This window comes from Corynebacterium sp. HMSC056F09 (genome assembly GCF_001815785.1).
Classification (GTDB): domain Bacteria; phylum Actinomycetota; class Actinomycetes; order Mycobacteriales; family Mycobacteriaceae; genus Corynebacterium; species Corynebacterium hiratae.
The window spans coordinates 1-49,526 of sequence record NZ_KV821895.1; the positions used below are offsets into that span (position 1 = coordinate 1).

Below are 49,526 nucleotides of genomic sequence, written 5' to 3' on the forward strand. Positions count from 1 at the left end.
AAGTAGTCAACGACCTCCTCAACGGAAAAATCGAGGCCGGCGGCGGTAATCCCCCCACCACCAAAACCGAAATCCACCAGTAGTAGTGAACGACCCATGTTCGTCTACCGTGAGCCGCGTTATGGCAGTGACGTGTTCTCGTCGGGCACAGTCATAGTTCCCGGCGTTGCCAGCGACAGGGTTCTACACCCAGCAGCGGGACCGATCAAAATCACCCGCACGGGGAACGACCCTGCTGGTGGTTTCGATTTTGATGAAAGCGAGGAGACATAGCCCCTCGCCAACTCCCCGTAGCTGGCGAACAGTAGCTCCTGGCGCTGGCGCTCGTTGGTGAGTTTGCGTGCCACATCGAAAGCCTTATCGACTTCCCGGTCCAAGTTGTTGTGAGCCTTGAGCAGAATTGGGTCCATCGATAACGGGTTGTAGTGCTCCGCGAGTGACCGCTGGGGGTGCCGCTCGCGTGCCCGCAGCACCAACTGTCCAGCGTCGATGATTCGCTGCTGCGCCTTCTCATCTAGTTCACACAGAGCTGGTCCGCAGTTGTAGCTCCCGATGTACTCCGAAAAACGGAAAAAATAAATAGTGGGGATACATCAACCTTCCACTTTCCATTCTTCCGGCTCAGAGTATTGAGGGGTCTGGGACCGGGTCCGTAAACCCTTTATGTTTTTCGCGCACAGCGGTTTTTAGCGACGCACCCTATAGGTTTTCCGCAGAACTTATATGTGTTTCTGTGCACCCCATATGTTGTCTGTTTTAGCGGTATTTCGTTGTTAATTCCGCACGCGCGCATCAAATGGTTATTTATCGACGACACTCCGTCGAGTTCAAGTTCAACGTGTAACGCGAGGCGTTAATGACGTTTCGCGTTATTGGGGGTAGGTTGAAGAGCGCTGTCTCTAACTCGGGTTTTCGTTCGGCCTCGGTCCATTCCGCTACCTCGTGTGAAGAATCTGCAAGCGGTATCGAACCGTTGAACTATTAGGTTCCCCCACAGTTCCCGTGCCTGCACGCATCGAGAAGGACCAGGTGGTGAACTCGAATGACTCGCCTGGTCCAACGTGTGTGCGCTCGGCGCGTGGTTTAACCCTTATAAGACTTGCCGGTCACAGCCTCAGCGTTTCGCTCGTGCAGCCCGCAGGCCGTTCAAGATCACGATGACTTCGGCGACTTCGTGTACCAACACGACGGCGGCCAAGCCCAGTACACCGCTGATCGCCAGTGGCATCAACACGATGATGATGGCCAGAGACAGCACGATGTTTTGGTTGATGATCCTGCTGCCTCGGCGGGCGTGCTGCAGCGCCTGCGGGATCAGCCGGAGGTCGTGGCCAGTGAAGGCGACGTCAGCGGACTCGATCGCGGCGTCAGAGCCGGTTGCTCCCATCGCAATGCCCACCGTTGCGCCCGCCAGTGCCGGCGCGTCGTTGATGCCGTCGCCGATCATCGCCGTCGGCGTCTTGGAGGAGAGTTCGGCGACGATGCTTGCCTTGTCCTCCGGTCGCAGCTCGGCGCGCACGTCGTCGATTCCGGCGATTTCAGCCAGCGCCCGGGCGGTGCGAGTGTTATCGCCGGTGAGCATGCTCACTTCCACGTCGTTGTCGTGCAGGGACTGCACGGCATCGGGCACCTCGGGCCGCAACTCGTCGCGCACCCCGATCGCCCCGGCGAGAGCGTCATCGACGGTGACTAGGACGCAGGTCTGGCCTTCGGACTCCATGCGCTCAACGTCCGCCTTCAGTGGCCCGGCGTCGATCCATCGGGGGCTGCCGACCAGCACCCGTCGGCCTTCGACGGTGCCGCCGATGCCATGACCGGCTTCCTCGCTGATATCCAAGGCGGTGGGCGCTTCGGGCTCCGCTGCCACGATCGCCGCGGCGAGGGGGTGCGTCGATTGCTGCTCAACCGCCGCCGCGAAGGAAAGCACCTGCGCCCGATCGAATCCGTCTGCCGGGACCACTCCGGTAACCTCGGGCTGGTTGCGGGTAAGGGTTCCGGTCTTGTCTACCGCTAGGTGACGGATGCCGCCGAGTCGCTCGAACGCCGCGCCGGACTTGATGACTACTCCGAACTGGCTGGCCGCGCCGATCGCGGCCACGACCGTCAGCGGCACGGAGATTGCCAGCGCGCACGGCGACGCTGCGACCAGGACCACCAGCGCACGGGTGATCCAAGTCTCGGGGTCGCCCAACAGCGAGCCGATCACGCCGACCAGCACCGCCAGGATCATCACCCCGGGCACTAGGGGTTGGGCAATTCGGTCGGCGATCCGGGCGCGGTCACCCTTCTCCGCCTGCGCCTGCTCGACGAGGTCGACGAGTGTGGTCAGCGAGTTGTCCGTTCCAGCTGCGGTCGTCTCGACCTCCAGCACACCGGCGGAGTTGATCGCTCCCGCGGGTACCTCGTCGCCGGGCGCAACCTCCTCCGGAATGGATTCTCCGGTGATCGCTGAGGTGTCAAGGCTGGAGCGTCCGGACCGAATGATGCCGTCCGTGGCGATCCGCTCCCCGGGGCGTACGACCATTAGCTCGCCAACCTCAAGGTCCTTCGCAGCGACCTCGGCCGTCGTACCGTCGCGCAGCACGGTCGCGGTTTGCGGTACCAGCTTCAACAGTGCCCGCAGTCCGCCTTGGGCCCGGTCCATCGCCTTGTCTTCAAGCGCCTCGGCGATCGAGTACAGGAACGCCAGCGCCGCGGCCTCTCCGACGAAACCAAGGATCACCGCGCCGACCGCGCTGATCGTCATAAGCAAGCCAATGCCGAGCTTGCGCTTCGTGACAAGGTTCCGGATCGCTCCAGGTGCGAACGTGTAAGCGCCCAACAGCAGGCCAAGCCAATACAGTACCGTTGCGGGCGTCTCCAAGTCGGACCAGTCCAGCGCCAGTCCTGTAATGAGGGCTACGCCGGAGAAGATCGGTAGCAGTAGCTCGGGGTCCTTCCACCATGGCCGATCGAGCTCTTCGATCTCCGTGGCGGGTTCGTGTTCGCATCCACATGCTGAACTCATGCGTCCGTTCCTTTCTCGCCGCAGCCGGGCACCGAGCACTCGGTGTCGATGCAGGGGGCATTCTCGTCGACGGCCAGCGTCGCGTTGACCAGCGCTTCGAGCGCCGCCGCGAGGTGCGGATCGGCAATTTCGTAGCGGGTCTTACGGCCCTCCGGCTCAGCGACGACGATGCCACAATCGCGTAGGCAGGACAGGTGGTTCGAGACGTTCGAGCGGGTCAGATCCAAGCTTTGCGAAATCTCGGCCGGGTAGCCCGGACCGTCGAGTAGGGTCATCAGGATTCGGGAACGCGTCGGATCAGCCATGGCCCGGCCGAGCCGGTTCATGACGTCGAGGCGCGAAGCAATAGTCAGCATGTGCTGAACAATACAACGTGTGTTGAACTATTCAAAATGCACTGAACTGACGGTTCCGCGAAGGTCCTGCGACCTGCAGGAATTAGTCGATGGGATAGCAGATGACTGATCCTTTGTGGTTCGGCTGCCACCCAACGCGGGAGCGACGTGATCGGCGGGGTCAGTTCAGCATTCGAATCAACGACCAGTGGCGGATCTGTTTTCGGTGGTCCGCCGCGGGGCCAGAGGAGGTTGAGATCGTTGACTACCACTGACAAGCTCCCTCCGGTTCACCCCGGTGAGATCCTCATGGAGGACTTTCTCAAGGAAATGGGGATCACCCAGCACAAGCTCGCCGTCTCCATTGGCGTTCCGCCCCGCCGGATCAACGAGATTGTCCACGGAAAGCGGGCTGTAACCGCGGACACTGCTCTTCGCTTGGCTAAGTTCTTCGGAATGAGCCCCCAGTTCTGGCTCGGGTTACAGGCTCAATATGACTTGGACGTGGCGGAAGACAAGATCCTCTCGGAAATCGAGCGGATTCAACCGGTCCAAGCTGTCTCAGCGTAGCGGTTACCCGAACCAGGTCCGTCAGCGTGAGGATATGCACGCGGATGGTTCGAACTAGGAAATTTGGGGCTGCCGTCGCGTGGACTTGAGTTCCGAGCGCCGCTTTTTCGCTTCGAGACGGCGTCGCACCGAGCTCCGCGTCGGCTTGGTCCTGCGCCGCGGGGGAGGAGGCGGAGCGAGCGCCTCACGCAAGAGGGCGGCCATGCGTTCGCGTGCCTCGGCGCGGTTGCGTACCTGCAATCGCTGGGTCGATGCGGTAACGGTAAGGACGGTGCCGTCTAGGCGGTGCTCGAGGTTGTGAAGGACGCGGCGACGCTGGGCGTCGGAAAGCGATGAGCACGTAGCGATATCGACGGAAAGCTGCACTTTGCTGTCCGTAGTATTGACGCCTTGGCCACCTGGTCCCGACGACTTCGCGAACCGCTCCGTCAGGTCGGCGGCGACGATGACCAGACCCCCGGGGATCCCTGGGCCAGGTGCGATGGTCAGGTCGTTCATACCGCCCAGCTTAGTTAGAGTTGCTTCCGGATCAGACCCGCCGTGCGAGATCAGGGTAGTGTACGACCACGCCGTCACCGTCGACCTCCAACTCGACGTCGACTCCCCGTGTTCCGCTTTCATATCGGACAGTTTCAGCATCGACGGAGCTGTAGTACTGGTCTGATGCGATCACCTGGAGGGACGGTATATCAATCCAAGCCATGATCAGCTGCGTTTTCGGAACCTGAGTCTCAAGCAGCGTCAAGCGACGAATAGGCATTGTGTTGGTGAGAGGGCACAGACCGAGATCGCAATCGAGTGCGGCTTTCAGGTCGGCTGACTGGACGATACCGGGGGAGGGCAGCTCTTCAGGCTGGGCGCCCTCTTCATTGGTTTCCGCCGACCACACGCCTTGTTCGGACCTTAACAGCTCGAGGCTTCGCCCCCATCCGTCGCCTTCAACGTTCACCGACACACGTTCGGTCACCCAGTTCTCCGCGGCGCGCAGCTCCCACGTGGCCTTGTATCCATCGCCGTATTGCACTCCGGAAGCGGTCAAACCGGCTCCTAAAAAATGAACTGCGGCCTCGTTCCGGATGAGGGGAGTCTCGACATGCTCCCACTTATACGTGCGCTCCATGGTGAGGATTTTACCACGCTTGATGGTGCGAAAAGGCAGGTAGCTTTCGATTTGGACCACGTACCGAGGACGAGGCATACCGGCAGAATGGTGTATTCAGTAAGTCCGCGACGCAGAAGAATCCCATGAATGAGAGCACGGCCCACACGGCCGTTGCCATCTGCAAATGGGTGAATCGTTTCGAATTGAGCGTGAGCAATCGCGGCCTGGATGAGAGCACCGTGCGAAGCGCCATCGAGGTAAAGACATAAGTCGTCTACGAGGTCATGGACTAGACGTGGGGGCGCTGGGATGAACTCGGCCCCAAAGAGTGTGTGGTTACTTCCACCAATCCAGTTTTGAATAGTGCGGAGACCAGTGGGGATAGAGCCCTTCTCCCCCATCAACTCTCTTTGGAGCTTTTCAAGAAGGCCGATGGAGATGTTGGTTCGGTGGCAAAGCTCTTCTCAATGGAACACAGAACGGTGAGGTTACGCGCAACCTCTTCCGCGCTTTCCTTAAAGCCGCGGACTTCCTCCTTTTGGGCGAGTTCCGCGAGGACAACCTTGTCGACGTTGGGCGCAATACCTTCAATGCGTGAGGAAGAAATCGCCTCAGAACGCATGAGTAAGCGGGCCACAGACTCCAACTGGCCAGAAGCAGCATGACGGTTGAGATCCAAGATCTCTCGCTCGATACGTGCTGCCCGGCTGGTGAGCTCTGGGGAAAACTCCATGCCTTACTTACAAAATGGTCAGGGACATAGACCTAAAAAGGGCCTCCGGCCTTATCGCGCCGGGGAGTGCCGGAGCCTGATTCGGGGATCCAGCTCTCGGTAACGTAGTGAGGCTTGTAGAGGCTATCCATTCGTCAGACAGCAAATGAGTGGTTGGATAACTCTTATCCAACCACTCATTGCGGTTTATGCGCTAGATAAAGCTTAAACATACGGGGTTTCAGGGCCATAATTTGGCCTCAATGAGAATGTCAATGACACCTCAATGGGAAGATCAATGAGAACTCTTGTCATTGAAGAGGAATGAAGTTAGCATTGAGCCGTCATTGTTAACATTGAGGGCGGGTATTCATCGTGAACAATTGGTCCGAGAATCAGCTGAGAGAGCTATTGGCTGAGCTTGAGTTGCGCGGCGGTGATTCAACAACAGTCGAGGTCAAAACCGCTCAAGGGGGCATTCCGGACTCTCTACCGCAGACATTGTGCGCGTTCGCAAACATGCCGAGTGGCGGTCTTATCATTCTCGGTGTCAATGAGAAAGAAGGCTTCATTGTCACTGGCATTGAGAATCCTTCGGAGATGGAGGCTGCTCTGGCCTCGCAAGCTCGTCATGCCATCACTCCCCCAGTCACAGTGCATACCGACAGTGTGGCAATAGATGGCACGCATGTCGTGATTGCGGAGGTTACGGGTCTTTCGATCATTGATAAGCCTGCTATCTACAGGGGAGAAGCGTATCTTCGAATGGCTGATGGGGATTATCGTATGAGTGCCTCCGAGCTACGCATGATGGACGTAGCGAAGCTGCATGCCGAGGAGGCAGTGTCCTATGACACGACGATTGTGGAAGGCACGAGTATCGCAGACTTGGACCGCGCCGTGGTGGAAGATTTCTTGGTTCAGGCGCGGAGAAAGAATCGGCGACTATCGGGACTTACTCAAGATGAGGACGTCTTACGGGCACTAGCGGTGACGACCGCGACTGGAGAGCTGACGCTTGCTGGCCTGTATGCGCTGGGTTTCTATCCCCAAGGGCATTTTCCCTCCTTAGCAGTAACGGTGGCGCAAAGGCTACCAAATGGTTCGAAGCACGGGCGAGTGTTGGGGTTGGAGACCTTTGAGGGGCCCGTTCCGGTGCTGTTGAACTCGGTAATGGGATGGGTAAGGCAACGTTTAGCCGCCGTACGGCGATATCGAGAGGACGGATCAATGGTGGAAGTTCCTGAACTTCCCCTTCCGGCCATTCGAGAGGCCGTGGCTAATGCATTGGTGCACCGTGATCTTGGGCCGAATACCTTAGGGGCTGGTAAATCGATTGATGTCCGCTTACTACCGGACAAGATGGTCATCTCCAGCCCAGGTGGCCTGCGGGATCTGACGGTAGAGCAGCTGAAGTCGAGAGATCTGGCACGACAGGAGATTAACCAGCGTCTCTATAGACTGTGCCGATATCTCAAAGCAGACGATGGCTCTTTTGTCATTGAGGGCGAAGGCGGCGGCGTGCAGCTCATGTTGGATGCCGCGCGAGAGCAAGGACTGCCGGAGCCTGACCTGATAGATTCCGGTGTGCAATTTACGGTGAAGATGTGGCGGCCGGACACGCGTGGAGAAGCCCGTACCTGGGAGCTACTACGCAAGGAGGAATCCCGCATCGAATCGCAACGGCGAGTGGACGCACCAGCGAACGTGGATGGCCTAGGAGTCAACGCCCCGCGCGTAGCGGAGGCGCTGAGTGCGGCGGCACAACCCCTGTCCATTGGTGAAATAGAAACAGCCACAAACCTCACTCGAGCGCAGGTCCGATATGCGCTGAAGTCACTGGTGAAGGCACGATTCGTGCGTATGGATGGTACGCGCGGCTCACAAGCGACAACCTATGAATGGCTAGCTAACCGCGGGATTGCAGGCTCTTAACCAGCTGGTCGTGATGAACGGGAGCGAGGCAGCCGGCGTCGACGACGCGCCGGGCCAGCTCCTTGTCCCCCATCTTGGCGGCGAAGGCCATGCCCATGGTGATGTCATGGTCGGGGCGGCCGATAAGCGAAATTTCATCGCCAGGGTTGATGCGGCCGGGTTCGATGATGCGCAGGTAGGAGCCGCAATCGCCGCGCTCAGTAAAGGACTTGAGCCAGCCGGGCTCGTCCATCCAGCCGGAGAAAGTGGCGCAGGGGGTGCGCGGGATAGACACTTCGAGCACGCACTCCCCCACCTGAATCCGCTGGTTGATCAGCATATTCGGCCAGGAAATGCCTTCGGTAGTGAGGTTCTCCCCGAAGTAGCCGTCACGCAGCACACGGTTGAGCGTGCCCTCCCAGTAATCGAGCTCCTCGCGGGCATAGGCGTAGATGGCCTTCTCGGCGCCGCCGTGGTGGGCGTGGTCACCAATGGAATCCCCCACCACGCCGGAGCCGTCACCATAATTGGGCCCGGGGACCTCTAGGTCGAGGAAGGGGCGCGGCTGCTTATCGATGCCCGTGTACTCGTGCCGTCCGTGCGGCTCGGGGCGGCGGACAGCGACGTTCGTGGAGATAACCTTCATGCTCACTCATTGTGGCACACCTCACGCGCTTACGCGTCGCGATCGCGGAAGAGAGCTTCGGCGGTCACGAGGTCGTAGAAGAAGAGGCGGGGGGCGAGGGGGAGGACGTCGGCAAGCATGGGCATGTCCTCCTTGAGCAGGGGGCTTTCCATGATGATGTCGTTCGCCGCGGCGCGGGACGCCAGTGCGAAGGCATAGGAGATGTAGGGCATCCACGCAGCGGCATTGAGCTCGTCGGCGGTGTTTCCGCTGGCAAAGGCGCCCAACGCGATAAGGGTGTGGCTGACGGACATGTCAACGCCCGCGTTTTGCACCAGGGATGCGAGTGCGGTGGCGTCCTTGCGCAGGTGCTCGATGGTGCCCAGCGCATCGAGTGCGCCGTTGTTGGCAAAGCACTCGCGCAGCGCGGCGACGCGGCCGGCCTCCCCCATCAGATCATCGACGGGCGGAGTGGGGCTGTGAATGGTCGCAGCATTGAGCAGCATCGGGCGGGTCAGCCCATCAGCGCCGGACTCACGCACGGCGTTCAGCTCCGCGTTCTCGCTGGCGGAAGGATCGAGCAGGAGATCCAGGTAGCTATCGGCGCTGGACTCGGCGGTGGGCTCCAGCGGCGAGTGGAACAAGCGCGTGCGCGCAAGCGAGCGGGCCTGCTGGTTCACGCTGACGCCGGTCCGCGCTAGGGCGTGGACCGCAGCCTCCGGTTGGGCGCGCAGGCGATCGATGGTGCTGTCGAACATCGCCTGCAGCTTCGGGTTGGGGCTGCGCTGTGAGAGCACGTGAAGCGCGCGGAAGGTGTCCCAGAGCTGCTCCGGGGTCCAGTCCTTTGAGGCGAGCGCCGCCGGTGAGCCTTCCGGCGTGATCACAATAGAGGCGCTGGAGGGGCGTGCAGGGGCGGCGAGGTTGGAGGAGGCGCGGAGTTCGCGGACGTCGACAAGCAGCGAGCCATGCTCAGCAAGCTCCGCGGGCAGTTCAAACCCCTCTTCGGTGGGCGTGAGTTGGGTGGGCGCTACGGTGGGCTCGGCCAATGGCCAGGCCCAGCCTACTAAATCTGCCTGCGGTTCTGCGTTCTGCTCAATGATAATCTCATCGCCGTTGAGCAGGCCGCGGCTGACGAACGGGGACTTTCGGACAGTGGCCAGCGCCGCATAGATCAGGCTGGTGGATGCGGAAGCTTCGTACTCGACGATGCGCCGCTCCAAGCTGCGGGCCTGGTGAGCCGCGCGCTCCCCCGCCGGGAGGGAGTCCAGGTAGTCCTCGTAGGACAGCGTGGACCACATGAGGAAAAGCTCCGCCGTTGGTTGCTTGCGCACAGCGTTGGCTAGCGCAGCGTTGGGGACGGCGAGGCTGGTCACCGCCTGCGTCGTCTTTGAGGTGCGCGCCAGTTCCTTGATTTTCTGACGGCCGTCGATGGTGACGAACTTCGCCAGCGGCAGTGGGCGCGGCGAGTGGACGGTGAACATGTCATCCTGATCGAGCTGGCCGGCGAAAATAACCGGTTTATCGGAGTGCTCAGTGGGTTCCAAGCCGATGCGCTTGACGCGGCTGAACAAAGCCTCGGGCCAGACGTCGAATTCCAGCTCATAGCCGGCTTCACTGGCCACGACCTCGCGGCGAGAGACCTCGGTGTCCTCGAGGGTGCGTAGTCCCTTCTCCAGCGCGATGGGCTTCTTTGGCGGGGAGGCCAGCGTATAGCTGAAGGCTGAGTGCGCACCGAGGGCGTCGATGATGCGGAAATCCATGCCGCGCGGGCCGTCGTTGGTGGCGCGCATGTGGAGGCCCTCGGCGAGGGAGATGAAGCGGACGTCGACAAGCTCCTCGTCGTGCCACAGCGACACCTTGTAGCGGCCCACCCACGGGTCTTCGTAGAGGTCACCCGGGAAAGGCTCGGCGATGCCCGCGTCGAAGGTCTGCTCCGAAATCTCCTCCTGTTCGCCGCCGAGGGGCGCATAGGTGAGATCGATGCGCCACTCCCCTTCCGCAATGAGGTGCACGCGCGGCGACTTGGTGAACACGGGCTCGTTGTCGAGGCCACGGGCGTTGGGGAGGATGGCGACGTCAAAGTCCCACTCAAAATCGCCGTGCTTGGCGACGTCCACCGGTTCCCTCTGCGGCACCCTGACCTGCTCCGGCAGCGGGCCGACTTCCCAGCCGGCCCAGATGCCCAGCGGCTCGGCATCCTCGAGCGTGCCCTGCGGCGCGATGAGGGTGGTGCGGTCATAGACGATGAAGGGTGCTTCATCGGTGATGCCGGTGAAGGTGACGGTCTCGATGAGGTCCTCATCGCCATCGCGCAGGGTTACCTCGATGCGGGTAAAAGGCCCGGGGATGCCGACTTCCAGCGGCTCTTCGGTGGCGAATTCACGCACCGAGTGGGGGCGATCGATGAAATGGGACTTGACTACCCATCGTGGGTCCGTCAGGTCCGCTTCAGGGTAGGTAGCCGGCAGCTCCAGCATGAGGATGTTGCTCCCCCGGCGCAGTGAAATCCGGGGACCCTGCTCGGCGATGTCGGTAGTGACCAACGGCGTTGTGGGAAGTGAATAAATCTCCGCGCTCATTTGCTTCATCATAGGACACCGTGGGGCCCTGTTGCCATGTCGCTGGTAGAGGGCTTGATTGTCCTAACGGTAGGACAAGTGTCCTAAGCATAGGACAGCTGGCTATAGTGGGGCTATGGACCCATTACAACTCCTCAAGAAAAGCCCGCTGAGCCTTAGCGAAATCTCGCGGCGCTCGGGAGTGTCACGAAATACGCTCAATCTGTGGTTGCGTGGGGCAGCTCAACCAAGCTTGGCCGGGTTGGAGAAGGTAATGCGCGTGCTCGGATACGAGGTTTCCGTACAGGTACACCGCATGAGCGATGCCGCCGCCGCGACAGCCGCCCGAGTTCTCCTGGGGGAGCTCAGCAGCGAAGAACCAGACGTTAAAGCCTGGATTGACCGCTTTGTGCAGTGGGGTGACGCTGCGGCCGTCGGTGGCAGCTACCAGGCTCTCATGGAACGGGCCGCGTGGGCCTCCAACCCATATGGCCGCCACGGGGCTCTCCACTTCTTACCGTCAAATCCCATAACGATTGCTTCAGCGGTTGATGCGAGTGGGCAAACTTGGGCGATGTCGGGTGCTTTTGCAGCGCAACGAGTCGCGGGGCAGATCGCAGGTGAAGAAGAACCTCAATCAACATTGATCTGGTGCACAAATCCAGCAGACATCGTGTCTTCATTGCCCACTCGGATCCGTGCCAGTTCTGAGCCCGTATCTGGAGGGATCACGCTCGTGCCAGTTGCTGGTGAAGAGCTAACGGGCGCAACAAAAGAATCAGGAATACACTACGTGTCACCGCACCAGCTTGCTATCGATGCGTGCGCAGAAAACTATGTGGGAGGGGCATAGGTGATGAGAAGAGCAACGAGCCGAGTGAGCTGGGAACACCATGAGCGGCCGCACGTTTCGGAGTTGGGGACCGACCGTGCGTTATTTCGATTAACCAAGCAACTTCCTGACTTGGTGTGGAATGCCGCCGCGCTGGAAGGAAACACGTTTACCCTCCCAGAAGTCCGTACGTTGCTCGATGGCGTCACGGTGGGTGGAAAGGCGCTTGCTGAACAGCAACAGATCTTGGACTTGTCAGAAGCTTTCAACCTGCTCCATGAGCTGGTCCTCAAAGAGGAATGTGCGGTGGATAAAGCCACCAGTAACGCACTCCATGCCGTGCTAGCAAGGAACGAGGCCCTGGACGCTGGTCTTTTCCGTGGTGAAGGCCATGTGGAGGGAGATGGCGGTGGAGTGCGGCTCATGGATGGCGGGTTCATCCCTTTCGACCCTGCTGATGAATTGGGTGAAGCTCATGCCGATTTGCTGGTCTCCCTTCAAGGTCTTGAAAACCCAGTCGAGCAAGCGTTGGCCTATTTCTGCTCTGCCACGCGTAGCCAGTTTTACTTCGATGGAAACAAGCGAACCGCACGGCTTGTGGCGTCAGGTCTCTTGATGAGCAATGGCTACGCAGCACTTAATATCCCTAATGCGAGAAGGCTGGAATTCAACCTTGCCCTCGATGAACTGTTCCGATCCGATGACGCTACGACCTTGATGGACTTCCTGTATGACTGCCTAGAGGAGTCCTCCCAGTAAGCGCAGTAGGCCCTCCGCTTCCGAAGCGGAGGGCCTACGTGGGGGCTGAATGCTCAGCGCATCCTTTAGTGCATAGTGCTGTAGTGCTTAGCGGAACATCTTCTGCAGAGCGGAGAAGTCAGCCTTGACCACGCCGACAGACTGCAGGAATGCGGCGATGGCGCCGAGCAGGGCAGCCACAACGCCTGCGCCCAAGAAGCCGGCGCCGACGGGGTGGCGTGGCTAAAAGGAACAGAGTTGACGACACCAGCGGACTTGTTGTGGTCAATTGCCTGCTCGGAGATTTCTTCAGGGAGTGGCCGTATGGGGACTTGCCCAGAACACTGTTGACGTCGGCAAGCACTGCGTGGACACCATAAAACGACAAACGGTGAACCCCAGGAGGTGGGATTCACCGTGGTGAGTGAATGGGCAGATTATGCCATCTGCAGCGTGGTCACGCAGGTACCGCCTTCGTCAGAGGTATCCAGGGGAACCTCGCCGGTCTTGCCGTCCTGCTCGATGGTGATGGTGCCCTTCTTGTCGGCCGGCAGCCAGTAGCCAATGAAGCCGTTGTCGAACGTCGTGGTGTCTTCGTTGACTAGCTCATTTCCTTCGTCATCCGTGATGGTGACGTGGATGTCTTCCTGGCTGAGCTCACCGGTGCAGGTGGTCAGGGAGTGGTTGAAGCAGTCGTGCGTACGGGAGAGGTACGGCGCAATAGAGAGGTAGAACTTGTCCTCCGGCAGCGGCAGGGAGGCCTGACCCTGTTCAGTAGCGAGGATGAGCTCGTTCGGGCGCACGGATGCGAGGAGATCGCTATTGCGCTCGTCCTTGGACTGGCGGTCCAGCTTGTCCACGATTTCCTGGCCATCCAACCCTTCGAGATCGAACTCGGCGAGGATCTCCTCGGCAGGCACCTGTTGGATGTCGGTGCTGGAAGCGGCGCTTTTCGAGGCTTCACTCGGTACGGGGCTGTCAGTAGAGCAAGAGGACAGGGTGATGGCTGCGGCGCAGGCAGTGGTGAGGGCGATGAGGCGTTTCATAAGTCTTCCGAATGGGTCCGATTGTGTTTACTCAAGCCTATACCCCACCCGGGTATCTATCAATGGAATGAGAGAAGGATCATCTTTTCGTGCTACGCAGGTTAAACTCTCCCCTATGTCTGATACTTCGGCCGCAACTCTGCCGCCCTGCCCCGAATGCTCCTCTGAGTACACCTACGAGATGCCGCCGCTTATCGTCTGCCCGGAGTGTGCGCACGAGTTCTCCACCGACGCTGTTGCCAGCGACTCGGCCGCAGAGGCAGCCGCCCTCACCATCGTGGATTCAGTGGGCAACGCGCTTGCCGACGGCGACACGGTCACCATCACCAAAACCCTCAAGGTCAAGGGCGCGCAGCAGCCACTGAAGGCCGGCACCAAGGTGCGCGGCATCCGCTTGAACTTCGACGCCGGCACCGGCCAGGAAGACCACAACATTGATTGCCGGATTGATGGTTTTGGCGCGATGAAGCTGAAGCCTGCTGTGGTGAAGAAGGTTTAGTAGTGAAGACGATGTAGGGCTACCCCAGGACTTTTACTGGTCCCGACTTGGGTCATGGGGTGGGTGAGCACCGACTTGCTTGAGACCGCTGCCTTTTGTCAGACGCCTCCTGCAGGTCGATGGAGGCGCGCAGACGTTGCGCGCTGCGAGGGGAGCAAAGAAGGTAATCCGCTTCGCGAAGATGCGTACAGTGTTCTACGGGAACGGTCGTTGTGTCCCGACTTAGGTCATCGGGCAGGTGCCGCAACGTCACTCTTGACGCTGCTACCTTGCATTTTTCGACGGCGGGGTGGAGTTGTTCCGCACCAATTTGGCCTAAGTCGGGTTGGTAGTGAAGACGACGTAGAGGTACCCCCAAGACTTGTATTGGTGGTCGTCACTGTGGCGAGGGAAAGACAGCAAAACCTTGAGACTGGGCAGCGGCGTGGAGCTGTTTGTCGTAGGTGAAAAAGGTCAGGGTGAGGCCAGCGTCGCGGAGAAGACAGGCGCTCGCCAGGTGGATGGCATCCAGGGAGCGAACGCCGGTCAGCGAGCAAGCTCGACGAATGACCTCATCGCTGATGCCAACTTTGGAGACCCCCTCCGTGAACTTCCGGTAACCGGCGCCGGTGAGGCCACTGCGCTGCCACACTTTAGATAACTCGATGTCAATGAGTGCAGAAGAAAACAGTTGCTGGCCTTCAAGGAGTGCAGCGACTTCGGAGCTTTCGCGCTCGGGCAAGGCCAACTTCGCTAGTGCCGAAGTGTCGACGTAGATCATCACAAGCGGTCTTCCCTATCCAGTAGCGATACAACGTCTGTCCCGGAAGGCAGATAGTCTGTGGTGCTTGGCTGTGAGTAAGGCTTCGGGTTGTGGCTCAGGATTCCGGCAGCTACTAACTGCTCCACGGGGCTATCTAGAGATGAAATGGGAACAACGCGAGCAATGGGCCGATTGCGGTCGGTGATGACCACGCTTTGACCTGTAGCGGCAACTTCGCGAACGATGTGGCCAGAACGCTGGTTGAGTTCGCGCAAAGAAATGTTGGTCATTGCTCCAACCGCCTTTCCTTATTGGCTGGTGACTGTAAAAAGTTAAATGTAGAACAGTAGAACAATGGTGATTTTAGTGGCAGAGCTTAGAGGGGACAAGGGGGGGCGTCGTCAGTTGCGTGGCCGCGCTGCGGAACGGAATTGCGGCCTAGCTGGGTCTAACTGGGGAGATGTCCGTGCGGTGACTACACTGTCTAACCATGACTAACCCGAGCGATAACACCACCCACCGCTACACGCCGGAGCTCGCCGCGCAGATTGAAAGTGCCTGGCAGCAGTACTGGAAGGATAACGGCACCTTTAATGCGCCGAACCCAGTTGGGCCGCTCGCGGAGGACGGTAAGGAACTTCCCGCGGAGAAGATGAACATCCAGGACATGTTCCCCTACCCGTCTGGCGCGGGTCTGCACGTAGGCCACCCGCTGGGTTATATCGCCACGGATACTTATGCCCGCTTTAACCGCATGCTGGGCAAGAACGTCCTGCACACGCTGGGCTATGACGCCTTTGGCCTGCCGGCTGAGCAGTACGCCATCCAGACTGGTACGCACCCGCGCACCACCACGGAGGCGAATATCAACAATATGCGCCGCCAGCTGGGCATGCTGGGTCTGGGCCACGATCCGCGCCGCTCGGTGGCCTCGACTGACCCGGAGTTTTATAAGTGGACGCAGTGGATTTTCCTGCAGATTTATAACTCCTGGTTTGATGAGGAGCAGCAGAAGGCACGCCCGATTTCTGAGCTCATCAAGGAACTTGAGGTGGGCAAGCGCACCACCAAGGATGGTCGCTACTACGCGGATCTGACCAAGGAAGAGCAGCGCCAGGCACTCGATGAATTCCGTCTGGTCTATCTGTCTAACTCCACCGTGAACTGGTGCCCGGGCCTGGGCACGGTGCTGGCCAACGAGGAGGTCACCGCGGAGGGCAAGTCCGAGCGCGGTAACTTCCCGGTCTTCCGCAAGAACCTGCGCCAGTGGATGATGCGCATTACCGCTTACTCGGACCGCCTGCTCGATGACCTGGAGCTTCTGGATTGGCCGGAGAAGGTCAAGTCCATGCAGCGTAACTGGATTGGCCGCTCCCGTGGTGCAGAGGTCAGCTTCCATGCCGAGGGTTACAACATCGACGTCTTCACCACCCGCCCGGATACTCTCTTCGGTGCGGAGTACGTGGTGCTGGCCCCGGAGCACGAGCTTGTCGACGCCCTCCTCTCCCCCATCCCTTATGACGATGATGTCGATGAACGCTGGACCTTCGGTCATGATGATCCGAAGGAGGCCGTGGAGGCCTACCGCGCGTCCATCGCCGCCAAGTCTGATCTGGAACGCCAGGAGAACAAGGAAAAGACCGGCGTCTTCCTGGGTACTTATGCCACCAACCCGGTCAACGGCAAGCAGGTCCCGATCTTCATCGCGGACTACGTCCTGACCGGCTACGGCACCGGTGCCATCATGGCGGTCCCGGCGCACGATACACGTGACTACGAGTTCGCTACCGTCTTTGGCCTGCCCATCACCGAAGTGGTTGCTGGCGGCGACATCACTAAGGAGGCCTACACGGAGTCCGGCAAGGCCGTAAACTCCGCCAACGATTCCCTGGACATCAACGGTATGTCCAAGGATGAGGCCATCGCCGCCATTATCCCGTGGCTAGAGGAACAAGGAGTAGGCCGCGAGAAGATCCAGTACAAGCTGCGTGATTGGCTGTTTGCTCGCCAGCGCTACTGGGGCGAGCCCTTCCCCATCGTCTATGACGAGGCCGGCCAGGCCTACCCGCTGCCGGAGTCGATGCTGCCCATTGAGCTGCCGGAGGTAGAGGACTACAAGCCGGTGTCATTCGACCCGGATGATGCCGATTCCTCCCCGCAGCCGCCGCTGGCCAAGGCCCGCGAGTGGGTGGAGGTCGAGCTCGACCTAGGCGATGGCCCGAAGACCTACTACCGCGACACCAACGTCATGCCGCAGTGGGCAGGTTCTTCCTGGTACCAGCTGCGCTACATCGATCCGACGAATGATGAACTCTTCTGCGACTTGGAGAACGAGCGCTACTGGACGGGCCCTCGTCCAGAGGAGCACGGCGCCAACGACCCGGGTGGCGTTGACCTTTACGTTGGAGGCGTGGAGCACGCCGTGCTGCACCTGCTCTACGCCCGCTTCTGGCATAAGGTTCTCTTCGATCTGGGCTACGTGACCTCGAAGGAGCCTTACCGCCGCCTGTACAATCAGGGCTACATCCAGGCTTATGCCTACACCGATTCCCGCGGTGTTTACGTGCCTGCCGCTGAGGTAGTAGAACGCGATGGCGCGTTCTACTACGGGGATGAAAAGGTCAACCAAGAGTACGGCAAGATGGGCAAGTCCCTGAAGAACTCCGTGGCCCCGGATGATATTTGCCGCGACTATGGTGCCGATACCCTGCGCGTTTATGAGATGTCGATGGGCCCGCTGGATACCTCCCGCCCATGGGCAACCAAGGACGTCGTCGGTGCGCAGCGCTTCTTGCAGCGCCTGTGGCGCCTAGCCGTCGACGAGAACTCCGGTGAGCTGTGCACGACGGACGCAGAGCTTTCCGAGGATGACCTGAAGCACCTCAACCGCACCATCGCCGGTGTGCGTGATGACTACGAGAACCTGCGCCTGAACACCGTGGTGGCCAAGCTCATCGAGTACGTGAACTACCTGACCAAGGCCTACCCGAAGGGCGCGCCGCGCGCCGCCGTGGAGCCCTTGGCCCAGCTGGTCTCCCCCGTTGCTCCGCACATCGCGGAGGAGCTGTGGAAGCGCTTCGGCCATGAGGAGACCATCACCTATGAGGCCTTCCCGGAGTTCGAAGAAAAGTACCTCGTCGACGACGAGATTGAGGTTCCGGTGCAGATCAACGGCAAGGTCAAGGCACGCGTGATGGTGCCTGCCGACGCTGACCAAGCCACCGTCGTGGGTATTGCCAAGGAAGATGAGCGCATCGCTGAGCTGACTGCCGGCAAGAACGTGGTCAAGGAGATCTACGTGCCGGGCCGCATGGTCAACTTGGTAGTTAAATAAACCACCGCGGCTCCGTTAGATGGCGGCCGCAACTGCCCTAGTTGACGAAACCAGCGCCCTTCCAGCGAATGATCGTGGGGAAAATCGTCAGTTAGGGCAGTTTTGCGCCTAGGCGTGTACCTTCGTCACTCCCCTCGCAGCGCGCAACGTCTGCGTGACTCCATCGACATGCGGGAGGTAACTGACAAAGGGCGTCTGACAAAAGGCATCTGTCATAAGGCGTTTTCGCGGCCAAAAACGCCATTTACTCAGTGCAGATGGCGTTTTTAGACCCAAAGATGCCTTTTGCAGGACGCCTTCCTGTCCTAGGCGGATTTAGCGTGGAACAACCCCACCCCACCGCCGAACAATACTAGGTAGCAGTGTCATTAGTGGCGTCTACAAGGTCGCGACTTGGAACTAGTCCAGCTCTTGGTTCAGCTCCTTGCGCACCTTGGTGATGATTTCGCCGAGGAAGCCTTGGCACCCATCGGTGATGTCAGGGAACGTGGAGTCATCCTCGAGAATGCCCAGCGTGAACAGCAGGTCGCGGGTGATGGCGTGCGTGTAGTCGTATTCCGGATTGAACTCCCACTCACCGCGCAATAGGTGGACTAGTTCGAAGGAGAGCTGAGGAATGCCCTCCGGTTCGGCGTAGGCATAAGGGATGTTGTTCATGATGACCTGCGTTGCCCAGAGCGGATCGCTCATGGCCTTGCGGCCATATTTGGTGAGCTTGATCTGCGTCGTTGTGGTCTTGAGCCAATCCAAGTCCGTGAGGAATCCGCGCAGGTTCAACAGCGGCTGGTGGTAGTCCTCGCGCTTGACGTCATCAAAATCATTGGGGCTATTCAGCCCTTCCTTGAGGCGCGCGACAGCCGCCTGCTTGAGGTAGCCGGCCCCGGTCAGGCGTGGATATTCCTCGATGACCTCGAGGTATTCGCGTATACGCTGGCCTACGTGGTGAGCGGTGGCGTCGTCAAGCGCCGGCAGCTCATAGTCGGGGCGCAGCTCCGGGTAGGCCTCGTGGATTTCCGCGCGCCATTCCTCCAGCATCTCCGAGGAGGGCACCGGGATGTCCTCGAAGGGTGTGGAGCGGAAAGGATCCAGGGGGAGATCCCCAGGCAGTGCGGGCTTGGTGCCGCCCTCCAGGTTGGCGGCCTCCGTGCCCATGGTGGCGAGGCGCTGCGCCACTGCCGGCGGGAAGAAGGTGGTGAGGCGCTGGTGGATTTGGTCCAGTGTGTAGTTGGGGAAGAGCGCGAAGATGCGCTCCATGCTCTCGGTAGGAACAGCCATGTAGGCCATAGTCGCCTGGACATCGAGGACCACCTTGAACATCGCCTCGGCACTGCCCAGCTCACTCATCAGATCGGGGCCCTCACCGGCGATGAGGGCTGGCAGCCCCATGACGACGCGCGAGGTGTCCGCCACGCTGATGCTGATATTCCATGCGCCGTCCGAGGGGTGGTAGTGCGCTACTTCCCGGAAGGTCTCGAAAAAGTCCTGGTCAATGATGGTGAGGACGTCGATCGGCGTGCCTTCCTCGCCCACGAGGATTCCCGGATGAGAGGGCTCAAGGCCGAGCGCGGCGTGGACAATGATCATCATCTCGCCCACGGTGAGTTCCGCGGGGGCGGCGACGAAGCGGGAGGTGGTGAAGAAGGGATTCTCCACGTCGATGCGGACGTTCCTAGCGAGGTTCATAGTGCCCGACAGTATTAGAAAACAGTGCTAGCCGCGCGCCAACGCTTCGCCCACGCGCTTGCCCGAGTGGATGCACCCGCCCAGGAAGGTGCCTTCCAGCGCATTTTTGCCGTGCATGCCGCCACCGCCGAAACCGGAGGCCTCGCCGCAGGCATAGAGGCCAGGCAGAACCGTACCGTCGGCGTTGAGGCACTGGCCGTCCAGGTTGGTCTCCAGGCCGCCGAGCGTCTTGCGGGTCAGGAACTTCAGGCGCACGGCGATGAGAGGGCCCTTGGAGTTATCGAGGATGCGGTGTGGGGGAGCAACGCGGATGAGCTTGTCGCCTAAGAAGCCGCGGGCCACGCGGAGATAGTTGACTTGGGCGTCCTTGCTGAAGGGATTATCCAGCTGGGAATCGCGATCTTCCAGAACTTTCCTAAGTTGGGTTACATCAATGGTGGGGGAGCCCTCCGGAGAGATTTCGTTCATTCCGGCGACAAGATCCTCCAGGTTGTCTTCCACGACCCAGTCGATTCCGTTCTCCATGAAAGCTTTGACTGCCACGTGTGTGCCGGGGCCCAGCTTGCCGGCGAGCTTCTTGAATTCCTTATCCGTTAGATCCGGGTTTTGCTCAGAGCCGGAGAAGATGAACTCCTTGTCCACGATGGCCTTGTTGAGCACGAACCAGGAGTAACCGTGCTCGGTCTGGCCAATGTGGGCCAAGGCCGCCAGGTTATCGGTGCCGGGGAAGAGGTTGGTGGGCAGGCGGTTGCCTTCGGCGTCGAGCCACAGCGCTGACGGGCCCGGGATGATGCGGATGCCGTGGCCGGGCCAGATGGAATTCCAGTTGGTCATGCCCTCGGTGTAGGCCCACATGCGGTCCGTGTTGACTACGGAGGCGCCGGCTTGCTGGGCGATGTCGATGCCGCGGCCGTCGACATGCGCGGGAACGCCCGTGACCAGTTCCTCCGGGCACTCGCCCCAGCGCTCAGTGGGCCACATCTTGCGAACCTTCTCCAGGTTGCCGCCGATGCCACCGGTGGCGATGACCACGGCGGAGCCGTGAAGCTCAAAGTGCTTGACCACGTCCCTCGAGCTCGCCTCACCGCGTGGCTGGCTGGTGGGGGAGAGGACGCTGCCGCGCACGCCGACGACGCGCGGGCTGCCAGCGTCGTCGTTTTCGACGACGAGCTCGTCCACGCGGTGGCGGAAATGGAATTCGACCTGGCCTTGTTCTTCTGCTTTAAGGAGCGGCTCGCGGAAGACGCGCACGACCTCCGGGCCCGTGCCCCAGGTGAGGTGGAAACGCGGGACGGAGTTGCCGTGGCCGGAGGCATCGCCCGAACCGCGCTCGGCCCAGCCGATGGTGGGTAGGACGTTGAGGCCTAGGCCTTTGAGGTACGTGCGTTTCTCATTAGCGGCAAAGCGTACGTATTCGCGGCCCCATTTCGCGCCCCAAAAATCGTGCCGGTCTTCCTCGGTCACTGGGTCATAGTCGGCGGAGTTGGCCCAGTCGCGCCAGGCCAATTCTTCGGAATCCTTGACCCGCATCATCTTCTGCTCGGGGGAGTCGACATAAAACAGACCGCCGAGGGACCAGAAGGCCTGGCCGCCGAGGTTGTTGCGGTTCTCCTGTTCCAGGAAGATGACGTGCTTGCCGCCCTTGAGGGCCTCGTAGCCGGCGACCATGCCAGCGAGGCCGCTGCCGACGATGATGATGGAGCCAGTGACTGAGTTAGTTTCTTTCATGACAGTAATGATAAAAGAAACCAACCTTCGATGTGTGACTTGGCTCGCACAACGTCATCTTTATGCCGAGACTGTGCCCTCGGCATAGGTGGTGTTCACCTTCTCCACGAGGGTGAGGACGTCGTAGGTCGCTACGATCTCATCCTCCTGGTTGTAGAGCACGGCGTCCCAGCACACCTCACCGTAGTCATCGGTGACGCGCGGGGTGATGCGCTTAGCGGTCAGCTCCACGCGGATGGAATCGTCGTAGGTCACCGGCGTGATGAAGCGCAGGTTCTCCAGGCCGTAGTTAGCCAGGACCGGGCCCGGTGCCGGCTCCACGAAGAGTCCCGCTGCCCAGGAAACCAGCAGGTAACCGTGGGCCACGCGGCGTGGGAAGAAGGGGTTAGCTGTGGCGGCTTCCTCGTCGGTGTGGGCGTAGAAGGTATCGCCGGTTTTCTCTGCGAACTCGAGGATCTCTTCAAGGGAAACGTGGCGTAGGTCGGAGGCGAACTGGTCGCCGATCTGCAGCGTGGCCAGGTCCTTGCGGAAGGGGTGGGTGCCCTGGCCGCTGTCGACGTCCGTCCGGGTCACGCGCTGGACAGTCGCGCCGCGGTGCCACTGGCCGGTAATGGCGGTGAGGTGGTCCGGGGTTCCCTGAACGGCGGTGCGCTGCATGTAGTGCAGGATGCCGCGCACACCACCCAGTTCTTCGCCGCCGCCGGCGCGGCCCGGGCCACCGTGGACGAGGTGCGGGAGGGGAGAGCCGTGGCCGGTAGACGTCTTCGCATCATCGCGGTCGAGGAAGTGCAGGCGGCCGTGATGGGCGGCGATGCCGAGGGCATACTCGCGTGCCAGCTGCGGGTCATGCGTAATAACGGAGGCAACCAGCGAGCCAGAGCCCAAGGCGGCGAGCTCGATGGCCTCGGCGGGGGAGTCGTAACCCAGGAAGGAGACGACGGGGCCGAAGGCCTCGGTGTCGTGGACCGCTGGGGCGCGGTTATCGGCAAAGCGCAGGATGGTGGGGTTGAAGAACGCGCCCTCGGCCTCCTCGCCGCCGTAGACAATCTCGCCGCCGCCGGCCTTGAGCTTTTCGACGGCTTCTGCGACGTCAGCTTTCTGATCCGCAGAGACCAGTGGGCCCATGGTGGCGGAAGCATCGCGCGGATCGCCCACGACCACCTTGTCGCTAAGGCGTGTGCTGAGGGCGTCAATGGTGGCGTCGACAAGCGCGTGCGGGACGATGGCGCGGCGGATGGCGGTACACTTCTGACCCGCCTTCGAGGTCATCTCGCCGAAGACTGCCTTGACGAAGGCGTCGAACTCCGGGGAATCCGCGGTGACATCGGTGCCCAGAATGGCAGCGTTGAGGGAGTCCGCCTCCGCGCTGAACTGGATGCCGCCCTCGATGACGTTGCGGTGTGCGCGCAGGGTATTCGCAGTATCAGCAGAGCCAGTAAAGGCCACGTGATCGCGATAGTCCAGGTGATCCAACAGGTCGCGGGCGGAGCCGGAGATGAGCTGCAAGCTGCCCTCCGGCAGGATTCCGGAATCAATCATGAGGCGAACACACGCCGCGGTGATGTAGCCGGTCGGTGTCGCTGGCTTAACAATGGAGGGCACGCCCGCGATGAAGGCCGGGGCGAACTTCTCCAGCATGCCCCAGACGGGGAAGTTGAAGGCGTTGATCTGCACCGCAACGCCAGGGATCGAGGTGTAAATGTGGCGGCCAATGAAGGAGCCGTCCTTGGAGAAGACCTCCGCCTCACCATCCGGCATGACGGTGGAATTAGGCATCTCGCGGCGGCCCTTCGAGGAGAAGGTGAACATGGTGGAAATACCGCCGTCGATATCGACGAAGTTATCGCGCTTGTTGGCGCCGGCCTTGTTGGCCAGTTCGTAGAGCTCTTCGCGGTGATCCTGGAGGTAAATCGCCAGCTCCTTGAGCTTGAGGGCGCGCTCGTGGAAGGTGAGCTTCTGGAGTCCCTCGCGCCCGGTGCCGCGTGCGTAGTCGATGGCGTCAGCGATGTCGAGGCCTTCGGCGCTAACCCTGGCGACGACGTCACCGGTGGAGGCATCGTGCACGTCAGCAACGCGCGAGGGATTGTCCGGGGTGAGCCACTGGCCGGAAAGATAGCTGGGGACGAGGGCTGCAGTCATAGCGAAAAGATTGGCCTTTCCATTAGTTTCCGAACGGTTGGTCAGTAAATACAGGCTAGTATAGTCTGCGTCACATTTCTAGGAGCAAGTAAGGAGAACGGCATGGCCGCAGAGGTATGGAAGATTCAGTTGGGTGAGCTGGACAAGAAGATGGGTGTCGAAATCCTCGAAGAGTCGGCCGAGAGGGTGGTTGCCACCATGCCGGTCGAGGGCAATACCCAATCCTTCGGTCTGCTCCACGGCGGTGCCATGGCCTGTATTGCCGAGGCCGTTGGCAGCTGGGCTGCGGTAATTCACGCCTCGACGCTGGGCAAGGTCGCCGTGGGCGTGGACATCAATGCGACACACCACGCCTCCGGGCGCACCGGCCTGGTTACGGCGACGGCCACCGCCATCAAGCTGGGCAAGACGCTGTGCTCCCACGAGATCATCATTACAGATGACGAGGGGAGGAGGCTGTGTACGGCGCGCATCACTAACGCGCTCGTGGCGTCGAAGGACAAGAAGTAGGAGCGCTAGGAAATAGTGGAGGGGGAGTGCGGCTTATTCGGAGTAGTCGTAGAAGCCCTTGCCGGACTTGCGGCCCAGCTCCCCGCGGGCGACCATGTCGCGCATGAGCTGCGGCGGGCTAAAGCGCTCACCCAGCTGGGATTCAAGGTATTCGGCGATGCCGAGGCGCACGTCCAGACCCACGATATCGGTCAGTTCCAGCGGGCCAATGGGGAACTTGTAGCCCAACACCATGGCGTTGTCGATATCGCGCGGGGAGGCCACGCCTTCCTCCACCATGCGGATGGCCTCAAGCGCGATGGCCACGCCGAGGCGGGAGGACGCGAAGCCGGGGGCATCCTTGACCACCACCGCGGTCTTACCCAGGCCCTCGACCCAGCCCTTGGCGGTGTCCACGAGTGCATCAGGGGTGGACTCGGCGACGACCACCTCCACCAGCTTGGAGGCCGGGACCGGATTGAAGAAGTGCAGGCCGATGACGTCGTTGGGGATGCTCTCTGCCAACTGGGATACCGACAGTGAGGAGGTATTGGTGGCGACGACGGCTTGCGGGGCGGCTTCGGCGATATCCTTAAAGGCGGCCACCTTGAGATCCATCGACTCCGGAACTGCCTCAACCACGAGGTCAAAGCCGGCAAAGGCGGAGGCGGCGGTGGAAAAGCTGAGACGCTCATCCCAGGATTCGAAGGTGCCTTCCGCCCCGCGGTCGAGGGAGCCGCGGATGGCCTTGTGCACGCGCTCGCGGGCGGCGGCCACGGCGTCATCGTTGATATCCACCACGGTCACGGACGCGCCGGCGGCCAGGAAGGCGTGAGCAATGCCGGCGCCCATGCGGCCGCCGCCGAGCACACCAACCTTGGCAGGAACCTGCAGTACTGGGGACATGAGTTGACTCTCCTTGTGGGTGGAAGGTTTATTTCTTGCGGTCCAGGAAGGCCTGCATCCGCTCAAACTTGGCGGGGGACTCAAAGAGCACGGCCTGGGCGATGTTGTCCACCGCCGGGTGCGCCGCATCAGGCATAGAGATGAGCTGCTTGGTCAAACGCACGGCCAGCGGGTCTTGTTTGGCAATGCGCCCGGCTAGTGCCAGGGCACCGTCGACCAGCGCATCCGGCTCGTGCAACTCGCTGACCAGGTGATTGACCAGCGCCTCCTCGCCGTTGAGGATGCGCCCGGCCAGCAGGATTTCTTTCGCCAGGGGCGTGCCGACGCACTCCTTGAGGCGCCACGTGGCACCCGCGGCGGCAGCGATACCCAGGCCGGCTTCGGGCTGCCCAAACTTGGCAAAAGGAGTGGACACGCGGAAGTCCGCGGCTAAGGCCAGCTCCAGACCGCCGCCGAGGGCGTAGCCATCCACCGCCGCGATGACGGGGGCGGGCAGCGAGGCGATGCGGTGGAAGATGCCGGAGTTGATGCCGCGGAGGGCATCCTCGCGGCGGCGCTCACGAAGCTGTGCGATGTCCGCCCCGGAGGCGAAGATGCCGCGCGGGCCCTTCGGGGTATCCACCGTGCAGCCGGTGATGATGAGGATGCGGGGCTCGGACTCGAGCTGCGCGCAGAGTGCGTGGAACTCCGTCACCATCTGCTCATCGATGGCGTTGCGCACCTCGGGGCGGTTGAGCTTGGCGACGACTATCTCGTCCTTCTCACCGCGCGTTGAAATCTCAATGGCAGTAGTCATTTACACCCTCTCAATCGCAATCGCGGTGCCCTGGCCCACGCCCACGCACATGGTGGCGATGCCGCGGCGCAGCCCGTCCGTTTCCAGGCGGTTGAGCAGGGTCAACGTGATGCGGGAACCGGAGGAACCCAACGGGTGGCCCAGCGCGATGGCGCCGCCCCAGGCGTTGACCTTGTCCTCATCCAAGCCCAGTTCGCGGATGCAGGCGATGGACTGTGATGCGAAAGCTTCGTTGAGCTCGACGGCATCCACGCTGTCCAGCTCCCAGCCGGCGCGCTCGAGCACGTCGCGGGTTGCCGGGATGGGGCCCGTGCCCATGATTTCCGGGCGCACACCGCGCGCGGAGTTGGCCACCACGCGGGCGCGGGCGGTCAGGTTGTGCTTCTTGAGCGCCTCGTCGGAGGCGACAATGACGCAGGAGGCGCCGTCGTTCAGCGAGGAGGCGTTGCCCGCCGTGGTGACGTCACCCAGGGAGGTCACCGGGCGCAGCTTGGCCAAGACCTCCATCGTGGTGCCCGGGCGGGGGCCTTCGTCGGTATCGACGACGGTGACGTTGCCCTTGCGGTCGGTGACCTCGATGGGCACGATCTCCCTGGCGAACTTGCCGGCCTCAATCGCGGCGAGCGCGCGCTCCTGGGAACGCACAGCGAAGGCGTCCGCATCCTCGCGGCTAATACCAAAGACGTTGGCCACCTCCTCGGCGGTCTCCGGCATGGAGTAGGTCATCTTCTCCTGCTCCGCGAACTTTGGGTTGGCAAAACGCCAGCCAATGGAGGTATCAAAAACCTGGCCTGGCTTGGCAAAAGGCTTGCTTGGCTTCTCCATGACCCAGGGCGCGCGGGACATGGATTCGACGCCACCGGCGATGACAATATCCGCCTGGCCGGATTCCACGAGGGCGGTGGCCAGGGCAATCGAGGACATGCCCGAAGCACACAGACGGTTGACCGTCATCCCGGGAACGGTGTCCGGGAACCCGGCGAGCAGCCAGGACATGCGGGCGACGTTGCGGTTCTCCTCGCCGGCGCCGTTGGCGTTGCCGATGATGACTTCATCCACCGCGGAGGGATCGAGTCCGGCCTCCTCCACCGTCTTCTTGATGGCGGTGGCCATGAGGTCATCTGGGCGAACCGAGGACAGTGCGCCGCCGTAGCGGCCCACGGGGGTGCGGAATCCGGAAACGAGGTAAGCGGTCATGTTTTTCCTTAACTATCTGTGTGTATTGCGCTGTGTGAACTGCGCGGTATGCGTTCTAGAAGGTCTGGAGGTTTTAGCGTCCGTGGAAGACCGGCGGGCGTTTCTCATTGAAAGCTGCAAAGCCCTCGTAATAATCCTCGGTATCGCAGAGTTTGCCTTGGGCGGAGTTCTCGGCATCGACGCTGGCCCACAGCCCAGTGCCGTTATCGCGGATGTCCTGGACCAGGGTGCGGCTGGTGAGGAAAGCCTGGGTCGCGCCGTGGGCTGCGCGCTTGGCGACGCCCCGGGTAAACTCCAGCAGCTCCTCTGCTGATAGCGCGCGGGAGAAGAGGCCAGCGCGCACCGCTTCCGCACCGGAGATGAGTTCGCCGGTGATGATGAGGTCCATCGCGCGGTGTGTGCCGAGGCGTTCGACGAAGAGGGAGTGCCCGCCCGAATCCAGGGTGGCGCCTAGGTTGGCGAATGGGGAACCGAACTTGGCATCTTCGGCGACGTAGACGACGTCACAGGCCAAAGCGAGACCGAGGCCGACACCCAGGCAGGGGCCGTGCACGGCGGCGAAGGTGGGGGCGGGGAAGTTATCGATCTTTGTGAGCACGGGGGTGACAACGTCCGCGAGGTAGGCAGTGGCGTCGTCTTCGCGCGGGTTGAGCCCCTTGATGTTGCGGCCTGCGCAAAAGCCCTTGCCCTCGCCGCGCAGGATGAGCGAGCGGGGTTTGAGCGCCGCGGCCTCATCGAGGGTGCGGGAGAGTTCGGCGAGGTCTTCCTCCGCGAGGGAGTTGAGGGCCTTCGGGTTGTTGAGTACGAGCTCGATAACCCCGGCTTCGGCGTCGTGGTGCAGGTCGATCATGGATGTTTCTCCTAGGCGTCGAAGTCGAGAACGATGGTGGGCGTGGTTGGGCGCGACTGGCAGGTGAGGATGTAGCCGGCCTTGACCTCATCGGCCTCGAGGGCGTAGTTCTCCGCCATGTCGACCTCGCCCTCGACCAGCTTGGCGCGGCAGGTGCCGCACACGCCGCCGGCGCAGGCGAAGGGGACGTCGGAGCGCACGCGCAGGGCGGCATTGAGCAGAGACTCGTTGGCAGAGACCGGGGACTCAACAGAACCGGAGAGGCCATCGAGCTGGAAGTTGATGGTGACGTTATCGCCTTCCGGATCCACCTCGACGTGGCGTCCAGATTGGTTCTGATCCCCAGAGGGCTTGCCGGTGGTAAACAGCTCGTAGCGCACGTCCTTCTCACCCACATCGCGGCCAGCCAGCTCATCGCGCACCAACTGCACTAGCTCGAAGGGGCCGCAAAGGAACCATTCGTCGACAGTGTCCGTGCGCACGACGTTATCCAGCAGGGTCTGGAGTTTTTCGGCATCGATGCGCCCGGAGAACAGCGGGTTAACGCGCTGCTCGCGGGACAGGACGTGGTGCACGGCAAAGCGCGTAGGGAACTTGTCCTTGAGGTCACCAATCTCCTCGGCGAACATGACGTCGCCGCCGCCCTTGTTGGCAAAGATGAGCTCGAAGGTGGTGTCGGGGGAGGTGTGGAGCACGGTCTGGGCGATGGCCATGATTGGCGTGATGCCGGAGCCCGCTGCAATGGCCACGAGGTGTGGGTTCTCCAGCTTCTCCAGTTCTTCGCGCACGGCCTCGGGGTTGTTAAGGCCGGTCAGGTGAGTCTTTGAGGTGAACGCGCCCTGCGGGTTCATCACGTCCATGGTGTCGCCGGGCTGCAGGGTGTCATTGGCCCACGTGGAGAAGACGCCACCGCGGTCGCGCTTGATGGCGACGCGCAGCACGCCGTCGCGAGGCACATCGCAGATGGAATAGGAGCGGCGGACTTCCTGGCCGTCGATGGTTGCCCGCAGTGCAACGTACTGGCCGGGGATGTAGTCATAGTCGTCCTGGAGCTCCGGAGGGATAGCGAAGGAAACCTCCACGGAGTCTGAAGTCAGGGCGCGCACCTCGGACACGGTCAGGGTGTTGAACGTGGCCTTCTTCTTTGCGGGGGCAGACGGGGTCGTGGTCATTAGTGCACCTTGAAGTAGTCGAAGGGCTCCAAGCAATCCTGGCAGTTGTAGAGAGCTTTGCAGGAGGTGGAACCGAATTGGGCAAGCTTACGTGTGCGGCGGGAGCCACAGTGGGGGCATTCGATGGCCGGCGGCGGTTCGAGTGTGAGCGGGATAGGACCTTCCGGCGTGGCCCGGGTTTTTCCGCTGGGCGGGGCAATGCCGTAGTCCTTGAGGTTTTGCCGGCCGGTCTCCGTCATCCAGTCGGTGGTCCACGCCGGGTGGAGAACGAGGTCGACGCGCACCTTCGCGTAACCGGCATCGGTCAGCGCTGTGGTGATGTCCGCCGTGATGTGTTCCATGGCGGGGCAGCCGGAGTAGGTGGGGGTAATCGTGGCCACCGCGGTATCGCCATCCAGGCGAGCGTCCCGAAGAATTCCAAGGTCGGCGATGGAAATCACGGGGATCTCCGGATCGGGCACCTCGGCGGCGACGTCCCACACGTGGGCGTCGTCAGGCTGCGTGGGGCGCAGCGGGTGGGATTTATCTGTGATGGACACGATGAAACCTTGGTCCTTTCCTTGTCTTTACCAGGTCGCGCCGGGGTGTTGGCGCGCCAAGGACTGCATCTCCGCGAGGATGAAACCGCGGTGCTCGGAGAAACGCCCGGTGCGCTGCCCGGAGCGGGCTTGCTTGACGTCCGGGATGGCCAGACCTGCCTTGTCTAGGACGTAGGCGATGCGCTCATCGAACTGCGCGCGCAGGCTCGAGGGCAGAACTGCGATGCCTTCTGCCGCCAGCTTCTCGTGAAGCGGGAGATCCTCGAAGAGCTCGTCAAGGTAGGGCCACATGTACATCAGGCCCTCCGTGATTCGGCGGTGGGACTCCTCGGTGCCTTGGCCCAGACGAAGAATCCACTGGTTGGCGTGGTCGACGTGGTACTCGACTTCCTTGATGGCCTTCGCCGCGATCGCCGCAATGGTTTCATCCTGCGACTCCAGCAAGGCCGTGTAGAGCCCGTACTGGTAGTAGGAGAAGAGCAGCTGGCGGGCGATGGTGTAGCCGAAGTCGCCGTTCTCCTGCTCGACCAAGCGCGCGGAGCGGAACTCCTCCTCGTTACGGAAGTAAGCCAAGTCATCCTCGGTCTTGCCCCATGCGGTACCGGCGTAGGTCAGTAGGAAGCGGGCGTGCCCGATGAGATCGAGGGCGATGTTGCCCAGTGCGATGTCCTCTTCCATCTCCGGCGCGCGGGAAATCCACCAGCCCAGGCGCTGGGCCAGGATGAGGGCGTCATCGCCCAGCATGAGCGCATAGCGAGCCGTGTCCTCGGGGGCCACTGCGCCGGAGGCGGCGATGTCTTCTGCGGTGATGCCGTTGCCCTGCGATTGCTTGGTCGCAGAATCGGCGGCTGCAAATCCGGTCACAGGTGCGGCACTCCTTCCGACTTGTCGTAGTACGTGGCGTGGCGGTAGCTCTTGCCCTGGGGGGATTCGAAGAATCCGCCCTTGGAGTCCGGGTCGGAGGAGGCAATGGCCTCGCTGGGCACGACCCAGACGGAGGTTCCCTCGTTGCGGCGGGTGTAGAGATCGCGGGCATTGCGCAGGGCCATGGTGGCATCCGGTGCATGGAGCGAGCCGGCGTGAACGTGGGAAAGGCCGCGGGAGGAGCGTACGAAGACCTCCCACATGGGCCAGGTGGAGCTAGACATGGAATCTTCCTTAAAGTCTCGAAGCTGGTTGAGCAGTGTGCTTAGGGGTTAAGCGATGAGCGAGGTATCAGCCGAGTGGTGCTTCTCGGCGTAGGCTGCGGCAGCCTCACGGACCCACGCGCCGTCGGCATGCGCTTGGCGACGTCGCTGCATCCTCTGCACGTTGCAGGGGCCTTCGCCCTTGATGACGGCCTTGAACTCGGACCAGTCGAGCTCGCCGAAGTCGTAGTGGCCGCGCTCTTCGTTCCATTTCAGGTCCGGGTCCTCGAAGTGCAGGCCAAGGGCTTCGGCCTGCGGGACAATCATGTCCACGAAGCGCTGGCGCAGTTCGTCGTTGGAGAAGCGCTTGATGTTCCACGCCATGGACTGCTTGGAGTTGGGGGAGTCATCATCCGGCGGGCCGAACATCTGGAGTGCGGGTCCGTAGAAACGGTTGATGGCTTCCTGCGCCATCTGCTTCTGCTCGGGCGTTCCGTGGGACAGCTCGTAGAGGATCTCCCAACCTTGGCGCTGGTGGAAGGACTCTTCCTTACAGATGCGCACCATGGCGCGGCCATAGGGTGCGTAGGAAGCACGGCAGAGCGGGACCTGGTTGCAGATGGCGGCGCCATCCACCAACCAGCCGATGGCTCCGATGTCGGCCCACGTGCGCGCCGGGTAGTTGAAGATGGAGGAGTATTTGGCGGTGCCGTCGAGAAGCTGATGCACCAGTTCGTCGCGCGAGGTGCCCAAGGTCTCCGCAGCGGAGTAGAGGTAGAGGCCGTGGCCGGCCTCATCCTGCACCTTGGCCATGAGGATGGCCTTGCGCTTGAGCGAAGGCGCGCGGCTGATCCAGTTGGCCTCCGGCTGCATGCCGATGATTTCGGAGTGCGCGTGCTGGGAAATCTGACGCGTCAAGGTCTTGCGGTAGGCAGCCGGCATCCAGTCGGTGGGCTCGATGCGGGAGTCTTCGGCGATGAGCTCGTCGAAGCGCTGCTGTGCTTGTGCTTCATCCGCGGCCGGGACGGCGGCGAGTGTTTTCTCTGATGGGGTCATGGGAGGAATCGTTCCCTCTCTGCTCAGTGTCGGCTCGGTGATACTTACTGACTGGTTGGTCAGTATATGGGGCATGTGTGAGCTATGTCAACCAAGTTTGTGAGCTGCGCCCTACTTGTTGCGGTTCTGGGGCTTGGCGGGCAGCACGCGGTATGTGCCGCGGAATTCGGCGATGGGCTTACCCTTGATGCTGAGGGTGACGTCGACAACGCCGTTGCGGCCCCAGGCTTGGCGGGTCACCCCAACCCCGTCAACGACATCCCCTTCGAAGGCGGGGGCGATGTAGTGAATCGAGTTGTGCGCGGCCACGGCCAAGTCGCCACCGGAGTTGCAAACGCCGGCGAAGATGGAATCGGCAAACATGTATAAATAGCCACCCTGTGCCGTGCCATGTCCATTGCACATCTCCGGGCGGACGGTGAAGTGGCCTTCGCACTTGCCGACGTCTAGCGCGGTAATCTTCGCGCCAATCTCCGCGGTGGCACGGTCATCGTCGAACATGGTGCGCACGTGGGTGAACTCGGGGCTTTCGGCGACGCCGGGGGCGAGGATGGGGTGCTCGGTGCTCATGGGAATTCCTCCTTGAGGTAAGGGGTTTCCGCAGTGCTGCCGAGGGAGCGAAAAGGGGTGTGGTGGCTCACTAGTCTAACGGTGCTCGGGGCTCTCTGCTTGAATGGACTGCGTGAAGAATGAGAAATCCACTGTCCAGGGCGCGGCACGTGGCCGCCCCGGCTACTCCCGTGAAGATGTCATTCGTGCAGCTGTCCGTGCTTTTACAGCCCGCGGCTACGACGCCACGTCGATGGATAATGTGGCGAGCGAATTGGGGATTTCTAAGTCCGCGCTCTATCACCACATCTCTTCCAAAGAAGAGATTTTGGAGCTCACGGTAGTGCAGGCACTGAGCCGTTTGGAAGCGGTTGCGGAAGAGATGGCCGCGGCCGATGTGTCGGCGGGGGAGAGGGTGCGCGGGCTGTTGCGTGGCTCGATTGAGGTGCTGTGCTCCGACCCGAAGTCTGTCGCGCTCTTGCTCCGTTTGCGTGGAAACTCCGAGGTGGAGCGGAGCGCGTTGGAGCGCCGCCGTACGCTGACGCGTTCCGTGGTTCCGCTGGTGGAGGCTGCTCAGGAGGAGGGTGCTATTCGCTCCGATATTGAGGCTCCGCTGTTGACCCGCATGATTTTCGGAATGATTAACTCGACGTCTGATTGGTACGAGCCGGAGGGTCGACTTGGTGCCGAGGAGCTGGCCAGTGCTTTTGAGAGTGTTGTGTTTGGCGGCCTAGCTCCGCAAGCGACGGGCTAGTCGCGATGGGCAAGTAGTTGATCAGCTAGTCGGGGGCGAGCGTTTCGCTCCGCCGTTGGGGCTCCATATGGGGGTGGGGGCTTCTTTTGTCGGTGAAACCGTCGTGGCCTGCGATGATGTGTTGCGCTTCAAAAACTTGGACTAATTGTGTTGTCTATCACGACAACGGCCTGTAGTGTACGTCACAAGACTTACCCAACCGAACGGTAAGTAATTAACGTACTTTTGTGCGTTGTCCCAGCTAACCAACTTCTTGCAGCACTTTCGAGGGAGCTTAAAGGGTGTGGTATTTCCCCTCTCCTCGAAATGAAAGGCAAATGACGTGACCGCAACGTTTGATATCTTCTCTGACCACCACGGCCCCCAGATGGGCATTGAGTACGCCTCCCGCGATGAAATCATTGCGCTGCAGACCGCGCGCGCGAAGAACGAGCTTCGCCACGCGTACTACAACGTCCCGCACTACCGCCGTGCGTTCGATGAGAAGGGCGTTCACCCGGATGACTTCAAGGAACTCGCGGACTTTGCGCTGTTCCCGTTCACCGACAAGGAAACCCTTCGCGCGGAGTACCCCTTCGGGATGTTTGCTGTTGGCCAGAACCAAATCTCCCGCATCCACGCTTCTTCCGGCACCACGGGTCGCCCGACCGTCGTGGGATACACCGAGAATGACGTGCGTATTTGGGCCGAGCTCGTAGCCCGTTCGCTGCGGGCAGGCGGCCTGCGCAAGAGCGATAAGGTTCAGATTACGTTCGGCTATGGCCTCTTTACCGGCGGCCTGGGCGCTCACTATGGCGTTGAGGCCCTAGGAGCCACGGCGATTCCGACCTCCGGTGGTCAGACGGAGCGCCAGATCCAGATCATGCAGGACTTCCAGCCGGACGCAATTCTGGGTACGCCGTCTTACGTGCTCAACCTCCTTGACCGCATGCGCAAGGAAGGCCTGGATCCGCGCGAATCCTCCCTGCGCGCCGGCGTCTTTGGCGCCGAGCCGTGGAGCGAGGGAATGCGCCGCGAACTCGAAGAAGGCTTCGGCATTACGGCCACCGATATCTACGGCCTCTCCGAGGTAATGGGCCCTGGCGTGGCCCAAGAATGTGTCGAGGCCAAGGATGGCCTGACCGTCTGGGAGGACCACTTCTACCCAGAGATCATCGATCCGGAGACCATGCAGCCGGTTCCAGACGGCGAGTACGGCGAGTTGGTCATCTCCTCCCTCACCAAGGAGGCCTTCCCGATCATTCGTTACCGCACCCACGACATCACCCGCCTGCTCCCGGGCACTGCGCGTTCGATGCGTCGCATCGACCGTATCTCCGCTCGTAACGATGACATGATCATCCTGCGTGGCGTGAACTGCTTCCCGTCGCAGTTCGAGGAGATCATCACTGAGGACCGCGTGCTTCGCCCGCGCTACCAGTGCGTGCTGAGCAAGCGTGGCCGCATGGACCACCTCACCCTGGTGGTTGAGCACTCCTCGGAGGCTACTCCTGATCAGATCGATGCCTCCGCCGCGTGGCTGAAGAAACAGATCAAGGAGCGCATCGGCGTCACTGTTGGCGTCGAGATCACTGACCACGTCGATTGCGGTGAGGGCAAGGCCAAGAGGATCGTCGACAACCGCGATCAGTAAAACGCTGCCGCGTTCTCGGCTTCTTTGGCACGCCCCGCCTCACCATTGTCCCTTTCGTTCACTGGCTTTAACTGTATCCACCGTGCTTCTGCACCCATAGAGAAAAGACTCCCACTATGTCTGCACCAGTCACCCAACAGCCTGCCCAAGGGCCGGGAATCACCACAGAGCACAAGCGCGTGCTCGCCGGTTCGATGGTCGGCACCACTATTGAGTGGTTCGACTTCTTCATCTACGCTCAGGCCGCCGGCCTGATCTTCGCTACCCAGTATTTCGATCCGGTCTCCAACGAAAGCGCCTCGCTCGCTCAGATCATTGCCTGGGCGTCGCTGGGTATCTCCTTCCTTTTCCGTCCCCTCGGGGCCATTCTGGCCGGCCACTTGGGTGACCGGCTCGGACGCAAGCCGGTTCTTGTCGTCACGCTGGTTGGCATGGGCTTGGCCACCATGCTGATGGGTGTGCTGCCTACCTACGCCTCCATCGGCATGGCAGCACCTATCCTGCTGGTGCTCTTACGTATCCTTCAGGGCCTCTCCGCCGGCGGTGAATGGGGCGGTGCGGCGATGCTGGCCGTTGAGCACGCCCCGCACGGCAAGCGCGGACTTTTTGGTGCGTTCCCGCAGGTAGGAGTACCCCTCGGCATGTTCCTGGCCACCATCTTTATGCTGGTGCTCTCCGCCGTCCTGACTCCGGAGCAGTTCCTCGCCTGGGGCTGGCGTATCCCGTTCCTGTCCTCAGTCGTGCTCATTCTCTTGGGCTACCTGATCCGCCGGGCGGTAGAAGAGTCCCCGGCCTTCGCGGAGATGGAAGAGCTGAAGGAAAAGTCCACCGCACCGCTCGCGGTCCTGTTCAAGGGCCACCTCGGAACCGTCATCAAGTGCGCAGTTATCTTCGCCGCCAACAACGCGATTGGCTACTTCGTCATCGCCTACTTCACCGCCTATGGCACGAAGGTTGTGGGCTATACCCGCCCCCAGGCCCTTGGGGTAGCCCTGATCGCGTCGATTGGTTGGTTTATCGGCACGCTGTACTTCGGCCACCTGTCTGACCGGGTGGGGCGGCGCACGACGTTCATTGGCGGCTACATCGTCTTGGCGCTGTATATCACCCCGGTGTTCTGGGCGGTTGACTCGGGCAACGTCATGTTCTTCGGCGTGGCCGTGTTCCTCCTAGGTGTCATCCTGGGTGCGACCTATGGCCCGCAGTCAGCGATGTACGCGGAGATGTTCCCGGTGCGGGTGCGCCTGTCGGGCGTGTCCATCGGCTACGCCTTCGGCTCCATCATCGGTGGTGCCTTTGCCCCGATGATTGCAGAGATGCTGTACACGCGGTACGAGACCTCGATGGCCATCGCCGCCTACGGCATCGCGATTTCGGTCGTGTCCCTCATTGGTGTGCTCGCCGTTCCCAAGGGGATTCAGGATCGCGATTTGCACGTCTAGTTTCACCATCTTCTTCGCTCACTCTTTGCCCTTCATCGCTCAGCTACTTTCCGGGACCCAATGTTTCGGACGGGGAGCAGAGTGTTGAGGGGCAGTGGCGGTTTTAGGCCTCTGGCCATGGGGTTAAGGCAGAGGTAAAGCTTCAGAAATAAATATTCAAAACGGTACCTATAGGTTGGCAGTTAGACTAAGCTTCTCGCTAATACTCGCCGTACGCGGTCCGTATAAACAATTCCTACGGTCTTGCGGTGCGCGATATTTGCTCAAGAAGAAAGTTCTCTCATGACCACAACAACCCCGCATAAGACTCGCTCTACACGCGATACTTTTAATACGCGCTTCGTCTTCCTCATGGCCGCCATCGGCTCCGCCGTCGGCCTGGGTAATATCTGGCGCTTCCCCTACGTTGCCTATGAAAACGGTGGCGGTGCCTTCCTCATCCCGTACATGGTGGCCTTGCTGACCGCCGGTATTCCCATCCTGTGGTTCGACCTCGCCATTGGTCACCGCTTCCGCGGTTCTGCACCGCTGGCATTTCGCCGTATCAGCAGCCGCTGGGAAGGAATCGGCTGGTTCAAAGTCGGCGTGAACTTCTTCATTGCCATCTACTACGCTGCCATCATTGCGTGGGCGGCGCTCTACACCATCAAGTCCGTGAACCAGGCGTGGGGAGAAGCTCCCGCGGACTATTTCATGGTTGACTTCCTCCAGGCGGACCCAGAGGCAACCTACTCGGGCCACGTCGTCCCCGCCATTCTGGGCGTCATGATCCTCGTATGGGTTGTCTGCATCGCTACGCTGGCCACGAGCATCAACAAGGGCATCGGCAAGCTGACCTCCATCTTCCTGCCGGTCCTGGCCGTCATGTTCATCATTCTGGTGATCCGCGCCTTCTTCCTCGACGGCGCCGCCGAGGGCCTCAACGCCTTCTTCACTCCGGACTGGTCCGTGCTGAGCAACCCGTCGGTGTGGATCGCCGCCTACGGACAGATCTTCTTCTCCCTGTCCATCGGTTTCGGCATCATGATCACCTACGCGTCCTACCTCAAGCCGCGCACCAACCTCACCAACACGGGCCTGGTTACTGCCTTTGCGAACTCCTCCTTCGAGGTTCTCGCCGGCATCGGCGTCTTCGCCACTCTGGGCTACATGGCCGCCCAGCAGGGCGTGTCTGTCGATGAGGTGGCTGAGTCTGGTATCGGTCTGGCCTTCATCGCTTTCCCGACGATCATTAACCTCATGCCGCTCGGCTGGCTGTTCGGTGTCCTCTTCTTTGGCTCCCTGTTCCTGGCCGGTGTGACCTCGCTGATCTCCATCATGGAGGTCGTTGTCTCCGCCGTGGCAGATAAGTTCAACATTTCCCGCCGCGTTTCTGCCATCAGCGTTGGCAGCGCGATGGGAGTACTGTCCTGCTTCCTGTTCGCCACCTCCTCGGGCCTGGTCACTCTGGACATCATGGATAAGTTCACCAACAACTTGGGCATCGTCTTCGGCGCCATCTGCGCCCTCGTAGTCGTCGGCTGGGTGACCGGCCGCCGCCGCGAGATCCAGCAGCACATCAACGCCGTGTCGCAGTTCAAGGTGGGTGGCTTCTGGCAGTTCCTGACTTTCGTCGCGACCCCGCTGCTGCTCGTCTACTTCCTGGTCAACGAGATCACCACGATTGTCCGCGAAGGTTATGAGGGCTACTCCTCCACCCAGATTGGTCTTTATGGCTGGACCGTGCTGGGCGTCATTCTGCTCGCCAGCTTCATCATGCCGCTGGTGGACTTCCGCGGAAACAAGTACCTGGACGGCATCGAGACGTCTGATTACGGCGTCCCAGTGGGCGGCCGCCCGGCCGGTACTCCGAACCCACTTGCCGCAGGCAACGCCGCCGCACCGAACACGGACGACAAGTAGCGGCTATAAGGAAAGGAGAATAACAATGACTACAAGCGCAATCCTGCTCTTTATCCTCTTCGTCGTCGTCATCTGGGGCGGACTGGTGGTGTCCTCCATCTGGTTGGCGCGCAGCGACGATGAATTCACCGGCGAGCTGGGTAATGCCCCCGGCACCGACGACGAATCGCTATCGCACCGCGTGCACCACTAAAGGGGCCGGGCAGTATAAGGCTGCCCGCTCACACCTGCCCTGCCTATATCTCGACGACCGTGCGCCCATGGCGGGAGCCGGCGCGCAGCTCTTGAGCGGCAGTGGCGACATCGGCCAGCGGCACCGTTTCAGTAATAGAGTTCAGCATGTTGAGGTCGAGGTGTTCGTCGAGAAGCTGCCAGGCGGCCTCACGCACCTCGCGGGGTGCATCGACGGAGTTACCGCCGGCCAGCACGATGCCGCGCAGGATGAACGGCAGCACCGAGGCAGGAAGATCCGGACCAGCCGCCATACCGGTGGCCGCCACCACGCCGCCCCAGCGCACCTGCGCCAGCACGTTGGCCAAGACGGTGGAACCGGCGGTGTCAATGGCGCCGTCGTACAGCGCCTTCTGCAGCGGGCGGCCGGTCTCAGACAACGCTGTGCGGTCGAGCACGTGATCCGCGCCGAGTGAGGTGAGGTACTCCGACTGGGATTCCACGCGGCCGGTGACGGCGGTAACCTCGTAGCCGGAAGACTTGAGCAGCTGGACCGCGATGGATCCCACGCCGCCGGTGGCCCCGGTGACGAGGATATGGCCCTTCGTCGTGCCGTGCGTGCGCAGCTGGTTCACGCAGATAGCGGCGGTGTATCCGGCCGTACCAATTGCGGCGGCATCGTGCGCGCTGAAACGCTGGGGTACAGGGATGGTGGCTTCACCGTTGACGCGCTGGCGGGTGGTATAGCCGCCATGGCGGAACTCGCCCAGGCCATCGCCGCAGGAGACGACAAGCTGGCCGGGGTCCAGGCGAGAATCAGAAGTCTCCGCCACGGTGCCCACCACATCGATGCCGGGGACGAGCGGATCGATGCGCATGACACCTTTATCGCCCTCCAAGGCCATGGCGTCTTTGTAATTGAGGGAGGAAAACTGCACATCCACGACCGTGTCACCTTCCCCGAGCAGGGGCTGCTCTTGGAATGAGTGCGTTACTCCGGAATCCGTGCGAGTGACAATCAGTGTGTTCATGGACACTATCGTACAGAGGATGTGAAGCAGTGTTTTCTGGCTTCTGCTTCAGCCGATTGCCAGCGAAAACCACTAGGGTGAGGCGCATGACTGGGATAGAAGCTCAACGCTCGCGCAATCGGCTGCGGCCCGCGCCGGATCCGTATCGCCACCTGCTTCGTGATTCCCTCCTTGTCGCGGCCCTGTCCCTAGTGGTCGTGGTGTTGGCGACGGTGGGCAAGCCCTTCATGGACATCCCCGGCGTGGTGGATGGTTCCGCGCACGCGGTGCGAAGGGTCAACCTGCAGCTCTTTGGCGGTTTTGAGAACGCCTCCGTGTGGTACGGCGGGTGGACCGATCTCCTGGGGAATATTGCTCTCTTCATGCCGCTGGGAGCGGCGATTTACGTGGCCGGGCGCAACCGTGCCAGGATCCGCTGGGGCTTGGGCGGGGCGATGCTCATCGGCCTCGTGGTTAGCCTGTGCATAGAAAGCGCCCAGTACATCTTTGCCCTGGGCTTTAGCGACATTGATGATCTTCTGTACAACACCGTGGGCTCTGTCCTCGGCGCCGCACTCATGGCGCGCGTGGGGCGCGAGGAGCAGATGAAGATTCTGCGTCGCCTGGGATTCCTGCTTGCGCTGGCAGCGGTGGTGCTCCTCGCCATGGTTGCGCTCTAGCGCCTAGCGGGAAGAGCGAACGAGCTTGGCGACGTCCGCCGCCACCTGCCGTGCATAGGGTGACACACCGGTAATCGTGGCCGAGCCCGGACCAGTCCACGAGCCATAGCCCACGGGGAAGAAGCCTTCCACCGTGGGCTTTCCTTCTGCCAACAGCCCGGGGAACGGGCGCAACGCTGGGCGGAAGCCGGTGGCCCAGATGAGGTCGCTGAAGCCTTCGCGGTCCAATTCATCGAGCGAGGAAAACATGTCGGTGGCGCGCAGCAGCCCACTATCGCGGGCCTTGAGCACCGGCGGGACCATGACGATGTCTCCTAGCTCACTTTCCGGCCCCGGGTCCGGCTCGCCCCGAAGTTTTGCCAGCATGCGCTGTCTGTTGCGGCTAAAGAGCACGCGCCCGTCGACATCATCCGGCATCCAGCGCGGCGGGTGCGTGGTAAACCACGTGGTGTCCACGCCCGCGAGAGCTAGCTCGGCGGCGATTTGGGCACCGGAGTTGCCCGCGCCGACAACGGCTACAGGATTGTTGTGGCCGCGCTCTAAGAAAGGACCGCACCCCGGGTAGCTCGCCGTGTGCCATTGGCGCCCCTGGAATTCACCGGGGTAGAAGGGGATGAACGGCGCGGACCAGGTGCCCGTCGCAGCCACGACGGTGCGGGAGCGGAACTCACCGTGGGTGGTGAAGAGGTGGAAGAGGGGGACGTCGTCAAGCACGCGCTCCACCGCCACCCCGTGCCGGACCGGCAGGTCATAGCGCTGCTCATAGCGGGTGAGGTAATCCACCACGTGGGAAGCCGGCGGGAAACCGGGATGGGCGGGCATGGGCCAGCCGGGCAGGGTGGAGGACTGGGCATCGCTAAAGAGCGTGAGTGAATCCCACACGTGCTGCCAGGCCCCGCCGGGGGAGGAGTTGGCGTCGAGGATGAGGAAATCGAGCTTCTGACGGCGCAAGTAATAGCCGGTGGCCAGGCCGGATTGGCCGCCACCCACCACGATGCAATCGTAGGCATGCATCTATTGGATGAGCTTTCGCTCGCGGGCCGCGGAGACGGCCGCCGTGCGGGTTTCCACGCCGAGCTTTTGATAGACGTGGATGAGGTGGGTCTTGACCGTGGCCTCGGAGATGAAGAGCCGCTGGGCAATCTGCTTGTTGGAATCTCCCGTTGACAGCGCCTGCAGGATCTCCAGCTCGCGCGGTGAAAGTGCAGTCTCCGGCTGTGCCAAGCGCTCCGCTAAGAGGTTGGTGACCTCAGGCGCCAAGGTCCGCTTTCCCGCGGCCGTGTCGAGCACCGCGGCGTGCAGGGTTTCCTCGGGGGCGTCCTTGAGCAGGTAACCCAGCGCGCCCGCCTCCACGGCGGCCAGGATATCCGCCTGCGTGTCATAGGTGGTGAGAATGAGCACCGGTGGACCGTCGAGCTCGCGCACGCGCCGAGTGGCGGCGATGCCGTCGACGTCCGGCATCTGGATATCGCAGACGACCACATCGATATGGGGAACATCAGCATCCGCCAGCTTTTCGACGGCCGAGCCATCGGAGCCTTCCAACACCACCTCGATGTCGGGGAAGGCGTTAAGAATCGCGCGCAGCCCGGCGCGGACCACGGGGTGATCGTCGATGAGCATCACGTTGACCATTGCTGCTGCTTCCTGTTGGGATTCGCACCGCGAGCGCGGTGCCGGCGGGTGAAGATTCTACCTGGACGCTGCCGCCAACGCTGCGAACACGCTGCTCCAGGCCGGTGAGCCCGAAGCCGCGTGGGCCCTCGATGCCGCGGCCGTTATCGACGACATCCAAGGTGATCTCATCTGTGAAAGAGCCGAGGGTGACCACGGCTTGGTCGGCGTCGGCGTGTTTCATGACATTGGTCAGCCCTTCGCGCGCGGCGCGCAGGATGACGTGGGAAAACTCGGCGGGTACGTCAGCGCTACCGGTGAACTTGAGCCCAAAATAGGTACGCAGCCCGAGCCCTTTGGCCTGGGCTTGGAGCTCATCCACGAGTGCGCGCAGTTCCTTATCGATGGAGGAGGCAGGCGCCGCGAGCTCCTTGACGAAGCGCCGGGCCTCGGCCAGGTTGTCCTGGGCCACCTTCTCAATGAGTGCGAGCTGTTCGGTGACGTCCTGCTGCGTGGAGGTGTTCTTGGCGGCGCGGCTGAGCAGGACGATGGAGGACAGCCCCTGCGCTACGGTGTCGTGGATCTCGCGGGAGAGCCGCTCCCGCTCCTCGAGGCGCCCGGCTTGATGCTCGCTGGCGGCGAGCTCTTCCTGGGTCTCACGCAGCTGCTTGGCGACGGCCTCGTGGTGCGCCGCCTCCGCCTGAACCCGGCGGGCGGCGTGGTAGACGGCCACGGCGAAGCAGGTGCCGATGAACGGGCCGATGGCCGCGGCGGCGGTCCAGAATTGCGGGTGGATCCATGCGGGGACGAAGGCGGCCACGGCCCACAGGACCACGCTGGCGAGAATGCCCGGCCAGAAGGGCAGTGCATGGATGAAGACGAAGACCAGCGGGAACTCGAGCCACATGAAGTCTTGGGCGTGCACCATGAGGCCGATCCACAACAAGCACAAAGCGGCGAGCCACAGCGTGGTGGGGACGGGGCGGGTAATGGTGCGGGAACCGAAGATGACGAAACACGTGTAGACCACTGCGAGTGCAATGGAGAGGCCGAGGACGCGGGCGTCGAGGCGCTCATCGGCCCAGGCGCGGAGCACTCCGAACACGAGGAGGAAGCCGAACATGGCATGCAGTCCCACGGTCCACAGTTTGTTGCTCATCATCACGAGGCACCAGCCTATCGCCTAGGTAGGGGAGCGCGAATCAACCAACTGGTTGAGTAGAGGTTCAACTGGCTACCCGATTACTTTCGGCGTCCGCACACGCAGGATAAATAGTATGTTCCTGGCATTGAGAGAGATAGTCACCGCCCGCGGTCGGTTCTTCCTGATCGGCGGCGTCGTGGCTCTAATTACGTTGTTGCTCGTTATGTTGTCCGGCCTGACCCAAGGCCTGTCCAAGCAAAATACCTCCGCGCTTGAGGCACTCGGGGAGCAGAATCCTTATGTGACCTTCTCGACGGAAGATCCCTCCTTTACCGAGTCGGAGATCTTCGCCGAGGATGTCCCCGCTTCTGGTATTCCGCTGGGTACCTCCCAAACCAAGCTGGAGGGCCACGGCGGCGTGGCGGTTATCGGTTTGCCCGCCGGCACCCAGATCCCCGGCTCCAGCACCGTGATTCCGGAGGAAGGCATGGTCTTGAGCCAATCCATCGACGAGGCCCTGAACGCGCCGTCCCGGGGCACCCTCGGCGGCGTGGACCTGGACGTGAACGCGGTGGTTGAGGATGAGTATTACTCCCACTCCCCGGTGGTGTGGGTCGCTACCGAAACCTGGCAGAAGGTCTCCCATTCCCCCGAGGACATGGTGGGCGTGGCCGTGCTTTCCCAGGAGCCGACCGACACCTCCGTGTCCATGGGCAAGGCCCTGTCCGGCCTGCCGGCCTATAGCTCGGAGCGCGGTTCCCTGCTGACCATGCAGGCCTTCCTCTACGGTATCTCCGCGCTGGTCACCATCGCCTTCCTGAGCATCTGGACCATCCAGCGCACCCGTGACCTGTCCATCCTGCGCGCCCTTGGTGCCAGCGTGAAGTACCTGCTCAAGGACGCTATCGCTCAGGCAGCCATCATCTTGGCGATTGGCGTTGGGGTGGGCGCGCTCGTCGGCTGGCTGCTGGGCCTTGCCGCCCAAGGTGCCGTGCCCTTCGAGGTCTCCGCCATGACCGTCATCGTCCCCGCGCTCGGTATCTGGCTGCTCGGCATCGCTGGTGCTTTCCTGGCCACCCGCCGCGTTTCCAAGATCAACCCGCTCGACGCCCTAGGAGGCAACGCCTAATGACTACCACCGCTTCTTCCCCTGCACTGTCCCTTCGCGACATCGTGGTGACCTACCCAGACGGCCAGTCCCGCACCACTGCACTCGACGGCGTCAGCTTGGACGTCAAACCCGGCGAGCTCACCGCCGTCATCGGCGAATCCGGGTCCGGCAAGTCCACCCTGCTGTCCGTAGCCGCCGGCCTCATCGAGCCGGACTCCGGCAGCGTGGAGCGAACCGGCTCCCGCGGGCTCATCTTCCAGCAGGCCAACCTGCTGGCCGCCCTGACCGCGCGCGAACAGCTGCTCATCATTGACCACATGGAGGGCCGCAAGCCGCGCCAGGATCGTGCCGATGAGCTGCTCAGTTTCGTGGGCTTGGAGGGCTTTGGGAACCGCCGCATGAACCAGCTTTCTGGCGGCCAGCGCCAGCGCGTCAATATTGCCCGCGCACTCATGGGCCAGCCTTCCGTGTTGCTTGCGGATGAGCCCACCTCCGCCCTCGATTCCAAGCTTTCGCGCGACATTGCCAAGCTCCTGCGCGGTGTCACCGAGGACTTCGATACCGCAACCCTGTTCATTACCCACGACCGCAGCTTGCTCGACTATGCCGACACTGTGGTCGAAGTCAAGGACGGAAAGCTCTCCGAATACTCCGAGCTAGCCGCGTAAAAACCCTCTCATCTCTCACGTGTTCATACAAAGGGGTAAATTAATACCCCGTTATGATACGACCCCGCAAGCCCCGAGTAAGCCCAACTGACTACCCGCGCATGCAGCAGTGGACTGCGCTGCATGCGCTCATGTTGAGCATCACCGTGGTGGCCTGCGGGGTCTTTATCGTCGCTGCCCGCAGGATCAAGGGAACCTCCCGCGAAACCTTCATCCGGCGGATGGTGGGCTGGGCCTTGCTGGTGGCGGGTACTGCGTGGACGGTCATCTCCCTGGACCCTAAGCAATTCGATATCCGCGAGTCTTTGCCTTTGCACCTGTGCGATGTGCTGCGTCCGATCCTGGCGCTGGGCCTTATCACCGGCAATGAGCATGCCCTGACCCTGTCTTACTTTTGGGGCATCATCCTTAACCCGCAGGCCATCATCACCCCGGACGTCATCTACTACTTCTCCCCGCGCTGGCTGCGGTTTGGCACCTATTGGTTCTTCCACATCGTGGCCCTCGCTGTGCCGCTGGCGCTGACCTTTGGCTTGGGTTACCGGCCGACGTGGAAGGGCTATCGCTTCGCCGTGAAGGTCACGCCGCTGTGGATGGCTATCGCGATGGCAGTCAACGCGAAGACCGACGGCAACTATGGCTTCCTCAACCACGCGCCGGGAAGCCCCTCCATCATCAACCTGCTGGGACCCTGGCCGGGCTACATCGCGGCCGAGACCCTCGCCGTCGCAGCAGCATGGGCCGGGATGACGTGGCCGTGGGAGAACACCTCGCTGCGCCGCGGCACGGTGGCGGTGGGCCCGCGCGGGCTCATGCGCAAGTCTGTGGGTACCGCGTCCGGGACACTGCGCCGGGCCAAGGTACGTTTTCGTAAATAGTGGCCCGAAAATCGCGAAATTCTAGGGCTTCGTTGCGAAAACGTACCAAGGTGGTGGCGGCCAGGTACGGATCGATCAAACAAGGTCCCAGATTTTCAAATTTCTGGGCGCTATTTGATCGAAACGTACTTAGCGGCGGAGCTAGCGCCGGGCCAAGGAGCTAGCGCTCGGCGTTGAGGAGCCGCGCGATGGCCCGCGGGATAGCCGCAGCGATCTGGGAGGCCGAACAGGGCGCGAAGCCCTCGGGGGTTTCGGCCGCGATGGCCGCCGCGTGCGCGTGGATGGCACCGGCGTGGAGGACCTCGGCGATGACCCCGGCAGGTGACGCGGCGGGAGCGCTGGCGAAGAGCTGGGCCATGACCGCGCCGAGGATACCGGAGAGCACGTCTCCGGAGCCGGGGGTCGCGGCAAAAGAGTGACCGGCGTTGAAGGAATAGAGCGGCTGGCCTGGAGCGGTGACGCGGGTCAAGCGGCCTTTGAGCAAGATGATGCTGTCCAGCTCCTCGGCTAGCTCGTGGAGGGCAGTGCCCCACCCAGCAGACGCATCGGGAGCAGATCCGAAAGTGGCCTCGTAGAGGCGGATGAACTCGCCTTCATGCGGGGTGAGGATGGTCATCGGGTGCTTGGTAACTTGCTGGCGCAGGGAGGTATTGCGCGCTAGAAGCGTCAGGGCGTCGGCGTCGAGAACGGTGGGCAGGTCCTGCGCTAGCACCTTGCGCAGTTCGGTGGCCGCCGCGGCATCGGTACCGCGGCCAGGGCCCACGACCCAGGCCTGGGCCTGTCCGGCGGAGGCCACGTCAGGATGGCAGACCAGCTCGGGCAGCAGAGAAGTAATCGAGTTATCCCCGATGAAACGTACCATCGAGGGCGTGGCGCGCACCGCCGCGGTGGCACAGAGGATCCCCGCACCCGGGTAGGTGCCGCTTCCGGCGGCCAGGGCGACGACCCCGCCGGAGTACTTATCGGAGCGCGCGCCTGGTGTGGGATCGGTGATGGGGCCAGTGCAGCCTACCGGCCAGGGGCGGGTAGCACGCCCGCCAGGCAGATCGAGTTCGCCCGATTGCCACGCAAAGGGCGTCGGAACGGAGGGCTCGTGAGCGATGAATGCCGCTGGTTCATCGAGTTCGGCGAGGGTCTCAGCGAAAGAAGGCGCGCCGGGCAAGAAGAGCTCGGAGACCACGACCTGCCCGCATTCGGCGGCCAGCGCGTGGCCGAGGCGTGGCGAGCCAAAGGTGACGGTGACATCGGCGTTAACGGCATCCGCGGCGCAGACTCCCGTGTCGGCGTCGACGCCGGTGGGCATGTCGACGGCTAAAACCGCGGCCCCGGCAGCGGTGGTATCGCGGTAGAGGGAGAGCGCGGTGCCGCTTAAACCCCGTGCGGATCCGAGGCCCGCGATGGCGTCGATTAACAGTTTGCTGCCTAAGGGCGCGCTGTCGGAAGGAAGGACCATACCACCGGCGCTGCAAAACGCAGCGAGGGCCTCCTCGTGGCAGCGCTCCGGAACTAGGGCATGGACCGTAACCCCGCGTGAGGCCAGCACCGCCCCGGCGTAGAGCCCATCCCCGCCGTTGCCGCCGGAGCCAGCGAGAATGAGCACCGCGCCGGGGCGTGCCTCCAACATCACTGATGCGGTTTCTGCCACCGCCGCGGCGGCCAGCTTCATGAGCTGATCCTCATGAGACTGTTGTTCTAGCAGGCGCTTCTCAGCGGCACGGACAGTGGCGACGGTATAAGCAGGGCGCATAACCCACACCCTAGCGCGCGGGTTGGCAGGTGGGGCACCAGAAGAGGTTGCGGCCCTGCATGACCTGCTCCCGGATCTCGGTGCCGCACACGTAGCAGGGTTGCCCGGCGCGACGGTAGACATAGACCTCGCCGCCATGGTCATCTTTGCGGGGCTCGCGGCCCATGGCCTCCGGCGTATGGGCGGGGCGGACCGTGTCGATGCGGCCGCGTTCGACGCCGTAGTCCATGAGATCGACCAGATCAGACCAGATGGCATCGAACTCTGCTCGGTCGAGCTGGTTGCCGGGGATGAAGGGGGAGAGTTCTTGGCGGAATAGGGCTTCTGCGCGGTAGATATTGCCCACGCCAGCAAAGAGGCCTTGGTCCATGAGCATCGCGCCGATGCTGCGCCGCGAGGCATGCACGCGGGCCCATAGGGCATCCGGGTCGGCATCCTTGCGCAGCGGATCCTGGCCCACTTTCGCCACCTTGGCCTGGTATTCCTCCTCCGTAATGAGCGTGCAGAACTGCGGGCCGCGCAGGTTCGCGGCTGTGGTGCCGTTATCGATGCGCAGCCGGATTTGGCCCCACACATCGGCAGACGGCTCAAAGCGTAGGGAACCGATGAGGCCCAGATGGATGTAGATAACGTGGCGCGGGTTATCCGCATCGAAGTGGAGAAAGAGGTGCTTGCCAAAGGCTTCGGCGAGTAAGAGGCGGGAGTCGTCGACAAGCGCGGCCTCCGTAGCGAACCGACCTTGGGGGCTGCTCACGGCCAGCGGCTTGTTACGGAAATCCGCATTGAGTGTCCGAGCAAGGCGGTGAATAACGTGTCCCTCAGGCATGTCAGGAAGTCTACGCGGGGGCAGTGCTGCTGTAGACTTTCCGGGTACTACCCGTTGAACGGAAGGGCCTAAATACTATGGGGCGCGCGCTCGGTTTTGATCGTGAAAAATATATTGAACTGCAGTCGGAGCACATCAACGCTCGACGCAAAGAAATCGGCGGGAAGCTTTATCTCGAAATGGGCGGCAAGCTCTTCGATGACATGCACGCCTCCCGCGTTCTGCCCGGATTCACCCCGGATAACAAGATTGCCATGCTCGAGCGCATCAAGGATGACGTAGAAATCCTCGTCTGCATCAACGCCAAGGATATCGAGCGCCAGAAGATGCGCGGTGACCTCGGGATCCTCTACGAAGATGATGTGCTGCGGCTTGTCGACGTCTTCCGGGACCGCGGCTTCCTGGTCAATAACATTGTCATGACCCAGCTCGAGGAGGGCAATAGCCAGGCGGAGACCTTCATCGAGCGCCTTGAGCGCCTAGGGCTCACCGTAGCGCGCCACCACATCATTCCGGGCTACCCCGCCAACATCGACCTCATTGTCTCCGAGGATGGTCTGGGCAAGAACGACTACGTGGAAACTTCTAGGGACCTCGTCGTGGTCACCGCGCCGGGGCCGGGCTCCGGCAAGTTGGCCACCGCGCTCTCGCAGGTCTACCACGAGAATCTGCGCGGCGTGCCTGCGGGCTACGCCAAGTTTGAGACCTTCCCCATCTGGAACCTGCCGCTCGATCACCCGGTGAACCTGGCCTACGAGGCCGCCACCGTGGACCTCAACGACGCCAACGTCATCGACCACTTCCACCTTTCCGCGCATGGCGAATCGACGGTGAACTACAACCGCGACGTCGAGGCCTTCCCGCTGCTGAAGTCTCTGCTGGAGCGCCTGACCGGCACCGTTCCCTACCAGTCCCCAACGGACATGGGCGTGAACATGGTGGGCTTTTGCATCACCGACGATGAGGTCTGCCGCGAGGCCTCCCAGCAGGAGATCATTCGCCGCTACTTCAAAACTTTGGTGGAAGAAGCCCGCAACGGTCTTGATTCCACGCAGTCCGAGCGCGCTGCCGTGGTCATGGCGAAGGCCGGCATTAAGTCCACCGACCGTCCGGTTGTGCTCCCGGCACGTCAGAAGTCGGAAGAGACGCAAGGCCCGGCAGCCGCGCTGCAGCTTCACGACGGCACCATCATCACCGGCCGCACCTCCCCGTTGCTGGGCTGCTCCGCAGCCGCGCTGCTCAATGCGCTCAAGCACTTGGCCGGCATCGATGATGACCTGCACTTGTTGTCCCCGGAATCCATCGAGCCCATCCAGACGTTGAAGACCAAGCACTTGGGCTCGCAGAACCCGCGCCTGCACACCGATGAGGTGCTCATCGCGCTGTCGGTATCCGCGGCGAAGGACGAGAACGCCCGCCGCGCGCTTGATGCGCTCAAGGAGCTTCAAGGCTGCGATGTCCACACCACCACCATCTTGGGTTCCGTGGACGAGGGCATCTTCCGCAACCTCGGCGTCCTGGTGACCTCCGATCCGGTCTTTGCCCGTAAGAGCGCGCTGTACCAGAAGCGCTAAACCTCACCTGCTGGACCTTGGCTGGAAGCGCCTTCCCGCAGGCATTCCCCCAGACCTGGAACCCGAAAGGTGCAGGTGGGCGTCGGCAAGCGCTTGGCGACGCCCCACCGCCCACCAGGGAGTTTCG

At 61.9% G+C, this 49,526-nt stretch carries 48 protein-coding genes and 1 pseudogene; 18 read left to right on the forward strand and 31 right to left on the reverse strand.

The annotated features are described in order from the left end of the window. Positions 1-119: 119 nt before the first annotated feature. From HMPREF3056_RS13920 to HMPREF3056_RS01430, 3 genes are all read right to left on the reverse strand, one after another. Entirely contained in the window at positions 120-473 is a 354-nt protein-coding gene (locus HMPREF3056_RS13920; protein ID WP_016423158.1) for a type IIL restriction-modification enzyme MmeI, read from the reverse strand. 641 nt (positions 474-1,114) lie between these two features. After that, positions 1,115-3,007, reverse strand: a complete 1,893-nt coding sequence (locus HMPREF3056_RS01425; protein ID WP_016423157.1) for a heavy metal translocating P-type ATPase — start codon at positions 3,005-3,007, stop codon at positions 1,115-1,117. Continuing rightward, positions 3,004-3,363 (reverse strand): Cd(II)/Pb(II)-sensing metalloregulatory transcriptional regulator CmtR, encoded by a 360-nt coding sequence (locus HMPREF3056_RS01430; RefSeq protein ID WP_005530797.1) that lies wholly within the window; start codon positions 3,361-3,363, stop codon positions 3,004-3,006. Before HMPREF3056_RS01430 ends, HMPREF3056_RS01425 begins: the two co-directional genes overlap by 4 nt. 149 nt (positions 3,364-3,512) lie before the next feature. On the opposite strand from HMPREF3056_RS01430, the pseudogene HMPREF3056_RS12915 reads away from it, so the two are divergent. Next, a pseudogene (locus tag HMPREF3056_RS12915) lies at positions 3,513-3,617 on the forward strand (type II toxin-antitoxin system RelE/ParE family toxin); the annotation flags it as partial. Further along, positions 3,604-3,912 (forward strand): HigA family addiction module antitoxin, encoded by a 309-nt coding sequence (locus HMPREF3056_RS01435; protein WP_083279048.1) that lies wholly within the window; start codon positions 3,604-3,606, stop codon positions 3,910-3,912. The pseudogene HMPREF3056_RS12915 and the gene HMPREF3056_RS01435, both read left to right, overlap by 14 nt. 54 nt (positions 3,913-3,966) lie before the next feature. On the opposite strand, the gene arfB is transcribed toward HMPREF3056_RS01435, so the two are convergent. From arfB to HMPREF3056_RS13685, 4 genes are read right to left on the reverse strand one after another with little or no spacing between them, the layout of a single operon-like run. Next, entirely contained in the window at positions 3,967-4,410 is a 444-nt protein-coding gene (gene arfB, locus HMPREF3056_RS01440) for an alternative ribosome rescue aminoacyl-tRNA hydrolase ArfB (RefSeq protein ID WP_070753977.1), read from the reverse strand. Between the two features lie 31 nt (positions 4,411-4,441). After that, positions 4,442-5,032: a putative glycolipid-binding domain-containing protein gene (locus HMPREF3056_RS01445; protein ID WP_210398346.1), complete on the reverse strand. Its 591-nt coding sequence runs from the start codon at positions 5,030-5,032 to the stop codon at positions 4,442-4,444. Further along, on the reverse strand, positions 4,960-5,415 hold the full coding sequence (locus tag HMPREF3056_RS13680; protein ID WP_083317767.1) for a Fic family protein: 456 nt from the start codon (positions 5,413-5,415) through the stop codon (positions 4,960-4,962). The genes HMPREF3056_RS01445 and HMPREF3056_RS13680 overlap by 73 nt, the downstream gene beginning before the upstream one ends. Next, positions 5,415-5,747 (reverse strand): Fic/DOC family N-terminal domain-containing protein, encoded by a 333-nt coding sequence (locus HMPREF3056_RS13685; protein WP_005530810.1) that lies wholly within the window; start codon positions 5,745-5,747, stop codon positions 5,415-5,417. Before HMPREF3056_RS13685 ends, HMPREF3056_RS13680 begins: the two co-directional genes overlap by 1 nt. A gap of 354 nt (positions 5,748-6,101) precedes the next feature. Between HMPREF3056_RS13685 and HMPREF3056_RS01455 the strand changes: the two genes are divergently transcribed. Next, positions 6,102-7,661, forward strand: a complete 1,560-nt coding sequence (locus HMPREF3056_RS01455) for an ATP-binding protein (RefSeq protein ID WP_070753978.1) — start codon at positions 6,102-6,104, stop codon at positions 7,659-7,661. On the opposite strand, the gene HMPREF3056_RS01460 is transcribed toward HMPREF3056_RS01455, so the two are convergent. Both HMPREF3056_RS01460 and HMPREF3056_RS01465 read right to left on the reverse strand, forming a co-directional pair. Beyond that, on the reverse strand, positions 7,636-8,286 hold the full coding sequence (locus tag HMPREF3056_RS01460) for an MOSC domain-containing protein (protein ID WP_070753979.1): 651 nt from the start codon (positions 8,284-8,286) through the stop codon (positions 7,636-7,638). The genes HMPREF3056_RS01455 and HMPREF3056_RS01460 overlap by 26 nt on opposite strands. Before the next feature lie 29 nt (positions 8,287-8,315). Further along, positions 8,316-10,844 (reverse strand): hypothetical protein, encoded by a 2,529-nt coding sequence (locus HMPREF3056_RS01465; RefSeq protein ID WP_070753989.1) that lies wholly within the window; start codon positions 10,842-10,844, stop codon positions 8,316-8,318. A gap of 115 nt (positions 10,845-10,959) precedes the next feature. Here HMPREF3056_RS01465 and HMPREF3056_RS13265 point away from each other — a divergent pair, with 115 nt between their 5' ends. Together HMPREF3056_RS13265 and HMPREF3056_RS01475 are read left to right on the forward strand one after the other, a co-directional pair. Continuing rightward, positions 10,960-11,676 (forward strand): helix-turn-helix domain-containing protein, encoded by a 717-nt coding sequence (locus tag HMPREF3056_RS13265; protein WP_070681741.1) that lies wholly within the window; start codon positions 10,960-10,962, stop codon positions 11,674-11,676. Between the two features lie 24 nt (positions 11,677-11,700). After that, a complete protein-coding gene (locus HMPREF3056_RS01475; protein WP_232761076.1) occupies positions 11,701-12,414 on the forward strand; it encodes a Fic family protein in 714 nt (237 codons plus the stop codon). A gap of 416 nt (positions 12,415-12,830) precedes the next feature. On the opposite strand, the gene HMPREF3056_RS01480 is transcribed toward HMPREF3056_RS01475, so the two are convergent. After that, the gene (locus HMPREF3056_RS01480; protein ID WP_070517622.1) at positions 12,831-13,439 is read right to left on the reverse strand and encodes a CueP family metal-binding protein; all 609 of its coding nucleotides are present in this window, start codon (positions 13,437-13,439) and stop codon (positions 12,831-12,833) included. Between the two features lie 115 nt (positions 13,440-13,554). On the opposite strand from HMPREF3056_RS01480, the gene HMPREF3056_RS01485 reads away from it, so the two are divergent. Continuing rightward, a complete protein-coding gene (locus tag HMPREF3056_RS01485) occupies positions 13,555-13,938 on the forward strand; it encodes a zinc ribbon domain-containing protein YjdM (RefSeq protein ID WP_070753981.1) in 384 nt (127 codons plus the stop codon). 376 nt (positions 13,939-14,314) lie between these two features. Here HMPREF3056_RS01485 and HMPREF3056_RS01490 read toward each other — a convergent pair whose 3' ends face one another. Both HMPREF3056_RS01490 and HMPREF3056_RS01495 read right to left on the reverse strand, forming a co-directional pair. Beyond that, complete coding sequence (locus HMPREF3056_RS01490; protein ID WP_070510079.1) at positions 14,315-14,698, reverse strand: type II toxin-antitoxin system VapC family toxin; 384 nt, start codon at positions 14,696-14,698, stop codon at positions 14,315-14,317. Next, positions 14,698-14,970 (reverse strand): type II toxin-antitoxin system Phd/YefM family antitoxin, encoded by a 273-nt coding sequence (locus tag HMPREF3056_RS01495; RefSeq protein ID WP_049154824.1) that lies wholly within the window; start codon positions 14,968-14,970, stop codon positions 14,698-14,700. The genes HMPREF3056_RS01490 and HMPREF3056_RS01495 overlap by 1 nt, the downstream gene beginning before the upstream one ends. Positions 14,971-15,170: 200 nt before the next feature. Between HMPREF3056_RS01495 and leuS the strand changes: the two genes are divergently transcribed. Beyond that, entirely contained in the window at positions 15,171-18,014 is a 2,844-nt protein-coding gene (gene leuS, locus HMPREF3056_RS01500) for a leucine--tRNA ligase (RefSeq protein WP_070681747.1), read from the forward strand. A gap of 399 nt (positions 18,015-18,413) precedes the next feature. On the opposite strand, the gene HMPREF3056_RS01505 is transcribed toward leuS, so the two are convergent. The 3 genes from HMPREF3056_RS01505 to paaZ are packed head-to-tail and all read right to left on the reverse strand — an operon-like array spanning position 18,414 to position 23,564. Further along, the gene (locus tag HMPREF3056_RS01505; protein ID WP_070517321.1) at positions 18,414-19,697 is read right to left on the reverse strand and encodes a hypothetical protein; all 1,284 of its coding nucleotides are present in this window, start codon (positions 19,695-19,697) and stop codon (positions 18,414-18,416) included. Between the two features lie 27 nt (positions 19,698-19,724). Continuing rightward, positions 19,725-21,425, reverse strand: coding sequence for an FAD-binding dehydrogenase (locus HMPREF3056_RS01510; RefSeq protein WP_070753982.1), 1,701 nt, complete (start codon positions 21,423-21,425; stop codon positions 19,725-19,727). 60 nt (positions 21,426-21,485) lie between these two features. Then, positions 21,486-23,564 (reverse strand): phenylacetic acid degradation bifunctional protein PaaZ, encoded by a 2,079-nt coding sequence (gene paaZ, locus HMPREF3056_RS01515; protein WP_070681753.1) that lies wholly within the window; start codon positions 23,562-23,564, stop codon positions 21,486-21,488. Positions 23,565-23,666: 102 nt separating this feature from the next. Between paaZ and HMPREF3056_RS01520 the strand changes: the two genes are divergently transcribed. Then, positions 23,667-24,074, forward strand: a complete 408-nt coding sequence (locus HMPREF3056_RS01520) for a PaaI family thioesterase (RefSeq protein ID WP_083312739.1) — start codon at positions 23,667-23,669, stop codon at positions 24,072-24,074. 33 nt (positions 24,075-24,107) lie between these two features. Here the strand turns inward: HMPREF3056_RS01520 and HMPREF3056_RS01525 are convergent, their stop codons facing one another. The 10 genes from HMPREF3056_RS01525 to HMPREF3056_RS01570 form a co-directional block, all read right to left on the reverse strand. Continuing rightward, positions 24,108-24,959: a 3-hydroxyacyl-CoA dehydrogenase family protein gene (locus tag HMPREF3056_RS01525; protein WP_070547058.1), complete on the reverse strand. Its 852-nt coding sequence runs from the start codon at positions 24,957-24,959 to the stop codon at positions 24,108-24,110. Positions 24,960-24,987: 28 nt separating this feature from the next. Then, positions 24,988-25,755, reverse strand: coding sequence for an enoyl-CoA hydratase/isomerase family protein (locus HMPREF3056_RS01530; RefSeq protein WP_070547055.1), 768 nt, complete (start codon positions 25,753-25,755; stop codon positions 24,988-24,990). Beyond that, positions 25,756-26,952, reverse strand: a complete 1,197-nt coding sequence (locus HMPREF3056_RS01535) for a thiolase family protein (RefSeq protein ID WP_070681759.1) — start codon at positions 26,950-26,952, stop codon at positions 25,756-25,758. It lies immediately after the preceding gene. A gap of 73 nt (positions 26,953-27,025) precedes the next feature. Further along, positions 27,026-27,802 (reverse strand): enoyl-CoA hydratase/isomerase family protein, encoded by a 777-nt coding sequence (locus HMPREF3056_RS01540; protein ID WP_070753983.1) that lies wholly within the window; start codon positions 27,800-27,802, stop codon positions 27,026-27,028. Between the two features lie 11 nt (positions 27,803-27,813). Beyond that, positions 27,814-28,974, reverse strand: coding sequence for a 1,2-phenylacetyl-CoA epoxidase subunit PaaE (paaE, locus tag HMPREF3056_RS01545; protein WP_070681764.1), 1,161 nt, complete (start codon positions 28,972-28,974; stop codon positions 27,814-27,816). After that, on the reverse strand, positions 28,974-29,513 hold the full coding sequence (gene paaD / locus HMPREF3056_RS01550; protein ID WP_070510120.1) for a 1,2-phenylacetyl-CoA epoxidase subunit PaaD: 540 nt from the start codon (positions 29,511-29,513) through the stop codon (positions 28,974-28,976). The genes paaE and paaD overlap by 1 nt, the downstream gene beginning before the upstream one ends. 27 nt (positions 29,514-29,540) lie before the next feature. Then, the gene (paaC, locus tag HMPREF3056_RS01555; RefSeq protein ID WP_070517300.1) at positions 29,541-30,377 is read right to left on the reverse strand and encodes a 1,2-phenylacetyl-CoA epoxidase subunit PaaC; all 837 of its coding nucleotides are present in this window, start codon (positions 30,375-30,377) and stop codon (positions 29,541-29,543) included. Continuing rightward, positions 30,374-30,661, reverse strand: coding sequence for a 1,2-phenylacetyl-CoA epoxidase subunit PaaB (gene paaB, locus HMPREF3056_RS01560; RefSeq protein ID WP_046648767.1), 288 nt, complete (start codon positions 30,659-30,661; stop codon positions 30,374-30,376). The genes paaC and paaB overlap by 4 nt, the downstream gene beginning before the upstream one ends. Positions 30,662-30,709: 48 nt before the next feature. Then, entirely contained in the window at positions 30,710-31,696 is a 987-nt protein-coding gene (paaA, locus tag HMPREF3056_RS01565) for a 1,2-phenylacetyl-CoA epoxidase subunit PaaA (RefSeq protein WP_070510126.1), read from the reverse strand. 111 nt (positions 31,697-31,807) lie between these two features. Next, positions 31,808-32,266, reverse strand: coding sequence for a hotdog fold thioesterase (locus HMPREF3056_RS01570; RefSeq protein ID WP_070517297.1), 459 nt, complete (start codon positions 32,264-32,266; stop codon positions 31,808-31,810). A 112-nt stretch (positions 32,267-32,378) separates the two neighbouring features. Between HMPREF3056_RS01570 and HMPREF3056_RS01575 the strand changes: the two genes are divergently transcribed. The 5 genes from HMPREF3056_RS01575 (at position 32,379) to metS (ending at position 38,169) form a co-directional block, all read left to right on the forward strand. Then, positions 32,379-32,999, forward strand: coding sequence for a TetR/AcrR family transcriptional regulator (locus HMPREF3056_RS01575; protein ID WP_232745371.1), 621 nt, complete (start codon positions 32,379-32,381; stop codon positions 32,997-32,999). 367 nt (positions 33,000-33,366) lie between these two features. Continuing rightward, positions 33,367-34,632: an AMP-binding protein gene (locus HMPREF3056_RS01580; RefSeq protein WP_369816119.1), complete on the forward strand. Its 1,266-nt coding sequence runs from the start codon at positions 33,367-33,369 to the stop codon at positions 34,630-34,632. Positions 34,633-34,748: 116 nt separating this feature from the next. Continuing rightward, a complete protein-coding gene (locus HMPREF3056_RS01585; RefSeq protein ID WP_070517291.1) occupies positions 34,749-36,074 on the forward strand; it encodes an MFS transporter in 1,326 nt (441 codons plus the stop codon). 282 nt (positions 36,075-36,356) lie between these two features. Further along, entirely contained in the window at positions 36,357-37,976 is a 1,620-nt protein-coding gene (locus HMPREF3056_RS01590; protein ID WP_070517287.1) for a sodium-dependent transporter, read from the forward strand. Positions 37,977-38,001: 25 nt separating this feature from the next. Then, on the forward strand, positions 38,002-38,169 hold the full coding sequence (gene metS, locus HMPREF3056_RS01595; RefSeq protein ID WP_046648774.1) for a methionine/alanine import NSS transporter subunit MetS: 168 nt from the start codon (positions 38,002-38,004) through the stop codon (positions 38,167-38,169). Positions 38,170-38,212: 43 nt separating this feature from the next. Here the strand turns inward: metS and HMPREF3056_RS01600 are convergent, their stop codons facing one another. Next, the gene (locus tag HMPREF3056_RS01600) at positions 38,213-39,178 is read right to left on the reverse strand and encodes an MDR family oxidoreductase (protein WP_070510141.1); all 966 of its coding nucleotides are present in this window, start codon (positions 39,176-39,178) and stop codon (positions 38,213-38,215) included. Between the two features lie 86 nt (positions 39,179-39,264). On the opposite strand from HMPREF3056_RS01600, the gene HMPREF3056_RS01605 reads away from it, so the two are divergent. Next, positions 39,265-39,837 (forward strand): VanZ family protein, encoded by a 573-nt coding sequence (locus HMPREF3056_RS01605; protein WP_070510144.1) that lies wholly within the window; start codon positions 39,265-39,267, stop codon positions 39,835-39,837. Between the two features lie 3 nt (positions 39,838-39,840). Here the strand turns inward: HMPREF3056_RS01605 and HMPREF3056_RS01610 are convergent, their stop codons facing one another. From HMPREF3056_RS01610 to HMPREF3056_RS01620, 3 genes are read right to left on the reverse strand one after another with little or no spacing between them, the layout of a single operon-like run. After that, positions 39,841-40,851 (reverse strand): NAD(P)-binding domain-containing protein, encoded by a 1,011-nt coding sequence (locus HMPREF3056_RS01610; protein WP_070753984.1) that lies wholly within the window; start codon positions 40,849-40,851, stop codon positions 39,841-39,843. Continuing rightward, positions 40,852-41,472 carry a response regulator gene (locus tag HMPREF3056_RS01615; RefSeq protein WP_070753985.1) on the reverse strand — a complete coding sequence of 207 codons (621 nt, stop codon included), beginning with the start codon at positions 41,470-41,472 and terminating at the stop codon, positions 40,852-40,854. Further along, entirely contained in the window at positions 41,408-42,613 is a 1,206-nt protein-coding gene (locus HMPREF3056_RS01620) for a sensor histidine kinase (RefSeq protein ID WP_070753986.1), read from the reverse strand. The genes HMPREF3056_RS01615 and HMPREF3056_RS01620 overlap by 65 nt, the downstream gene beginning before the upstream one ends. 115 nt (positions 42,614-42,728) lie before the next feature. Between HMPREF3056_RS01620 and HMPREF3056_RS01625 the strand changes: the two genes are divergently transcribed. The 3 genes from HMPREF3056_RS01625 (at position 42,729) to HMPREF3056_RS01635 (ending at position 45,252) form a co-directional block, all read left to right on the forward strand. Continuing rightward, positions 42,729-43,724 carry an ABC transporter permease gene (locus tag HMPREF3056_RS01625; protein WP_070524189.1) on the forward strand — a complete coding sequence of 332 codons (996 nt, stop codon included), beginning with the start codon at positions 42,729-42,731 and terminating at the stop codon, positions 43,722-43,724. Further along, on the forward strand, positions 43,724-44,374 hold the full coding sequence (locus HMPREF3056_RS01630) for an ABC transporter ATP-binding protein (protein ID WP_070510149.1): 651 nt from the start codon (positions 43,724-43,726) through the stop codon (positions 44,372-44,374). The genes HMPREF3056_RS01625 and HMPREF3056_RS01630 overlap by 1 nt, the downstream gene beginning before the upstream one ends. Before the next feature lie 101 nt (positions 44,375-44,475). Beyond that, positions 44,476-45,252 (forward strand): YwaF family protein, encoded by a 777-nt coding sequence (locus HMPREF3056_RS01635; RefSeq protein WP_232745370.1) that lies wholly within the window; start codon positions 44,476-44,478, stop codon positions 45,250-45,252. 160 nt (positions 45,253-45,412) lie between these two features. Here the strand turns inward: HMPREF3056_RS01635 and HMPREF3056_RS01640 are convergent, their stop codons facing one another. Further along, complete coding sequence (locus HMPREF3056_RS01640; RefSeq protein WP_070753987.1) at positions 45,413-46,999, reverse strand: bifunctional ADP-dependent NAD(P)H-hydrate dehydratase/NAD(P)H-hydrate epimerase; 1,587 nt, start codon at positions 46,997-46,999, stop codon at positions 45,413-45,415. A gap of 10 nt (positions 47,000-47,009) precedes the next feature. Continuing rightward, positions 47,010-47,825, reverse strand: coding sequence for an Fpg/Nei family DNA glycosylase (locus tag HMPREF3056_RS01645; RefSeq protein WP_046648783.1), 816 nt, complete (start codon positions 47,823-47,825; stop codon positions 47,010-47,012). A 77-nt stretch (positions 47,826-47,902) separates the two neighbouring features. On the opposite strand from HMPREF3056_RS01645, the gene HMPREF3056_RS01650 reads away from it, so the two are divergent. Beyond that, complete coding sequence (locus HMPREF3056_RS01650) at positions 47,903-49,399, forward strand: DUF1846 domain-containing protein (protein WP_070753988.1); 1,497 nt, start codon at positions 47,903-47,905, stop codon at positions 49,397-49,399. The last annotated feature ends 127 nt before the right edge of the window (positions 49,400-49,526 follow it).

Coding starts and splice junctions, on each gene's coding strand:
- HMPREF3056_RS01425 (WP_016423157.1), bottom strand. CDS start 3,007: ATGAGTTCAGCATGTGGATGCGAACACGAACCCGCCACGGAGATCGAA.
- HMPREF3056_RS01430 (WP_005530797.1), bottom strand. CDS start 3,363: ATGCTGACTATTGCTTCGCGCCTCGACGTCATGAACCGGCTCGGCCGG.
- arfB (WP_070753977.1), bottom strand. CDS start 4,410: ATGAACGACCTGACCATCGCACCTGGCCCAGGGATCCCCGGGGGTCTG.
- HMPREF3056_RS01445 (WP_210398346.1), bottom strand. CDS start 5,032: ATGGAGCGCACGTATAAGTGGGAGCATGTCGAGACTCCCCTCATCCGG.
- HMPREF3056_RS13680 (WP_083317767.1), bottom strand. CDS start 5,415: ATGGGGGAGAAGGGCTCTATCCCCACTGGTCTCCGCACTATTCAAAAC.
- HMPREF3056_RS13685 (WP_005530810.1), bottom strand. CDS start 5,747: ATGGAGTTTTCCCCAGAGCTCACCAGCCGGGCAGCACGTATCGAGCGA.
- HMPREF3056_RS01460 (WP_070753979.1), bottom strand. CDS start 8,286: ATGAAGGTTATCTCCACGAACGTCGCTGTCCGCCGCCCCGAGCCGCAC.
- HMPREF3056_RS01465 (WP_070753989.1), bottom strand. CDS start 10,844: ATGAGCGCGGAGATTTATTCACTTCCCACAACGCCGTTGGTCACTACC.
- HMPREF3056_RS13265 (WP_070681741.1), top strand. CDS start 10,960: ATGGACCCATTACAACTCCTCAAGAAAAGCCCGCTGAGCCTTAGCGAA.
- HMPREF3056_RS01480 (WP_070517622.1), bottom strand. CDS start 13,439: ATGAAACGCCTCATCGCCCTCACCACTGCCTGCGCCGCAGCCATCACC.
- HMPREF3056_RS01485 (WP_070753981.1), top strand. CDS start 13,555: ATGTCTGATACTTCGGCCGCAACTCTGCCGCCCTGCCCCGAATGCTCC.
- HMPREF3056_RS01490 (WP_070510079.1), bottom strand. CDS start 14,698: ATGATCTACGTCGACACTTCGGCACTAGCGAAGTTGGCCTTGCCCGAG.
- HMPREF3056_RS01495 (WP_049154824.1), bottom strand. CDS start 14,970: ATGACCAACATTTCTTTGCGCGAACTCAACCAGCGTTCTGGCCACATC.
- leuS (WP_070681747.1), top strand. CDS start 15,171: ATGACTAACCCGAGCGATAACACCACCCACCGCTACACGCCGGAGCTC.
- HMPREF3056_RS01505 (WP_070517321.1), bottom strand. CDS start 19,697: ATGAACCTCGCTAGGAACGTCCGCATCGACGTGGAGAATCCCTTCTTC.
- HMPREF3056_RS01510 (WP_070753982.1), bottom strand. CDS start 21,425: ATGAAAGAAACTAACTCAGTCACTGGCTCCATCATCATCGTCGGCAGC.
- paaZ (WP_070681753.1), bottom strand. CDS start 23,564: ATGACTGCAGCCCTCGTCCCCAGCTATCTTTCCGGCCAGTGGCTCACC.
- HMPREF3056_RS01520 (WP_083312739.1), top strand. CDS start 23,667: ATGGCCGCAGAGGTATGGAAGATTCAGTTGGGTGAGCTGGACAAGAAG.
- HMPREF3056_RS01525 (WP_070547058.1), bottom strand. CDS start 24,959: ATGTCCCCAGTACTGCAGGTTCCTGCCAAGGTTGGTGTGCTCGGCGGC.
- HMPREF3056_RS01530 (WP_070547055.1), bottom strand. CDS start 25,755: ATGACTACTGCCATTGAGATTTCAACGCGCGGTGAGAAGGACGAGATA.
- HMPREF3056_RS01535 (WP_070681759.1), bottom strand. CDS start 26,952: ATGACCGCTTACCTCGTTTCCGGATTCCGCACCCCCGTGGGCCGCTAC.
- HMPREF3056_RS01540 (WP_070753983.1), bottom strand. CDS start 27,802: ATGATCGACCTGCACCACGACGCCGAAGCCGGGGTTATCGAGCTCGTA.
- paaE (WP_070681764.1), bottom strand. CDS start 28,974: ATGACCACGACCCCGTCTGCCCCCGCAAAGAAGAAGGCCACGTTCAAC.
- paaB (WP_046648767.1), bottom strand. CDS start 30,661: ATGTCTAGCTCCACCTGGCCCATGTGGGAGGTCTTCGTACGCTCCTCC.
- paaA (WP_070510126.1), bottom strand. CDS start 31,696: ATGACCCCATCAGAGAAAACACTCGCCGCCGTCCCGGCCGCGGATGAA.
- HMPREF3056_RS01570 (WP_070517297.1), bottom strand. CDS start 32,266: ATGAGCACCGAGCACCCCATCCTCGCCCCCGGCGTCGCCGAAAGCCCC.
- HMPREF3056_RS01580 (WP_369816119.1), top strand. CDS start 33,367: ATGGGCATTGAGTACGCCTCCCGCGATGAAATCATTGCGCTGCAGACC.
- HMPREF3056_RS01585 (WP_070517291.1), top strand. CDS start 34,749: ATGTCTGCACCAGTCACCCAACAGCCTGCCCAAGGGCCGGGAATCACC.
- HMPREF3056_RS01590 (WP_070517287.1), top strand. CDS start 36,357: ATGACCACAACAACCCCGCATAAGACTCGCTCTACACGCGATACTTTT.
- metS (WP_046648774.1), top strand. CDS start 38,002: ATGACTACAAGCGCAATCCTGCTCTTTATCCTCTTCGTCGTCGTCATC.
- HMPREF3056_RS01600 (WP_070510141.1), bottom strand. CDS start 39,178: ATGAACACACTGATTGTCACTCGCACGGATTCCGGAGTAACGCACTCA.
- HMPREF3056_RS01605 (WP_070510144.1), top strand. CDS start 39,265: ATGACTGGGATAGAAGCTCAACGCTCGCGCAATCGGCTGCGGCCCGCG.
- HMPREF3056_RS01610 (WP_070753984.1), bottom strand. CDS start 40,851: ATGCATGCCTACGATTGCATCGTGGTGGGTGGCGGCCAATCCGGCCTG.
- HMPREF3056_RS01615 (WP_070753985.1), bottom strand. CDS start 41,472: ATGGTCAACGTGATGCTCATCGACGATCACCCCGTGGTCCGCGCCGGG.
- HMPREF3056_RS01620 (WP_070753986.1), bottom strand. CDS start 42,613: ATGATGAGCAACAAACTGTGGACCGTGGGACTGCATGCCATGTTCGGC.
- HMPREF3056_RS01625 (WP_070524189.1), top strand. CDS start 42,729: ATGTTCCTGGCATTGAGAGAGATAGTCACCGCCCGCGGTCGGTTCTTC.
- HMPREF3056_RS01630 (WP_070510149.1), top strand. CDS start 43,724: ATGACTACCACCGCTTCTTCCCCTGCACTGTCCCTTCGCGACATCGTG.
- HMPREF3056_RS01635 (WP_232745370.1), top strand. CDS start 44,476: ATGCAGCAGTGGACTGCGCTGCATGCGCTCATGTTGAGCATCACCGTG.
- HMPREF3056_RS01640 (WP_070753987.1), bottom strand. CDS start 46,999: ATGCGCCCTGCTTATACCGTCGCCACTGTCCGTGCCGCTGAGAAGCGC.
- HMPREF3056_RS01645 (WP_046648783.1), bottom strand. CDS start 47,825: ATGCCTGAGGGACACGTTATTCACCGCCTTGCTCGGACACTCAATGCG.
- HMPREF3056_RS01650 (WP_070753988.1), top strand. CDS start 47,903: ATGGGGCGCGCGCTCGGTTTTGATCGTGAAAAATATATTGAACTGCAG.